The sequence below is a fragment of the Photorhabdus australis DSM 17609 genome, assembly GCF_000711895.1.
Taxonomy (GTDB): Bacteria; Pseudomonadota; Gammaproteobacteria; order Enterobacterales; family Enterobacteriaceae; genus Photorhabdus; species Photorhabdus australis.
The window spans coordinates 1-52,667 of sequence record NZ_JONO01000038.1; the positions used below are offsets into that span (position 1 = coordinate 1).

41 protein-coding genes are annotated in these 52,667 nt (G+C 43.0%); 10 read left to right on the forward strand and 31 right to left on the reverse strand.

What is annotated here, in order from left to right; translation table 11 throughout:
* The first annotated feature begins 735 nt into the window (after positions 1-735).
* Positions 736-1,941, forward strand: coding sequence for a tyrosine transporter TyrP (gene tyrP, locus BO26_RS12090; RefSeq protein ID WP_036771666.1), 1,206 nt, complete (start codon positions 736-738; stop codon positions 1,939-1,941).
* 56 nt (positions 1,942-1,997) lie between these two features.
* On the opposite strand, the gene BO26_RS12095 is transcribed toward tyrP, so the two are convergent.
* Entirely contained in the window at positions 1,998-2,540 is a 543-nt protein-coding gene (locus BO26_RS12095) for a YfaZ family outer membrane protein (protein WP_036771669.1), read from the reverse strand.
* Positions 2,541-2,815: 275 nt separating this feature from the next.
* Here BO26_RS12095 and BO26_RS12100 point away from each other — a divergent pair, with 275 nt between their 5' ends.
* Positions 2,816-4,258 (forward strand): catalase, encoded by a 1,443-nt coding sequence (locus BO26_RS12100; protein WP_036771671.1) that lies wholly within the window; start codon positions 2,816-2,818, stop codon positions 4,256-4,258.
* Positions 4,259-4,477: 219 nt separating this feature from the next.
* Here BO26_RS12100 and menE read toward each other — a convergent pair whose 3' ends face one another.
* Genes menE through menD form a run of 5 tightly spaced genes read right to left on the reverse strand, consistent with a single transcriptional unit; the run spans position 4,478 to position 10,146 of the window.
* On the reverse strand, positions 4,478-5,878 hold the full coding sequence (menE, locus tag BO26_RS12105; protein WP_036771673.1) for an o-succinylbenzoate--CoA ligase: 1,401 nt from the start codon (positions 5,876-5,878) through the stop codon (positions 4,478-4,480).
* A complete protein-coding gene (menC, locus tag BO26_RS12110; RefSeq protein WP_036771675.1) occupies positions 5,866-6,837 on the reverse strand; it encodes an o-succinylbenzoate synthase in 972 nt (323 codons plus the stop codon). The genes menE and menC overlap by 13 nt, the downstream gene beginning before the upstream one ends.
* Positions 6,837-7,694, reverse strand: a complete 858-nt coding sequence (menB, locus tag BO26_RS12115) for a 1,4-dihydroxy-2-naphthoyl-CoA synthase (protein ID WP_036771677.1) — start codon at positions 7,692-7,694, stop codon at positions 6,837-6,839. Before menB ends, menC begins: the two co-directional genes overlap by 1 nt.
* Positions 7,695-7,696: 2 nt before the next feature.
* The gene (gene menH, locus BO26_RS12120; RefSeq protein ID WP_051690962.1) at positions 7,697-8,512 is read right to left on the reverse strand and encodes a 2-succinyl-6-hydroxy-2,4-cyclohexadiene-1-carboxylate synthase; all 816 of its coding nucleotides are present in this window, start codon (positions 8,510-8,512) and stop codon (positions 7,697-7,699) included.
* Positions 8,473-10,146, reverse strand: coding sequence for a 2-succinyl-5-enolpyruvyl-6-hydroxy-3-cyclohexene-1-carboxylic-acid synthase (gene menD / locus BO26_RS12125; RefSeq protein WP_036771679.1), 1,674 nt, complete (start codon positions 10,144-10,146; stop codon positions 8,473-8,475). The genes menH and menD overlap by 40 nt, the downstream gene beginning before the upstream one ends.
* 1,234 nt (positions 10,147-11,380) lie before the next feature.
* On the opposite strand from menD, the gene BO26_RS12130 reads away from it, so the two are divergent.
* The gene (locus BO26_RS12130; protein ID WP_036771682.1) at positions 11,381-12,607 is read left to right on the forward strand and encodes an alpha-xenorhabdolysin family binary toxin subunit A; all 1,227 of its coding nucleotides are present in this window, start codon (positions 11,381-11,383) and stop codon (positions 12,605-12,607) included.
* Positions 12,608-12,649: 42 nt separating this feature from the next.
* On the forward strand, positions 12,650-13,711 hold the full coding sequence (locus tag BO26_RS12135) for an alpha-xenorhabdolysin family binary toxin subunit B (RefSeq protein ID WP_036771684.1): 1,062 nt from the start codon (positions 12,650-12,652) through the stop codon (positions 13,709-13,711).
* Between the two features lie 305 nt (positions 13,712-14,016).
* Here BO26_RS12135 and nuoN read toward each other — a convergent pair whose 3' ends face one another.
* The 14 genes from nuoN to hexA form a co-directional block, all read right to left on the reverse strand.
* On the reverse strand, positions 14,017-15,474 hold the full coding sequence (gene nuoN / locus BO26_RS12140) for an NADH-quinone oxidoreductase subunit NuoN (protein ID WP_036771686.1): 1,458 nt from the start codon (positions 15,472-15,474) through the stop codon (positions 14,017-14,019).
* 6 nt (positions 15,475-15,480) lie between these two features.
* The gene (gene nuoM / locus BO26_RS12145) at positions 15,481-17,001 is read right to left on the reverse strand and encodes an NADH-quinone oxidoreductase subunit M (protein WP_015833673.1); all 1,521 of its coding nucleotides are present in this window, start codon (positions 16,999-17,001) and stop codon (positions 15,481-15,483) included.
* A 20-nt stretch (positions 17,002-17,021) separates the two neighbouring features.
* Entirely contained in the window at positions 17,022-18,869 is a 1,848-nt protein-coding gene (gene nuoL / locus BO26_RS12150) for an NADH-quinone oxidoreductase subunit L (protein ID WP_036771687.1), read from the reverse strand.
* Positions 18,866-19,168: an NADH-quinone oxidoreductase subunit NuoK gene (nuoK, locus tag BO26_RS12155; protein WP_015833671.1), complete on the reverse strand. Its 303-nt coding sequence runs from the start codon at positions 19,166-19,168 to the stop codon at positions 18,866-18,868. The genes nuoL and nuoK overlap by 4 nt, the downstream gene beginning before the upstream one ends.
* Positions 19,165-19,710, reverse strand: coding sequence for an NADH-quinone oxidoreductase subunit J (gene nuoJ / locus BO26_RS12160; RefSeq protein WP_015833670.1), 546 nt, complete (start codon positions 19,708-19,710; stop codon positions 19,165-19,167). Before nuoJ ends, nuoK begins: the two co-directional genes overlap by 4 nt.
* A 12-nt stretch (positions 19,711-19,722) precedes the next feature.
* The gene (gene nuoI, locus BO26_RS12165; protein ID WP_015833669.1) at positions 19,723-20,265 is read right to left on the reverse strand and encodes an NADH-quinone oxidoreductase subunit NuoI; all 543 of its coding nucleotides are present in this window, start codon (positions 20,263-20,265) and stop codon (positions 19,723-19,725) included.
* Between the two features lie 13 nt (positions 20,266-20,278).
* Positions 20,279-21,256 carry an NADH-quinone oxidoreductase subunit NuoH gene (gene nuoH / locus BO26_RS12170; protein WP_036771688.1) on the reverse strand — a complete coding sequence of 326 codons (978 nt, stop codon included), beginning with the start codon at positions 21,254-21,256 and terminating at the stop codon, positions 20,279-20,281.
* A complete protein-coding gene (nuoG, locus tag BO26_RS12175) occupies positions 21,253-23,979 on the reverse strand; it encodes an NADH-quinone oxidoreductase subunit NuoG (protein WP_110882753.1) in 2,727 nt (908 codons plus the stop codon). Before nuoG ends, nuoH begins: the two co-directional genes overlap by 4 nt.
* A gap of 75 nt (positions 23,980-24,054) precedes the next feature.
* Positions 24,055-25,419, reverse strand: coding sequence for an NADH-quinone oxidoreductase subunit NuoF (gene nuoF, locus BO26_RS12180; protein WP_036771690.1), 1,365 nt, complete (start codon positions 25,417-25,419; stop codon positions 24,055-24,057).
* Positions 25,416-25,964: an NADH-quinone oxidoreductase subunit NuoE gene (gene nuoE, locus BO26_RS12185; protein WP_036771692.1), complete on the reverse strand. Its 549-nt coding sequence runs from the start codon at positions 25,962-25,964 to the stop codon at positions 25,416-25,418. Before nuoE ends, nuoF begins: the two co-directional genes overlap by 4 nt.
* A gap of 2 nt (positions 25,965-25,966) precedes the next feature.
* Positions 25,967-27,766: an NADH-quinone oxidoreductase subunit C/D gene (gene nuoC, locus BO26_RS12190; protein ID WP_110882751.1), complete on the reverse strand. Its 1,800-nt coding sequence runs from the start codon at positions 27,764-27,766 to the stop codon at positions 25,967-25,969.
* Positions 27,767-27,886: 120 nt separating this feature from the next.
* Positions 27,887-28,561, reverse strand: coding sequence for a NuoB/complex I 20 kDa subunit family protein (locus BO26_RS12195; protein ID WP_015833663.1), 675 nt, complete (start codon positions 28,559-28,561; stop codon positions 27,887-27,889).
* A 16-nt stretch (positions 28,562-28,577) separates the two neighbouring features.
* Positions 28,578-29,027 carry an NADH-quinone oxidoreductase subunit A gene (locus BO26_RS12200; protein WP_081861899.1) on the reverse strand — a complete coding sequence of 150 codons (450 nt, stop codon included), beginning with the start codon at positions 29,025-29,027 and terminating at the stop codon, positions 28,578-28,580.
* A gap of 705 nt (positions 29,028-29,732) precedes the next feature.
* Positions 29,733-30,662 carry a transcriptional regulator HexA gene (hexA, locus tag BO26_RS12205; RefSeq protein ID WP_015833660.1) on the reverse strand — a complete coding sequence of 310 codons (930 nt, stop codon included), beginning with the start codon at positions 30,660-30,662 and terminating at the stop codon, positions 29,733-29,735.
* 812 nt (positions 30,663-31,474) lie between these two features.
* Here hexA and BO26_RS12210 point away from each other — a divergent pair.
* Together BO26_RS12210 and yfbR are read left to right on the forward strand one after the other, a co-directional pair.
* A complete protein-coding gene (locus tag BO26_RS12210) occupies positions 31,475-32,689 on the forward strand; it encodes a pyridoxal phosphate-dependent aminotransferase (RefSeq protein ID WP_036771699.1) in 1,215 nt (404 codons plus the stop codon).
* Positions 32,690-33,382: 693 nt separating this feature from the next.
* Positions 33,383-33,976 carry a 5'-deoxynucleotidase gene (gene yfbR, locus BO26_RS12215; protein WP_036771701.1) on the forward strand — a complete coding sequence of 198 codons (594 nt, stop codon included), beginning with the start codon at positions 33,383-33,385 and terminating at the stop codon, positions 33,974-33,976.
* Here the strand turns inward: yfbR and BO26_RS12220 are convergent.
* Complete coding sequence (locus BO26_RS12220) at positions 33,973-35,805, reverse strand: SLC13 family permease (RefSeq protein WP_036771702.1); 1,833 nt, start codon at positions 35,803-35,805, stop codon at positions 33,973-33,975. The genes yfbR and BO26_RS12220 overlap by 4 nt on opposite strands.
* A gap of 199 nt (positions 35,806-36,004) precedes the next feature.
* Entirely contained in the window at positions 36,005-36,460 is a 456-nt protein-coding gene (yfbV, locus tag BO26_RS12225) for a terminus macrodomain insulation protein YfbV (RefSeq protein ID WP_036771704.1), read from the reverse strand.
* Positions 36,461-36,852: 392 nt separating this feature from the next.
* Here yfbV and ackA point away from each other — a divergent pair, with 392 nt between their 5' ends.
* From ackA to BO26_RS12240, 4 genes are all read left to right on the forward strand, one after another.
* Positions 36,853-38,055 carry an acetate kinase gene (gene ackA, locus BO26_RS12230; protein ID WP_036771706.1) on the forward strand — a complete coding sequence of 401 codons (1,203 nt, stop codon included), beginning with the start codon at positions 36,853-36,855 and terminating at the stop codon, positions 38,053-38,055.
* Between the two features lie 84 nt (positions 38,056-38,139).
* A complete protein-coding gene (gene pta / locus BO26_RS12235; RefSeq protein ID WP_201771268.1) occupies positions 38,140-40,266 on the forward strand; it encodes a phosphate acetyltransferase in 2,127 nt (708 codons plus the stop codon).
* Positions 40,267-40,480: 214 nt separating this feature from the next.
* Positions 40,481-40,606, forward strand: a complete 126-nt coding sequence (locus BO26_RS22130; protein WP_072023252.1) for a type II toxin-antitoxin system HicA family toxin — start codon at positions 40,481-40,483, stop codon at positions 40,604-40,606.
* 34 nt (positions 40,607-40,640) lie between these two features.
* Entirely contained in the window at positions 40,641-41,054 is a 414-nt protein-coding gene (locus tag BO26_RS12240) for a type II toxin-antitoxin system HicB family antitoxin (protein ID WP_036771710.1), read from the forward strand.
* 73 nt (positions 41,055-41,127) lie between these two features.
* Here the strand turns inward: BO26_RS12240 and BO26_RS12245 are convergent, their stop codons facing one another.
* The 9 genes from BO26_RS12245 to BO26_RS12280 all read right to left on the reverse strand — a co-directional run.
* Complete coding sequence (locus BO26_RS12245; RefSeq protein WP_036771711.1) at positions 41,128-41,778, reverse strand: hypothetical protein; 651 nt, start codon at positions 41,776-41,778, stop codon at positions 41,128-41,130.
* A gap of 465 nt (positions 41,779-42,243) precedes the next feature.
* Entirely contained in the window at positions 42,244-42,477 is a 234-nt protein-coding gene (locus BO26_RS24875; RefSeq protein ID WP_477707027.1) for a hypothetical protein, read from the reverse strand.
* A gap of 653 nt (positions 42,478-43,130) precedes the next feature.
* The gene (locus BO26_RS12250) at positions 43,131-44,594 is read right to left on the reverse strand and encodes an amino acid permease (protein ID WP_036771714.1); all 1,464 of its coding nucleotides are present in this window, start codon (positions 44,592-44,594) and stop codon (positions 43,131-43,133) included.
* Positions 44,595-44,691: 97 nt separating this feature from the next.
* Positions 44,692-45,678: a succinylglutamate desuccinylase gene (gene astE / locus BO26_RS12255; protein ID WP_036771716.1), complete on the reverse strand. Its 987-nt coding sequence runs from the start codon at positions 45,676-45,678 to the stop codon at positions 44,692-44,694.
* A gap of 12 nt (positions 45,679-45,690) precedes the next feature.
* Positions 45,691-47,034, reverse strand: coding sequence for an N-succinylarginine dihydrolase (gene astB / locus BO26_RS12260; protein ID WP_036771718.1), 1,344 nt, complete (start codon positions 47,032-47,034; stop codon positions 45,691-45,693).
* Between the two features lie 27 nt (positions 47,035-47,061).
* Positions 47,062-48,537 (reverse strand): succinylglutamate-semialdehyde dehydrogenase, encoded by a 1,476-nt coding sequence (gene astD, locus BO26_RS12265; RefSeq protein ID WP_036771719.1) that lies wholly within the window; start codon positions 48,535-48,537, stop codon positions 47,062-47,064.
* 3 nt (positions 48,538-48,540) lie between these two features.
* On the reverse strand, positions 48,541-49,572 hold the full coding sequence (gene astA, locus BO26_RS12270; RefSeq protein WP_036771722.1) for an arginine N-succinyltransferase: 1,032 nt from the start codon (positions 49,570-49,572) through the stop codon (positions 48,541-48,543).
* A 21-nt stretch (positions 49,573-49,593) separates the two neighbouring features.
* Positions 49,594-50,802 carry an aspartate aminotransferase family protein gene (locus BO26_RS12275; protein ID WP_036771724.1) on the reverse strand — a complete coding sequence of 403 codons (1,209 nt, stop codon included), beginning with the start codon at positions 50,800-50,802 and terminating at the stop codon, positions 49,594-49,596.
* 965 nt (positions 50,803-51,767) lie between these two features.
* Positions 51,768-52,667 (reverse strand): thioesterase domain-containing protein (locus tag BO26_RS12280; protein WP_036771727.1); only part of this gene is annotated, 900 nt, incomplete at its 5' end.

The following is a 52,667-nucleotide window of genomic DNA, read 5'->3' on the forward strand; positions in this document are numbered from 1 at the left end:
CATCCCCCTGATGTTGTACCTGTGTTTGGTTATTATCCGGTGTTATTCCCGCCGCAATAGCCGGGTGCAGTGGCTGCATGGCCGTCAGGTAAATTAAAAGATAACTCGTGCCTCTCGCTACAGAGCTGCTGAGTTTATTCATCGTACTATCCCTTTTGTTGAACTTAAGTGTGACAAAGTCAGTGAGGCTGACTAATCAGTGGCCCGGTTATCTGCGGTCAGGCTGCGGTGATAAAACAGCCATCTCCCCACAGAGAATATTGATGATTTAATAGTGACATCATTAAACTATTCTAATGTGAAATTAATTGACTGTCAGAATGGGTAGTGCAAAATGTGATCGGCGATCAGTTATTTAATCCTGATAATGGGGAATCTATTACATTAAATACCAGTAAATCACGATAAGGATGGAGATATTGCTTCCTCACGCCCGACCTGACTCTTTCAGTTTTCGTGTGATGGTATTACGCCGATAGCCTGGCAATCGGGCCATGGCAAGCTCCCATTATGAAAATAAATATTATTTAAGTTTTAATAAAATCTGTTTTTTTTAAAATTAATAGAACAAATAACTTTTTATATTTAATGAAATACATAATTCAAATTAATACAAAAACATAGGGTGTAATTATTTATTTACACTTGGTGTAACCGTTATTTGACAGAAATAAACTGATCCTTTAGCCTACCTTTCTATAACTATTTCAATCAGTTCAGAAACTAGGGGAAAGCGTGAAGAATCGCACTCTTGGCAGTATTTTCATCGTAGCGGGAACAACTATTGGAGCTGGAATGCTAGCTATGCCACTGGCGGCAGCTGGTGTTGGCTTTGGTACAACTTTCGTAATGTTAGTCGCTCTTTGGGTTTTAATGAGCTATACCGCTTTATTGCTAGTGGAAGTTTATCAGTACAACCCGGCTGATACGGGCCTGGGAACACTGGCAAAACGCTATCTGGGACGCGGCGGTCAATGGCTCACCGGTTTCAGTATGCTATTCCTGATGTATGCCCTAACAACAGCTTATATCAGTGGTGCAGGTGAATTGCTATCAGGCAGCCTCTCTTCATGGCTGGATAAACCTATTCCCGTATCATTTGGGATACTGATTTTCACTCTTGTGGCTGGCGGTGTTGTCTCTATTGGCACGCAATCTGTTGATATGGTGAACCGCCTACTGTTTACCGCAAAAATCATCTTCCTGATTATTATGTTGACAGTCATGATGCCTCATGTAAAAAGCACTAACTTGCTCTCAATGCCTTTGGAGCAGGGCTTAGTATTATCTGCCATTCCTGTGATATTCACCTCTTTTGGCTTTCACGGCAGTGTGCCAAGTATTGTGAGTTATATGGGGGGCGATACCCGTAAGTTACGCAAGATATTTGTTATCGGTAGCGCTATCCCACTGATGGCCTATATCCTGTGGCAATTAACCACGCTGGGAGCAATTTCTTCCCATACTTTTATCGGGATTCTGGCAGAACAATCAGGACTAAATGGACTATTACAAGCGGTGAGAGAAGTTGTCGCGACTCCGCGAGTAGAGCTTGCTGTCCATCTATTTGCCGACTTAGCACTGGCAACCTCATTTCTTGGTGTCTCTTTAGGTTTGTTCGATTACATAGCAGATCTGTTCAAACGCCGCAAAAATGCAACAGGCCGCCTGCAAACAGGTGTAGTGACTTTTGTTCCACCGTTACTTTGCGCTTTATACTACCCAAACTTTGTCATGGCTCTGACTTTCGCGGCGGTAGCGCTGTCTATTCTCGCTCTGCTTTTGCCGTCAATGCTGGCATGGCGCAGCCGCCAGACCGAGCAAACTGCTTACCGGGTCAAAGGCGGAAAACCCGCTTTGGTTCTGGTGTTTCTTTGCGGGATTGCTGTCATTGCTATCCAGATTGGTATTGTTAGCGGGTTATTGCCAGAAGTGGGATAATCAGGAACTGAAATTGTCCCCATCAAAAATGGTGCGGACAATTTCATAAAAATAAATCAGAAATTCAAGCCAGCACCAACAAAAAATCCGTCAGCCAGTTTGTTATCCCGGTAGCCCTCTTTCCCTCTCATATTCATCATTCGATAACCCGCATCCACGGTCAGCGGTTTAAATACAGTAAAACGCAAACCACCAGTAGCCTCAGTATAAGAATCAATACCGGAAGTTAAACCGGACGGAGCACCGTAAACTTCACCATACAGAGATAAAGACGGTGTAACAGCCCAGCTCAAACCAACACCGCCAGCTAGTGCCCCGCCATCTTTTCCATCTTTAGGTGATAAATAGAGCGCTTTACCGCCAACACTGGCGGTTAACGGACCAACAGGCAGACTAAATGCGGTGCCAAAACTTCCCAGGTGCCCATTATGATCACTGCGTGCCCAGTTACCATTAAAAGATAGCCCAGCGCTATTATCACCAATTGCAGCTGAAGTATTGGTAAAATGACGACCAGCTTGAAGATTAATAGAAATGGCATTTGCTGATCCAGTAATTAATAACAAACTGGTCATTCCCGCAATAAGATAAGCCTTCATGATATTTCCTCTTTATTTACTTAATCTTAAGTATTTTACTTAAACACACTTCAATCTATGGACAACAAAAACAAATGAATCATCTATACTTACTAAATATGTGTGGATTTGTTTATTGAATTTATTTAATGCAATCATTACTCATATAAAATAATTTTTCCACTCAACAATAAAGAAAAAAAATAATATCAGAATAAAATTTTAATATGTTGACCAGAACATTTTTCTTATCAGCGATCCCGCTGTTTTTTTTCATGTAAAACAGGAGAAGTGTGATGAAAAAGAGAGGACTTACAACGGTTGCAGGAGCTCCCGTCGTTGACAACAATAACGTTATTACCGCAGGACAACGCGGCCCTATGATGTTGCAGGATGTTTGGTTTTTAGAAAAACTCGCCCATTTTGACCGTGAAGTTATCCCAGAACGTCGTATGCACGCCAAAGGCTCCGGAGCTTATGGAACCTTTGTCGTCACCAACGATATCACCAAATATACTTGCGCTAAGATTTTCTCTGAAATAGGCAAAAAAACAGAAATGTTTGCCCGTTTTTCAACAGTAGCCGGTGAACGCGGAGCAGCCGACGCTGAACGTGATATTCGTGGTTTTGCACTTAAATTCTATACTGAAGAAGGTAACTGGGATTTAGTTGGTAACAATACGCCGGTATTTTATCTTCGTGATCCCCTGAAATTCCCAGATCTTAACCATGTTGTTAAACGTGATCCACACACTAACTTGCGTAACCCTGCTTATAAATGGGATTTTTTCTCTCACCAGCCCGAATCACTGCACCAACTAACCATTGATTTCAGTGACCGTGGTGTACCTAAGTCTTTCCGCCATATGCACGGTTTTGGTAGCCATGCATTCAGCTTTATCAACTCAGATAATGAACGTTTCTGGGTGAAATTCCATTTCCGTTGCCAGCAAGGCATTAAGAACTTAATGGATGAAGAAGCGGAAGCGCTAGTCGGTAAAGATCGTGAAAGTTCTCAGCGCGACTTGTTTACAGCAATTGAACAATGCGATTATCCCCGCTGGAAACTGAAAGTTCAGATAATGCCAGAAAAAGAGGCGGCTAAAGTACCATACAACCCATTTGATCTGACAAAAGTCTGGCCTCACGGCGACTATCCGATGATCGAAGTCGGTTATTTCGAGCTGAACCGTAACCCTGATAACTATTTTTCAGAAGTTGAACAAGCCGCGTTTAACCCTGCTAATGTCGTACCCGGTATTAGTTTCTCCCCAGATAAGATGTTACAAGGCCGTCTGTTCTCTTATGGTGATGCTCAGCGTTATCGCCTTGGCGTTAACCACCATCAAATTCCGGTCAATACTCCTCGTTGTCCGTTCCATAATTATCACCGTGATGGTGCAATGCGTGTCGACGGTAACAGCGGTAATACAGTGACTTATGAACCAAACAATGCCGGGTTGTTCCAGGAACAACCTGAATTCAAACATCCATCATTAGCTTTAGAAGGAGATGCCGATAACTGGAACCATCGTCAAGATGAAGATTATTTCAGCCAGCCTCGTGCACTGTTTATGTTAATAAACAGTAAAGAACATCAACGTATGTTTGATCGTATCGCCAGTGAGCTATCGCAAGCACATGAAGATACTCAACGTCGTCAGGTTGAGCTATTTAGGAAAGTTCACCCAGAATATGGTGATGGTGTTGAAAAAGCATTGAAAAAAATCAAAGGCTAATTTCTAGCAACACTGTTCTTTAACAATCTCTGCCCATTATTACATAATAAATAATGGGCAGTAGCAGAGTTCAATTCCTATTTACATCATCAGCTTTTGCCACATCATAGATAACTCTGTGACCGGGGTGAGTGAGTGCAGCCAACAAAGAGGCAACTTGAAAGATAACAGGTATAGATGGATATCCATCTCACCACTCAAAATAAAAATCAAAATAGCTCAATATAAACCTGGCAAATCCAACACCCATTTTTTGATTTGCTGACGGGAAATTTTAATGCCGCTATTTTTAAGCTGCTGAGGTAACAGATAATAAGCCACTGGACGCTGAAAAGAAGCCAGTTTATCAATCAGCCATTCTGGCAATGAATCAATGACCTCAGACGAATTACTGTCGATAACTACAACGGGACGATAACCAAATTCAGGATCGGGTACAGGAACAGCAAAACTTTGTTCTACTTGTGGATAGGTGTTAATCACCCGCTCAATTTCTTCCGGTTGAATGCCTTCTCCACCACTGAAAAATTGATTATCCATCCGACCAAGTATGCGTAATTCACCATTTTGCATCACTCCACGATCTCGGGTATGAAACCAACCATCACTATCAATCAAGGGTTGTAATTTACCATCCAGCCAATATCCACTGGCGAGGCTATCAGAACGAATTTGAATTTCCTCATTTATCAGTCGAATTTCTTTGCCCGGTAAGGGATTGCCAACACCGGGAAGATCATTTGCCCGTTTAACGCATACTGTTGAAGCCAGTTCCGTCAAACCATAACCACACCAACAATGAATACCTCTCCGTTCTGCCCTTTGAGTCAATTCAACAGGGATCATCGCACCACCCAGAAGCACTTCTTTCAAATTTGGTAGCTGATTTTGTGACTGTTCTAGTAACCGCCAGAGCTGAGTCGGTACCAATGAAGCATGTGTACAATCTGCTAAAGCATATTCCAGGGGATTAATATCTCTTAGTACCAGAGAAGCCCCTTTCATTAACCAGCGCCAAATAATCCCCTGACCAGATACATGAAACAGCGGCAATGAGAGCAGCCAACTATCTTGTTGCTGAAAATTCATCACAGAAAGTACATCCTGCGCACTAGCAAGATGGGCATAGATTGAGTGAATAGCCGCTTTAGGTAATCCAGAAGAACCGGAAGTCAAAATCATACTGGCTGGGCGCATTGCATCCCATGCCACAACATTATCATTGTAATTTAGTGAGTTACTTTGCCAATTAAGGGAGCTGGCATTTATAACGGGCAAATCATCACCACAGAAATCAGCAACAAAATCAATCTTCAAACGTGGCAGTAATTCAGACAGGAGTATTTTAGGTAATTGAGGATTCAATGGTAATACCCGCGCACCACACTGTAGTGCAGCAAGATAGCAAAACAACATTTCTTCGCTATTCTTTCCCCGCAGCATTACGCCACTTCCTTCAACCACCCCCTGTCGGCGAAAATTAGCCGCTATCGCATCCAAAGAAGCAGCTAATTGATGCCAGTTAAGGGAGCGATCATGCAATCTGATGGCAATATTTTCAGGACTAAGCAATGCCCAGTAGCGCCACGGCCACTGGGTAAATGGATTTAACTGCACCATGCGATTTCTAACTCGTCCAATCCTTTTACTGGAACCGTACTACCCGGCCAACGACGTACTAACTGAAATTGAATCAATTCCAGTGTATCCAATCCAGGAATAGTAGCAGGCGTCAACCAATGAGCAATGCGAGCAAGCTGAGTCAGACCTAAACTGGTTTCAATACTGGAGCTGATCACCGCTTCTAATCCAGCATTGTGCGCGACTGAAATCAACTGACGACAATGGGCAAGACTGCCAACTAAAGTGGGTTTGATAACAATAGCGGCAACGCCCTTCTGAGCCTCTATTTTAAAACCTTCATCGCGGACACTTTCATCCCATGCGATGGCGATCCCTGTATCACAAGCAAAAGCGAGCGATTCTTCCTGGGTTCGGCAAGGTTCTTCCAAAAAGGCAATTCGGTTGCGGTAATCAGGATTCACATATTTAGCGAAACCATCCGCTTTAACACGTCTCCAACTACGGTTAGCATCCAGCCGCAAAACTAAATCCGGTACCGCTTCCAACAAAACATTAACTACCATACCGTCACGTACAGCTTCATACAGCCCAACTTTTACCTTAGCAACTTTTTGTCCTCTCATTTTACTGAGGCGAACAATCAGTTCATCAGGATCACCATTACACAGTGGCACTTTTCGGTAATCGGCTTCTTCCGGCAATTTACCCTGTAATTCAGCCACTGCGCAGCTAATTCCGAATGCCACAGAGGGTAATTCACTGTCGTCAGGTTCAACACCAAGGTGCCACTGTTTAAGCCATGTCATCGCAGCTTCACCCGCCTGCTCAAACGTTTCCTGGCTAAATTCAGGCAGAGGAGCAATTTCACCCCATCCCTGTTGACCATTTTCCTGCAAGTGAACCAGAAAGCCGTCACGGGTTTTAAGCCGCTGATATCGCAGGACAACACCTGTTTCCATCGGCAAACTGAATCGGTATAAAGTTGCGGTACGCATTATGGATTACGTTTAAATTTGCTGAAATCAGGGTTGCGTTTCTCATTGAAGGCATTACGTCCCTCCTGGCTTTCTTCTGTCATGTAGAAAAGCATAGTGGCGTTACCTGCCAGTTCCTGCAATCCAGATTGACCATCACAGTCAGCATTCAGAGCAGATTTCAAACAACGCAGAGCCATTGGGCTATTTTCCAACATTTCACGGCACCAGCGAACAGTCTCTTTTTCCAAATCCGCGTAAGGCACAACCGTGTTAACCAGCCCCATCTCTAAGGCTTGTTTAGCATCATACTGACGACACAAGAACCAAATTTCGCGCGCTTTTTTCTGACCAACAATTCGCGCCATATAAGATGCACCCCAACCGCCGTCAAAAGAGCCTACTTTAGGCCCGGTCTGACCAAAAACAGCGTTATCAGCGGCAATAGTCAGATCACATACCAAATGCAATACATGACCGCCACCAATAGCATAGCCAGCAACCATAGCAACAACGGGTTTTGGACAATTACGGATTTGGCGCTGGAAATCCAGTACATTCAGGTGATGCATACCGTTGGCATCTTTATAACCCCCGTAATCACCCCGGACTTTCTGATCGCCACCAGCACAAAAGGCTTTTTCACCCATACCAGTCAGAATAATCACACCGATAGAACCATCATAACGAGCATCATCTAACGCCTGCATCATCTCTTTAACCGTCAATGGACGAAACGCATTACGTACTTGCGGGCGATTAATGGTAATTTTAGCAATGCCATCAGTAGATTTATGATAAAGAATATCTTCAAATCCTTCAGAAAAGTCCTGCCATTCAATGTGGGCGTAAAGTTCTTCTTCGCTCGGGTAAATCATACTCATAATTCCTTATAATCAAAGAGTGATAAAAAATGGTTTACTGCCGTAGCAAACGCTGTCGCGTTCGCTCTGTGGGCATTATGCCCAACATGCGGAATAGTTTGCAGCGGCAAAGCGCAACGTTTTGCCAATTGTTGGAATTTCTTATCATTTTCGCCGCACAAGTATATGAAAGGTAACGTCAGTTGTTGCAGTTTAGGCACCAACCAGGGTTGATGTCCAAGCGAAGTATTTTCCAGCATATCAGCCACACAATTGCCATTATTCTGGCTACGTACTTTAATCAGTTGCTGGCGCTGTTCAGGCAATAAATCGGAAAAAATTTTCTGCTGATACCAGTCTGACAAAACCCGTTCAATCGGCTGGGAACGAAAACGTCTGGCCCAACCTTTGTCGTGGTTGAGCCGATCATTGCGCTCCCGTTGGGAAAGTAAACCAGGGTTTCCTCCTTCAACCAGCAACCCACATAGCCCCCGTATATCACCATAACAGGCATAATTCATAGCAATACGCCCACCCAGAGAGTAGCCAATCAACCAATATTGTTTAATTTGTTGTTCTCTTAACGTTTCCGACAAAAGACGATTCATATCTGCGAAATCTTCTATCTGCACTTCCTGGGAATCACCGTGACCGGGTAAATCTATGACCAATGAGGGATGCTGAGTACATAGCTTGACTAATGGCAACCATTCATCACCACAGCCCAATAATCCATGCAACCAAACCAGCCACGGGCGATTATTCCGACTGTTGAACTTATGGCAAACCAGATTCACAGCATACCCACCTGTTTTAAAAGCTGTTGCAAGCATTCAGCGCCTTCTCTATCTGGTACTTTCAGCTCAACCAATGTGGTTTCATTTCGTTGCCATGCCCGTTCAGTACACTGTTTCAATTCAAGCCAACTTTGTGGACTAGCATATTGCAGACCAAACATTGCCGCAGCATGATCAAAATTGACATATTGAGGCATACAATAAAAACGCTGTCTTTCCTCTTCCGGCGTCGGCAGTAAAGAGAAAATCTGTCCGCCGTTATTATTGACGACGATTAATACTGTTGAAGAGGAAGGATGGCGCAATAATGCCAAGCTATTCAGATCATAAAGAGCAGACAAATCACCAATAATAGCCAAAGTTGGTTTTATTGTTGCTCGTTGTACTCCCGCCATAGTAGAAATTAACCCATCAATGCCGCTCGCACCTCGGTTACTGTAGATCGGATACCCTGCAGGTAATTGTCCAAGTGCATCTATCAGACGAACAATCAAACTGTTACCCACAAATAATTGCCCGTGGTCAGGTAATAATTCATTCAATCGATAAGCTACAGCGGCTTCGCTGAATTTCCCTGCCAGTTCTGCCCTGACGCAATTAACCGCTTTCTCTGACCAAGTTATAAGCTCTTCTGCCCACGGTGTGCGCAATTGTGCCGGGTGAGCTAGTAACCAGTCGGCAATATTGCAAGTTAATTTTCTGCCACGATGATTAGCCGGATCAAGTCGTCCTGGTATTGCATCAATAATCCAAAACTCCTCCGGCTGACATTTAGCCTGCCACTGCAACAAACGTTTTCCTGTCAGGCTGGAACCAAACTGCACCACCAATTGCGCCTGCGCTAAAATTTCCTTTGCATGAGGATTATTCAACCATAAATCGGCACAAGGCAATGGCTGGCCAGTTTGTGAAAGCACATCGCCAATCAACGGCCAACCCAATGTCTTTGCCCACTTAGCAACCTTAACGCCCTCTTGAGCACTCATTCGACCTGCCAACACAATACCTTGTTTCTGTTGCCAATAATGCCAATCCGGAACTTCTGCTACAACATTAGCAACTGGTTGACTCAACCAAGGTTTGTTGCTTTTCCACCAATCTCCTAACTGCCTCAACCACTCATCATAAGTAGGTTTTTCATTACCATATAATGGTTCGGCGAATGGGCAATTAATATGCAAGGCTCCATGTTGCAAATTCGCCATAGCGTGATCTACAACAGAAACTAACCAGCTCGCCGTGATATCAGCTGTTGGTCTTGGCAAAGAAATTGTTTTGCATGGATGAGAAGCAAAAATACCATTCTGACGGATAGCCTGATTTGCACCACAATCCAACAATTCCGGAGGCCGATCGGCAGTAAGGAACACGATTCGTTCGCCCGTTAAACTGGCTTCAATTAATGCAGGATAGAGGTTTGCCACTGCGGTTCCAGAAGTAACGATAACAGCAACAGGCTCTTGACTTGCTTTGGCCAACCCCAGTGCCAGATGTCCTAATCCTCGCTCGTCAAAATGAGTATGGCAAATCAGTTTGTTACTCGACGCTGCGGCTATTGTTAAAGGCGTGGAACGAGAACCTGGCGCAATGCAAACATGACGTAATCCGTGGCGAGTGAGTGCTTCCAATAAAAGTTCCGCCCAGCGGCGGTTAAATGCGCTGTTTGACATACTTTACTCAGAAAATATTTATAAAAGCTGACTATCAGTATCCTAACGACACGGATAACGATTTCTTTATCCTAGTTCAATGAATTGACAGTTAATCGGAAACCTTTTTTGCTAACTTACTCGCCTTTTCAGTAACGATCCCAAGCATTGAGCCCCCAAATCCGCATCTGTGGAAACCGACACTCACAATTCCTACCCCAAAAGGCATGATAAAAAACAGGATTATATGGGGCATGAGCAATAATTGAAGAACTAATTATTTATACCCGTCATCTTTCAAGTTGCCTCTTTGTTGGCTGCGCTCACTCACCCCGGTCACATAGTTATCTATGCTCCCGGGAATTCGCTCCCTTGCCGTCGCAATGCATCTTGAAATCCATTGGGTATATGTAGTTATTATTGTTTAATTCCGTTAATGTCATGTTATCCCTTAATACTGGAACAGGCTAAATCAGGAGTTTTCTCCTTCAAAGTACGAATATTAAGCTCATTAGTATGATCAACTTTTACTATACAATTTACAAAAAAACAGCTCTTTTATTTACTGCAAAAAATTTACTAAATAAATACCGTTATTATAAACCAAGGAATAAATATTTATATTTTTAAAAAATACTTTCTATAAAAAAACATATTTTATTTTCACAACAACCAAATATAATTATAAGAATACCCATCTTATTTGTTAATTTTAACCATTATGTAAACAATTAAAACTTTAATTAAATACAAATCAAAAAACAATAAAAGACTTTTCTCAATAACATGAGGTAAATAGGATGAAATTCTCTCTATCTTTAAACACATCATAAATAAAAATAAAAACCAACTTATTGTTTTAGTTGTAATTTTTAAGAAAATCATTTAAACGGATTATATTCAAAATCCTAATATCAATAAAAAGAAAAAATATTTAACCTATATAAACAAGAAAACAAAAATAATATTTTCACATTTAATTGACAAAATAATAATAATTAACAACATTTAGTTTCATACATTAGACATATAAAAATCATAAATAATTTTGTTTAAAATCAATAGTAATGTAGAAAAACATTTAATAAAACTCATGAATTAAACTGTTTTTTCAACAATCAATCCCATTAACTTGTGTATTTTTAATTAAGACTATTCAATAAAAAACACAACATAAATTTAACAATATGAGTATTATGGCGTCCGGTTGTGCCTTGATGTATTTAATTATTTTTCAATAAAGCAAGAACCATTAATGGAGAAATATATGTTATTAGCTCAACTTCCAGCGGAAAAAACACTAAACGAAACAGATATTCCCTCGGCTACCTTGCAATTACTGACTGGTAAACAAGACGGTGTTGCACGCCCCGGAGGAATATTTACCAAAGAAGACCTGATTAATATTAAACTGTATGTTAAGAAAGGGCTATCACTACCTTTTAATCTTGAGGAAGTGAAAAGCTATCTTGGCTACCAAAAAGTCAATATCGCTGGACTGGAACCAGAGGATATTCACGCCTTGTTTGAAGAAATCCGTATCCATTCACTTAGCTGGAGTGAAGTAGAAAAAGATGTTCTGCAACAGAGCATAGATCTGGAAGTTGTTGGTAAACAAATCACCGAAACCGGAGATAATATACTCAGCATCATCAATGAAATGCCAATTATTGAACGCATCAAGAGAAAGTTAGGCGATATCTCAAAGAGACAACTTGCCGAGATAACCTATACCCACGAAGACAGAGAAGTATCGTATGCACTGGTAGAAATCCTCGATACCATGAAGAGCGATATTGAAAAACAGCGGCAGAAAACCGAAAAAGTCAAAAACGAAGTATCCGATTTCAAATTAAAACTTATCGGCGGAAGACTGACAAACGGCAGTATTGCTATGGGCTTACAACCACAAGTTGAAAGTAAAAGAAAGCTGATGAAAGAAAATAAAATGTCGGTCAACATTGAAGATCTAGACGAAAAAATCATCGAGAAAAAAGCAGAAATCGACCAACTCAAGCAAGATTACAACAAATTTGTGGGTCTGGCTTTTTCCGGTATCGCCGGAGGACTTATAGGTCTCGCAATTACTGGTGGCATCTTTGGCTCCAAAGCAGAAGAAGTGCGAAAACGGAAAAACATGCTGATCGAAGAAGTACGCAGCCTGGAGGAAAATATTAAAGGTAAACGCTCACTGCAAAAATCTATTACTAATTTATCTCTTGATTTTAGTGATATTGATACCCGTTTGTTGGATGCAGAAGTCGCGCTGAACCACTTGGATTACATGTGGCAATCTATGCTGACCCAGCTCAATGCTTCTAAAGATAAATTCACCCAAATTAACGATGCACTTAACCTGACCTCTTTTATAACTAAATTCCAGCAGGTAATTAGCCCCTGGAAAGAGGTGGAAGGTTCCGCGAAACAATTAGTCAGGGTTTTCGATGAAGCGCTGAAAGAATACAAACATCGCTATAACTAATCGATCCTGTATTACTCAAGATTATAAAAAAGGAGTATTAAAATGACTGAAGTCATCACTTTCCCTCAGAAAACTATTACTTATCCAGAAATTAACGTAAAAACTTTGAGCCAAGCGGTGAAAAACATCTGGCGTTTAGCACACCAGCAAAAATCAGGCATTGAAATCATCCAGGAAAAAATTCTACGGGTGGGCGTATACAGTCGTGATATTGATGAAGCCGCTCGCGATTCAATACCTCAACTACAAACCGTCCTGAGACAGCTTCCTCCTCAAGACTATTTCCAAACCATCATCGAAATTGATACAGCTCTGGAAAACCCTGAACTGGATGATGAGACGCGAAATACCCTGTTGGAAGCCCGCTCAGAGCATATCCGCAGTCTGAACAAAGATGTCAAAAACGTCATTTCCAACTTACACAAAGAAGCTAACATAATAGCTGACAAAATTACCGATGTTCGTAATGTCGTCATTGTAGAGCGTCTGGAGGAGAGTCTGAAAGAAGAGCTGGAAAGAAAAGCGGAACTACAAGCCGATATCGCCCAAAAAGAGCAAAATAAGGCTAAATTACTCCCCGATCGCAACAAAATCATCGAAAGCCAAGACATTATTCGCCAATATAATCTGGCCGATATGTTTAAGGACTATATTCCCAATGTCAGTGAACTGGACAAACTGAACCTGGATAGCCCTAAAAAAGAGCTTATCAAGCAGGCGATCAAACAAGGTATCGAAATCGCTAAAAAAATCCTGGGCAATATTTCCACCGGACTGAAGTATATTGAACTAGCTGATGCCAGAATCAGACTGGACAAACAAATCTCTCAGTTAGACAAAGATTGCGACGATTTAAAAACCCAATTAAAAGATGTAGAACAACGGATTGTCGGTATAGAAAACGCGCATCAAATCGACAAAGAACGTACTACCTTATTACTCCAAGCAACTAAACTGGAACAAATATGGACTATTTTTGCCAACCAATTGCAGGAGACAATCGAGGAACAATCCAATCAGCAAAACCTGACTAAACTCATACATGATCAGCTACACTACCTTGACAATCTGGAGTCGCAGTACAACGAGCTTTTGCTGAAATAAATACTGTTTGCACCCTGACCTTCATCAAACAATACAAGTAGTTAGTACGATAAGTGAATAACACTCGTTATAAAGTACAGTCCAGGAAAAAGCGTTATCAATAGCTGCAAAAACCCGGTAAGAATAAATCTTACCGGGTTTTCATGTTTCGAATAATTAGTAACAATATACCTGTCATCTTTCAAGTTGCTTCTTTGTTGGCTGCACTCACTCACCCCGGTCACATAGTTATCTATACTCCCGGGGATTCGATCCCTTCTTGCCGCCGCGATGCATCTTGAAATCTATTGGGTATAGACTAACGATTAGAGGATAATTTTCGCTTGCTGTATCACATCAATCAGCGGCTGAGGCCAGATACCTAACGCTAATACCAGTAATGCAGAAACCAGAACAACCATCCCACCGGCAGTCAATGCCCAGTTCCTCGGTGTATCTCGGTTAAGGGCTTTCGGTGCAGGCAAGTACAAACTAACCATCACCCGCAGATAGTAATAAAGACCAATAGCACTACCAACCACCACAGCACCAGTCAGCCACCATAGTTCCGCTTTCACACCCAATACAATCACGTAAAACTTACCAATAAAGCCAAACGTCATTGGGATACCTGCCAGTGACAACATCATCACCGTCATGACTGCCGACAGAATAGGTTTATGCCAAAACAGGCCACGGTATGAGTAAAGGGAATCTGCATCAGGCCCTTTATATGGGCTGGACATTAGACTAACGACACCAAATGCACCGATACTGCTAAACAGATAACCTGCCAGATAAATACCTACCGTTTCTTCTGAAAGCTGGTGATTCTGTACTGCTACCATCGCCACCAACAGATAACCTAAATGAGCAATAGAAGAATAACCAAGCAGACGTTTAATATTCGTCTGCGTCAGCGCCATCAAGTTACCGAACAGCATGGAAGCAATCGCAATGATAGCTAATACCGTACGCAATGCTTCACTGTCTGCCATTGGTGCTTCAACAAACAGACGTATCACTACGGCAAAAATCGCTATCTTACTGGCTGTTGCCAGAAAGGTAGAGACTGGTGCAGGCGCACCTTGATAGACGTCTGGTGTCCAGAGATGGAAAGGTACCAAAGACAACTTGAAGCCAAGACCAACAACCAACATACCCAAACCAGCCAGTATTAATGGTTGATAGATATAGCTATCAGACAAGCGATGCCCTAATGCAGCAAAAGAGAGATCTCCTGATTCTGCATACAACAGTGCCATACCAAACAGCATAAAAGAAGAGGCTGCCGCGGACAGTAACATATACTTGATAGCCGCTTCCAGCGGACGTCTCTGACGATATGCATAGCCAATCAAACCAAACAGCGGCAAAGTTAATAACTCAATGCCGATGAACAATGATGCCAGATGGTTTGCACAGGCCAATAGAATACCGCCTACTGTTGCAATCAGCACCAGCAGGTAGAACTCTTCTTTATTATCTGGGTAATTTTCCAACCAGGAATAAGCGAAAGTAGACGTTGCCAGGCTCGCAACCAGCACCATACCGATATAGAGCATCGCATAGCTGTCCACATGAACCAGCGGGGTGACATCCATCGCCTCCTGCTGCCCGACAAAATAGAGGGACAACAGCGCCAGGTTCAAACCTATCACGGTCAGAGTTGTATTAATAAAGTGATCGCGTCGCCACGCAATGGACAGCATCACAACCACTACCGTCAATCCGACGATCAACAGCGGTAACAGCGCGATCAGTTGTTGAGGAGTTATTGTCATGGCGAATTACGGCCTTGTAGTTGAAATTGAAGCTGAATACCAGGTCTGGACGTTATCCATCGCTGCCGCTGAAGTATCAAGGATAGGTTGTGGGTAGAAACCCATAATCACCAGTAATATCAACAGCACCATTACAATGGATATTTCTCGCATATCCATCCGTCTTAGTGGTTCATCTGACTTTGGCGTACCGTAATAAGCTCGCTGCATCATATACAGGGCATAGACAGAAGCGAAAACCAGACCAAACACAGAAATCGTTATAATTAACGGAAATTCACTAAAACTACCAAACAGGATCATAAATTCACCGACGAAATTACCGGTTCCCGGCATCCCCAGTGTTGCAACGGCAAAAGACAGCGATAACGCAGGCAAGAACTGCACACGTTTCCACAAGCCACCCATAAGATTCATATCACGGGTATGTAAGCGCTCATAAAGCTGACCACACAGAATAAACAGACCTGCGGCTGACAAACCATGAGCAATCATCTGAATAATTGCCCCCTGGTAAGCAAGCTGGCTGCCAGAATAGATCGCGATTAACACAAACCCCATATGAGAGATACTGGTATAAGCAATCAGGCGTTTGATATCTGTCTGGCTGAATGCCATCCATGCGCCATAGAAGATCCCAAGCACACCCAACCACATCGCGATGGGAGTGAACTCATGGGAAGCTTCCGGAAATAGCGGCAAACCGAAACGCAATAAGCCATACCCTGCTGTCTTCAGCAAGATACCTGCCAAGTCAACAGAACCCGCTGTTGGTGCCTGACTGTGCGCATCAGGTAACCACCCATGTAAAGGCACAACGGGCATTTTTACAGCAAAAGCAATAAAGAAACCTAGCATCAGCAAATACTGAACGGTATGTGACATTGGGGTATTCAGCAGTTTTTCATAGCTGAATGTCCACTCACCTGTCCCGTTATAGTGAACTAATACCAACGCCATAATCGCAATTAACATCACCAAGCCACTTGCCTGGGTATAAATGAAAAACTTGGTTGCTGCAGTGATACGGGTCTTACCGCCTGAGCCTCTGTGCCCCCACAGTGCAATCAAGAAGTACATCGGCACCAACATCATTTCCCAGAAGAAGAAGAAGAGGAACATGTCGATAGCGAGGAACACCCCCATCACACCACCAAGTATCCACAGCAAGTTCAAGTGGAAAAAGCCCTGATACGGCTGATTTTCCGTCCATGAACAGAGAATAGCCATCAGCCCCAGTAGCGCAGTCAACACGACCATCAGCAGCGATAAGCCATCCAGAGCAAGGTGAATACTGATACCAAAACGTGGGATCCACGGCATAAAAAATTCTGATTGCCATTGAGGAATCCCCTGCGGATTAGCCAAGGTATAGCCCCCCTGCAACCACAGTTGCAAAGAGAGCACCAGAGTCAACCCCATCGAGATTAACGCTATCCAACGCGGTACACGGGTACCAAAGCGTTCAGCCTGCCAACTCAGCAGACCACCGATGAAGGGCATAAGAATTAGCCAAGGTAATAGCATGGCGCAATGTGTCCCTTAAATTAAACCAGTAGCAGCAGAGCTAAAACCAGCACTGCACCCAACCCCATAGAGGCAACGTACCAACGGACCTGTCCGTTTTCACTCAGGCTAAGACCTTTGTTACTCCAACGTGATAACACCGCAGGAATATTCATTAGTGAATTTAGCGGATCGTTTCGCAATAAATGTGTAATGTTCTTGAACGGCTTAACAAATACCCAGTCATACAAAACATCAAAGCCCCAGGCATTAAACCACCATACCGACAGGAAACGGCCCGGAGAACTTTGTGCCACACCATTCACTAATCGACGTTTACCCAGATACAAGGCTACTGCCAGCAAAATACCGGCAACAGCAACCACACCGGAAATCACTTCCAACATCATTTTGCCTGTATCACTCGTTACATGGTCTTCCGGCAACACACCTGCCAATGGTGGTACAATCAGCGCCCCCATAAAAGTGGAGAGCACCAGTAATACCAGTAATGGCAGATGATGGGTAATACCTTTAACAGGGTGAGCTTTTGTTTTCGCTTCACCGTGGAACACAATGAAAATCATTCGGAAGGTATACAGCGACGTCATAAATGCACCAGCCAAACCCGCCAACATCAGGTTGATATGACCATGTGACATTGCCCCCCACAGAATTTCATCTTTACTGTAGAAACCCGCCGTGACAATGGGTAGTGCTGACAACGCCGCGCCACCAACCAAAAAGCAGATATAAACCAGCGGGATAGATTTACGTAACCCACCCATTTTGAAAATATTCTGTTCATGGTGACACGCCAGAATAACGGAACCAGATGCCAGGAACAGCAGAGCTTTAAAGAATGCGTGAGTCATCAGGTGGAAGATTGCGGCATCCCACGCCTGAACCCCCAACGCCAGGAACATGTATCCAATCTGGCTCATCGTTGAATAAGCCAATACACGTTTAATGTCTGTCTGCACCAGCGCCGCAAAACCAGCTAACACCAGAGTGATCGCACCGATAGTACCAACCAGTTGTAGAATCTCCGGTGCCATCAGGAACAGGCCATGACTGCGAGCAATCAGGTAAACCCCTGCGGTTACCATGGTTGCGGCATGAATCAGCGCAGAAACGGGGGTCGGGCCTGCCATTGCATCGGCCAACCAAGTTTGTAATGGTAACTGAGCTGATTTACCTACTGCACCACCCAATAACATCAGCGTTGCCCAGGTAATCACAGAAGAACCCGCTTCCAGATGTTGCGGAGCCAAAACCGCTAACTCCCGGAAGTTCAGTGTTCCCAGATTGTCATACAAAATAAACATGCCGATAGCCAGGAATACGTCACCCACACGTGTAACGACAAAGGCTTTCATTGCTGCGGCACCATTTGCTGGGTTGGTATAGTAGAAGCCAATCAGTAAATAACTGCACAGCCCTACCCCTTCCCAACCGAGATACATCAGCATCAAGTTATCAGCCAGAACCAGTATCACCATGCTGGCGATAAACAGGTTGGTATAAGCAAAGAAACGAGAATACCCCTCTTCACCGCGCATATACCATGAGGCATACATATGGATCAGGAAACCAACGCCTGTTACCACGCTCAACATGGTAAGAGACAAACCATCAAGAACCAATGTGAAAGGAATACTGAAATTCCCAACTTCCATCCAGTTCCACAGGTTTTGGCTGTAAACCAGATCACCCGCCACATTCTGGCTGTTGAAATCAATAGCAACCCACAAAGTCACCAACGCAGCCAAACCAATAGAACTGACCCCGACGGTGGCTGATGTGTTTTCAGACCAGCGGCCACGGGAAAATGCCAACAGCAAAAATCCCAACAGTGGCAGCAGAATTGTTAAATAGAGTAAGTTCATCCGCGCATCTCACTGACTATATCAATATTCAGATTCTGGCGACGACGATAGAGCTGTAATAACAGCGCCAGGCCGATACTCGCCTCTGCTGCCGCCAAACTAATGGCCAGAATAAACATCACCTGACCATCTGGCTGCCCCCAATAGCTGCCTACCACAACAAAAGCCAGCGCCGCAGCATTAATCATCACTTCAAGCCCAATTAACATAAATAACAGATTGCGGCGGATGATGAGTCCAGTCAGGCCCAGAACAAATAAAATTGCCGCCAAAATCAGGCCATGTTGAAGAGGTATCATGGTTGTTCCTCCGAATTCCGGTTGCTGAGCACTTCCCCTTGTTTGTGTTCACGACCAATGTGATACGCCACTACCATACCAGCAAGTAATAACAAAGAAGCCAGTTCAACGGCCAGTACATACGGACCAAACAAACTAATACCCACTTCTTTAGCGCTGATAACTTCACCCGTGATATTGTCAGCAATATTGCCATGAGAGACATTGATAATGGTGTACACAAGTATGACAAGCAGCACAGCTGACAAGATGCCCGGACCAATCCAGGTACGCGGCTTCAGCCAGACACGCTCTTGTTCAACAACGGATTTGCCAAGGTTAAGCATCATCACCACGAAAACGAACAACACCATAATGGCCCCGGCGTAGACGATAATTTCCAGCGCACCAGCAAAGTAAGCACCCAACGAAAAAAATACCGCTGAAAGTGCCAGCAGAGAAACAATCAGATACAAAAGCGCATGTACCGGATTGGTGTGTGTAATTACCCTGATAGTTGCCAATATCGCAACCAGTCCAGCGGTATAAAACGTAAACTCCATGAATATCGCTCCTTACGGCAATAGACTTTTAACGTCGATGGGTTTCGCTTCATTGTCGGCTTCACCTTTTGATTTGCCGTCAATTGCCATACCTGTCTTACGGTAAAAGTTATAATCAGGATATTTACCTGGACCTGAAATTGTCAGGTCATCTTTTTCATACACCAAATCCTGACGCTTAAACTCACCCATTTCGAAATCCGGTGTTAATTGGATCGCTGTAGTCGGGCAAGCCTCTTCACACAGACCGCAAAAAATGCAGCGTGAGAAGTTAATACGGAAAAATTCTGGATACCAGCGGCCATCTTTGTGCTCAGCCTTTTGCAATGAGATACACCCTACCGGGCAAACTGCCGCACAAAGGTTACAAGCAACACAACGCTCTTCACCGTCCGGATCGCGCGTTAACACAATACGGCCACGATAACGGGGTGGCAAATAAACCGGTTCCTCTGGATACATTTGGGTTTCGCGCTTATGAAAGGCATGCAGACCAATCATCCAAATACTGCGTACCTGGGTGGCGAAACCAACCACTAACTCTTTCAATGTCATGGTTCTTCCCCCCTTATTGAGCGTTGTACAAAATCACTGCCGCCGTTGCCAGCAGGTTAAGTAAAGTCAGCGGCAAACAGATCTTCCAGCCAAATGCCATTACCTGGTCATAACGTGGGCGCGGTAGCGATGCACGTATCAAGATGAACATCACCATGAAGAATGCTGTTTTCAGCGCAAACCAGACAAACGGAGGCAGGAATGGACCATGCCAACCACCAAAAAACATTGTCACAATCAAGGCAGAAACCGTAACAATACCGATATATTCACCAACGAAGAACAAACCAAACTTCATACCGGAATATTCAATGTGGTAGCCATCAGCCAACTCCTGCTCTGCTTCTGGCTGGTCAAATGGGTGACGGTGACACACCGCTACGCCAGCGATAGCAAAAGTCAGGAAACCAAAGAATTGAGGAATGATATTCCACATATTTTCCTGTGCATTGACGATATCCACCATATTGAAGGAATCTGCCTGAGCAACAACGCCCATAAAAGAGAGGCCAATAAACACTTCATAACTCAGTGTCTGCGCAGAAGCACGCATCGCCCCCAACAATGAGTATTTGTTATTACTTGACCATCCAGCAAACAGGACCGCATAGACAGCCAGACCTGCCATCATCATGAAGAACAAAATACCGATGTTCAGATCAGCTGCCATCCAGGTCGGAGTGATCGGCACAATGGCAAATGCAAGCAGCAAAGAAACGAAACCAATAACCGGTGCTAAGGTAAAGATCAATCTGTCAGCAAACAGTGGCACCCAATCCTCTTTGAAGAACATTTTGATCATGTCAGCGACGATCTGTAATGATCCCCCCCAACCTACGCGGTTTGGCCCATAACGGTTCTGAAACAACCCCAGCAGGCGACGCTCACCAAAGCTCATTAATGCCCCACAAGCAACCACTACTAACAGGATTACTACCGCCTTTAGAATAGCAATCAGTACATCAATAACTTCAGGGGTTAACCAACTCATTGTGCAACCTCCCGCAGATTATTTACTGAAACACCCGCCATTACCGGAGGAATACCCGGCATTCCCATTGGCAAACCAATCTGCCCCTGAGCAAGATTTTCACTCAAACGGACTGCCAGACGCAGTTGCTGACCAAAACAATCAAACTCCAGAACAGAACCCGTTTTCACACCCAGTTGATCCGCATCTTGACTATTGAGCATCACATAAGGCTCCGGCATACGTTCCTGAATCACATCAGAACGCTGGGTTAATTCCTCACTGCCAAACAAGTGGTGGTAAGGAGCAACTGTCCATTGGTTATCCTGTACAGTAAATTTCGTCGGGATCTGATCAAAGTAGTTCAGCCCTCCGTCAGTCGTTTCAATCAGGCGCACACCAGGATCACCAAAACGCAGATGACCACCCACTTCCGACTGGAATTTATTCCAAGCCTGCGGTGAGTTCCAACCCGGTGCCCAGGCAAACGGAACTTGTTGACGAAATGCATCAGGGCTATTGTTACCTTCCATAGAGAAGGCAAACGGTGAATCAATATCCTGCGGCTGACGTTGTTCATGTACACTGAGGTTTGCCAGCATAGCGGTACGACCACTGTAACGATGCGGTGAACGCGCCAATTTCTGACCACGAATACGGAATGTAGAATCTGGTGCCGCATCAACAATGCCTTTAAGTTGCGGCATCACTGCAACACAGGCATCAATAACATGGTCGAGTTGAGTCCAATCCAAATGACGCTCAGTATAAGTTGCATGCAAAGAGTGCAACCAACGCCAGCTCTCCAGCATCACTACCGATTTGTCATAAAAAGAGGGTTCGAAAACCTGAAAATAACGTTGCGCCCTGCCTTCCTGATTCACCAATGTACCGTCACTTTCTGCAAAACTGGAAGCTGGAAGAATCAAATGGGCTTTATCCATGATAGCCGTGCGCTGATGATCAACCACAACCAGGTTTTTCAAATTACTCAGGGCATTGTCTACCTGATCCGCTGCTGCATGCCGATAGAGATCATTTTCCATCACAATAGCGGTATCAGATTTACCACTGTTTATACGCTGCAAAGCAGCATCCAGTGGCTGAGCTTCCATCATTGCCAATCCAATGCTATTGGCATAAATGGCAACAAATGACAGTCCCACATCTGAGCCTTTGTCTTTCAGTGCCCAGGCAACATTAGCTGCCGCCTGAATGATAGCGTCACTGCCAACGTTACTTCCGCTGATAATCAGTGGTTTCTTCGCACCAATCAATGCCTGCGCCACCATATCTACTTTAGCTTTCAGCTCATCCGACAGATTTTCAACCGCTGGCGCAGTGTTATCTAATGCATGCGCGACTGCAAAACCAAAACGAGCCTGATCATCAACCGGTGCACGATAATTCCACGCTGCGATATCATCCAGACGAGTATCATCTACGTTAGTCACAAACAGGGGATATTTAGCATGCTGACCAATATTCATCACCGCAGCAATCTGCCAGTCAGCAACTTTCTGGGCAGCCGCCATTTCACGGGCTTTGCCTTTCACTGCCTGACGAACAGCCAGTGCCATACGAGCACCAGTCTGCGTTAAGTCTTCACCTAAAATCAGCACCGCATCATAGCTTTCAATTTCACGCAATGACGGAGTATAAACACCGCCCTGCTGAAGAATTTCCAGCATCATATCAAGACGGTGCTGTTCAGCGGCAGAGATTCCGCTATAGAAGTTTTCCGCCCCCACTAACTCACGCAATGCAAAATTACTTTCCAAGCTGGCACGAGGTGAGCCAATACCAATAGCATTTTTGGCCTGACGTAAAATATCTGCTCCACCCTGCATTGCCTGTTCAGAATTAAGTGCTATCCAATGATCACCACGCAATTGCTGTGGCTGGCGAGGACGATCTTTACGATTCACATAGCCATAACCGAAACGACCGCGGTCACACATAAAATAGTGGTTTACCGTACCGTTATAGCGGTTCTCAATACGGCGTAATTCACCATAACGCTCCCCAGGGCTGGTGTTACAGCCGATGCTGCACTGCTGGCAGATGCTTGGCGCAAACTGCATATCCCATTTACGGTTATAACGTTCAGAATGGGTTTTATCAGTGAATACCCCAGTTGGGCAAATTTCTACCAAGTTGCCGGAGAACTCACTTTCCAGGGTACCGCTTTCAGGGCGGCCAAAATAGACGTTATCGTGAGCACCATAGACACCAAAATCAGTGCCATCAGCATAGTCTTTGTAATAGCGCACACAACGGTAACAGGCAATACAACGGTTCATTTCATGAGAAATAAACGGTCCTAACTCCTGATTGTTATGAGTACGCTTAGTGAAGCGGTATTTACGGAATGTATGACCAGTCATCACGGTCATATCCTGCAAATGGCAATTGCCCCCTTCTTCACACACAGGGCAATCATGCGGGTGGTTAGTCATTAACCACTCAACCACACTCTCACGGAACTGTTTAGCCTCTTCATCATCAATAGAGATAAAGGTGCCATCCATTGCCGGAGTCATACAGGACATAATCAGACGACCGCGCGTATCATTCTCATTTTGATATTGCTTTACCGCACACTGGCGGCAAGCGCCAACGCTTCCCAGCGCTGGATGCCAGCAAAAATAAGGAATATCTAGCCCTAAAGAGAGGCAAGCTTGTAACAGGTTATCAGCCCCGTCTACATCATATTTTTTGCCGTCTACATGTATAGTAGCCATAGTCAGCATGCTTCCAAGTGACCTGCTTTTCAGCAAGTGTTAATCAAAAATTCTGCTTATTTCGTGAAAAATCCATTACCAACGCTGCTTTAGCAGGTTTGACTGGATACCCGCAATCAGATGGGTGTTTCCATAGTCTTTGGTTACAATTCCAGCTTCGAATTCATCACGGAAGTATTTGATGGCGCTCTGTAATGGTTCTACCGCTCCCGGTGCGTGGGCACAAAATGTATTACCCGGCCCAAGGAAACGACAAAGCTGTTCCAGCGTTTCGATATCCCCAGGTTGCCCTTCCCCACGCTCTATTGCGCGCAGAATTTTCACACTCCATGGCAATCCATCACGGCACGGTGTACACCAACCACAGGATTCACGGGAAAAGAATTCCTCAAGGTTACGCGTCAGAGAAACCATGTTAATTTCATGATCAACTGCCATTGCCAGTGCAGTTCCAAGACGACTGCCCGCTTTAGCGATATTTTCGAAATCCATTGGCAGATCCAAATGATCAGCAGTCAGGAAATCTGTTCCTGCACCACCGGGTTGCCATGCTTTAAATTTCAGGCCGTCACGCATACCACCAGCATAATCTTCAAGAATTTCACGAGCGGTAATACCGAATGGCAGTTCCCACAACCCCGGATTTTTCACCCGACCAGAGAAACCCATCAGTTTAGTGCCGGCATCCTTACTTTTGTCGGCACTCAAGCCGATATACCACTCTTTACCGTGTTCAAGAATTGAGGGAACATTACACAAGGTTTCAACATTGTTAACGCAAGTCGGCTTACCCCATACGCCGGAAGTGGCTGGAAATGGCGGTTTTGAACGTGGATTAGCTCGACGGCCTTCCAATGAATTAATCAGCGCTGTTTCCTCACCACAGATATAGCGCCCTGCACCGGTATGCACAAACAGCTCAAAATCAAAGCCGCTGCCCATAATGTTTTTGCCCAGTAAACCTGCTGCTTTGGCTTCTTCAATGGCTTTACGCAGATGCACAGCCGCTTCCACATATTCACCACGCAGGAAGATATAACCACGATAAGCTTTCAGAGCAAATGCACTAATCAGCATTCCTTCCACCAGCAGGTGAGGAAGTTGCTCCATTAGCAAGCGGTCTTTATAGGTACCTGGTTCCATTTCATCTGCATTACATAGCAGATAACGGATATCCATGCTTTCATCTTTTGGCATCAGGCTCCATTTCAAACCAGTGGAGAAACCTGCTCCACCGCGGCCTTTCAACCCGGCATCTTTTACCAGAGAAACGACTTCATTCGGAGTCATACTTTTCAGTGCTTTTTCAGCACCGCGATAACCGTTTTTACTACGGTATTCATCCAACCATACCGGCTGTTTATCATCACGCAAGCGCCAGGTAAGAGGGTGGTTTTCCGCAGTACGGACAATTTCTTTTATTCCTGAATATGTTGTCATGGATACTGCTCCAATAACTTCTCGATCTCTTCAGGTTTTACAGAACTGTGAGTATCGTCATCGATCATCATGGTCGGACCTTTATCACAGTTACCCAGACAACACGTTGGCAGCAGCGTAAAACGCCCGTCTTGTGTAGTCTGCCCTGGGCAGATATTCAGGTGTTTTTCAATCGCAGCCTGAACACCCTGATAACCGGTAATATGGCAAACCACACTGTCACAATAACGGATAATGTGACGGCCCACTGGCTGGCGATAAATCTGGCTGTAGAACGTTGCCACACCTTCAACATCACTGGCTGGAATACCAAGAACATCAGCAATCGCATAAATGGCGCCATCCGGCACCCAACCACGATGTTTCTGCACAATTTTCAATGCTTCAATAGAAGCCGCGCGCGGATCTTCGTAGTGGTGTTTTTCCTGCTCAATAGCATCGTGCTCTTCAACACTCAGTACAAAATTTGCTTTTGCCTGAGACTCTGTCACGTTAACCACATCAAGGCGCGCCTGTTGATCATTTGCGTTAATTTCACGTTGCATAGTTAGCGATCCACATCAGACATAACAAAATCGATACTGCCCAGATATACGATCAGGTCAGAAACCAAACTACCGCGGATTACCGAAGGAATCTGCTGCAAATGCGGATAACTTGGTGTACGGATACGAGTACGATAACTCATGGTACTGCCGTCACTGGTCAGATAGTAACTATTGATACCCTTGGTTGCTTCAATCATCTGGAAAGACTCATTGGCTGGCATTACCGGCCCCCATGACACTTGCAGGAAGTGGTTAATCATAGTTTCAATATGCTGCAAAGTGCGTTCTTTCGGTGGTGGAGTTGTGAGTGGATGATCTGCTTTGAATGGACCTTCAGGCATATTGTCCAGACACTGTCTCAGAATACGCAGGCTTTGACGTACTTCTTCTACTTTCAACATCACACGATCATAGCAGTCGCCGTTATTACCAATTGGCACTTCGAAATCAAAGTTTTCATAACCCGAGTATGGACGCCATTTCCGCACATCAAATGCAATACCCGTTGCGCGTAAGCCAGCCCCTGTCGTACCCCAGTCAAGAGCTTGCTTGGAATTATAGGCCGCAACACCTATAGAACGACCTTTCAGGATGCTATTCTTCAGCGCTGCTTTCACGTAGGAATCAAGACGTTTAGGCAACCAATCCAGCAAATCGCGCAACAATCTATCCCAGCCACGTGGCAAGTCATGAGCAACACCGCCAATGCGGAACCATGCCGGATGCATACGGAAACCCGTAATAGCCTCCACCAAATCATAAATCTTCTGGCGATCAGTAAAGGCGAAGAATACGGGGGTCATCCCACCAACGTCTTGGATAAAAGTCGAGATGTACAACAGATGGCTGTTAATACGGAACAATTCCGATAACATGACACGAATAGTTTTCACCCGGTCCGGCACTTCAATACCAGCTAGTTTCTCCACTGCCAGTACATAAGGCATTTCATTGACACAACCACCCAGGTATTCAATGCGGTCTGTATAGGGGATATAGCTGTGCCAAGATTGGCGTTCACCCATTTTTTCCGCACCGCGGTGATGATAACCGACATCAGGTACGCAATCGACAATCTCTTCGCCATCTAACTGAAGAATAATACGGAATGCGCCATGAGAAGAGGGATGGTTAGGACCAAGGTTAAGGAACATGAAGTCCTCATTCTCAGTACCGCGTTTCATTCCCCACTCTTCTGGCTTGAAAGTCAGTGCTTCCATTTCCAGATCTTCTTTCTGTCTAGTCAGCTCGAAGGGATTGAACTCTGTCGCACGAGCCGGATAATCCTTACGCAACGGATGCCCTTCCCAAGTCGGTGGCATCATAATGCGGCGTAGATTCGGATGACCATTAAAAACAATCCCAAACATTTCCCATGTTTCGCGCTCATACCAGTTGGCATTTGAGAACAAAGGAGTAGCCGTCGGGAGGTTCAGGTCTTTCTCATTAAGCGCAACCTTCAGCATGATGTCTCGATTACGCTCAATAGAAAGCAGGTGATAAAACACAGAAAAGTCTGCATCTGGCAGACCCTGGCGGTGAGTACGCTGACGTTCATCCATTCCATGCAAATCAAAGAGCATGACATAAGGTTTAGGCAGCTTCTTCAGGAAAGTCATTACTTCCAGTAATTGTTCACGCTTCACCCAGACAACCGGTATACCGGTACGAGTTGGCTGAACAGTAAAGGCATCCGGGCCAAAATGGTTACGCAGTTCGCCCACAACCGGATCATCAAGATGGTCATGAGTTTGCCACGCAGGCCGGGCGCTTTCTTGCGCTATCTGATCTATCATCATTTTTCACCACAACGCTTTGATCAGTGTTTGTTTTGATCAGGATTAGTATCGCAACACATTGCTCTGGTTACATTCATTAGGCTATTTTTAATAAACGCCTACTGCCTAAAAGACAGATTCTTAAACTTCATCTGGCGTACGCAGATTTTTCACCGCAATACGTTCCCCGTGCTTACGTTCTCTTTCTGACTGCATATTGGCACGATAAACCCCTTGATCTCCCACTACCCAAGATAATGGGCGGCGCTCTTTGCCGATAGACTCCTGTAGCAACAATAGAGCTTGCATATAAGCTTCAGGACGAGGAGGACAACCAGGAATATAAACATCAACGGGAATGAACTTATCGACTCCTTGAACCACAGAGTAGATATCGTACATACCACCAGAGTTGGCACAAGCTCCCATAGAGATAACCCACTTCGGTTCAAGCATCTGGTCATAAAGGCGCTGAATAACCGGAGCCATTTTGGTAAAGCAGGTTCCAGCAACCACCATAAAATCAGCCTGACGGGGCGATGCACGTAAAACTTCAGCACCAAAACGGGCGACGTCATGAACGGCAGTGAATGAGGTCGCCATTTCCACATAACAACAGGAAAGACCGAAGTTATAGGGCCACAGGGAGTTTTTACGCCCCCAGTTCACCAAATCATGCAGAGCATGCTCCAGTTTGCCCATGTAAACACTACGGTGGACATGTTGCTCTAGTGGGTCAGCGACAATTTCCTGTTTTTGCAGGGGATAACGGTCATTCTCACCGTTCGGATCTATGCGGGTGAGCGTATAATCCATCTTTAATGCCTCGCTATTACTGCGGATGACTGTTATTAGTGTTAATCACAACGCTTGGTTTATTTACCTGGCGACTTGATCGGGATGGCGTCCAATTCAGCGCACCGATACGTACCAGATAGAGTAAGCCTGCTAATAACACTAAAATGAAAATACTTGCTTCAATAAAGCCTAACCAACCACTCTCTTTAATAGAGACTGACCATGCATATAGGAACAAAGCTTCAACATCGAAGATGACGAAGAACATGGCGACCAGATAGAACTTTGCCGACATGCGGAGACGAGCACTGCCGACAGAGTCGATACCTGATTCATAGGGGATGTGTTTTGCTCGGGCTTTAGCTCTCCCGCCTAAGAAAAACGCTCCTAACAGCATCAAAGCACACAGACCGAAAGCACCTAAAAGAAATACCGCGAATGCCCAGTGATGGGCAAAGAGTTCAGTGGATGTTGACATACTCATTGCTTACTCATCAAAAGTGGTGTCAAAAGTGTCTGCTCTTCTGTCTGGCAGTGTTGCACCACATCGATTCAAGGGAAGGGGTAACAACCAAATCTGAAACACTGCTAATCAATGATTGATGGAGTGAATCTTCTTGGCTTTTACTCCTCTCAACAATATTTTGTCTGTTATGACAAAATTAATCTAACATTTATTTACAAATCGCGAACTTGATCTTAACGCATTATGTTACCGCGCTGCTAAAACGTGTCAGTCAGCCAACACATGAACAGCCACGTAGGCTAGTTTAACCGATAACTCGCTTTTACTACATCATTATCTCAGGAAAAACCTGCCTTTCCACTGTCTTATAGGGAATATTTCTTTGATCAAGTACACAATTTGGCAGAAAAAAATTTGAATGCTGACGATAATTCATTCAAATCTGAAGAAATTATATTTTCTTACACATCGATAAGAGAAAATATCCAATTAACTATAGAAACTCTTATTTTATCAATTCAGCAAATTATTACCTTGTTAACAAAGTAACATTTTTTTAACCAAATCAAAGGGGCATTAAGAAAAAAGCTACCGTATATTCAACAGTCGGTATAACGGTAAAAAAGGTGTGTTTAGTTGATAATTACTTATAAATATATTTGGAATGCTAATACCTCCTTATCATCCATAATGGAGGCATTAGCAAAGATACGGTTTCAGATATTACTCTTCAATAATATCTTCATCATCAGAAGGTTCATCAGAAACACTAGATATCGTGTACGGTGTTTTCTTATTCTCTATTGCACTAAAGACAGTTAAAACCGATTCATTCTGTTCATTACTGTGTCTATATAGAGAGAACTGAGTTTCAGGCAAACGCGGAAGCCCTTCACTCTCACCTAAAATACGCAGATCAGCATTTTGCATTTCCAAAGGACGAGCGGTAATCCCCACTTCCGCATTGACTGCTGTGCGAACCGCAGATAGAGAAGCCGCTTCATAAGCAATACGCCATGATACTCCCACCTCATCCAGTGTATCCAATGCTAACTGGCGAAATGGGTTAGTTTCATCCATCACAACCAGCGGAACAGGCTCGTTTGGTTGTAGCTGGAAATCTGGAGCACAATGCCATAATACAGGGGTTGAGCGCAAAACAGTCCTTGGGTGGTGACTGATCTTTGCGGTGGTCAATGCCAAATCGATCTCATGGTTATCCAGCATACTTTCAATAAATTGAGTTCGTTTTATACGAACATCTATTGCCATACGCGGATAAACGGAAGCGATACGATTTAACAAAAAAGGGAGCAGTGTATCCACAGTGTCATCGGATGCACCAATTCTCAACTCACCTTCTGCATCGCTATAGGTTAATGATGCGCTGGCATCATCATTAGCGCGCAGAATTTGTCTTGCATAACCAAGAAGTTGAAGACCATGCTCTGTAAGAAGCTTATTACGGCCATGGCGGGCAAATAGCTCTCTGCCTACCAACTGCTCCAAACGTTGCATTTGCTGACTTACAGCCGATTGCGTTCTGCATACTGCTGCTGCTGCTGCTGCGAAAGTATTTAAATCAGCAACAGCAACAAAAGTTCTTAGCAGATCGAGATCGAGATTCATTATCGGACGATTTGCATTTATCATTGTTTATTCATCACTTTTTTTTGATTTTAATTACTAACTAACCTGGTGTTTTTACGTAAGCACTATCAAATTAAATAACATCACTTAGACAGTACTCTACTCTATTAAATAGGGCAAAGACTTACTGCTGTTTTTTTACCTATTGAACCCATTGTGGGGTTTTATTTTCTCCTCTTCTTCGTAAAAGTTACTCGGATTCCTAAATAAATTGAGGACAATCCCTATTTACAACACCCTATATGTGATTTCTAGTTTGGTTATTTTGTTTTCTGACTCACTTCAAAGAATAACATAAGTTATATCAGAAAAACTAAATATAAAGTAAAAATCTTCAATATTGTTAATGTTTAATAATCCTATTCAGATAAATTTACAATTAGTTTCCAGAAATGCTCAAAAATATTGTTAGATCTTTCTAAAATATATAGTCCCGAATTGCCAATTCAAGTTAAATCTTATACATAAGAATAAATTATACAAATACAATGATTTTTATTGGCAAATTGAGCTATGCGCATTTTCTCTCCATAATCACCTATACATACGGCTTTAACGTTAAAAACACGTCAGATCCACACTAAAAAATGACGACATAAAAGAATATAAATCCAATTTTATAAATTAATTAAGAATTTAACGCTAACATAATCAACATAAAAAGACACTAAAACAACAACATCCTTGCTAAAACAATCATTTTAACCGAATATATCAACACATCTTCAAAATATCAGGAGGGAAGAGTACATTAAATGTTACACGCTATATGTTAAATGAACCCATTTTTTACCAAGATTAAGGCAAGACTCTCTATGCTAGCAGTTAAGAAATCCAGCAAACTGGATAATGTTTGTTATGACATCCGCGGGCCAGTGCTCAAGGAAGCTAAACGCCTTGAAGAAGAAGGTAATAAAGTCCTTAAATTAAATATTGGTAATCCAGCGCCTTTTGGTTTTGAAGCACCAGATGAAATCTTGGTAGATGTTATCCGTAACTTACCAACAGCACAGGGTTATTCAGATTCAAAAGGTTTGTATTCTGCGCGCAAAGCTATCATGCAACATTATCAAGCCCGCAATATGCTGGATGTGAGTGTTGAAGATATTTATATCGGAAATGGTGTTTCTGAATTAATTGTCCAGGCAATGCAAGCATTACTGAATACCGGCGATGAAATGCTTGTTCCTGCTCCTGATTATCCTCTTTGGACTGCTGCTGTTTCACTTTCTAGTGGTAAAGCCGTACATTATATGTGCGATGAAGGTTCAGATTGGTTTCCTGACTTAGATGATATTCGTAACAAAATTACTCCTCGTACACGTGGAATCGTGATTATTAACCCTAATAATCCAACGGGTGCTGTATATAGTAAAGAGCTGTTGTTAGAAGTTGTTGAAATAGCGCGTCAACATAATTTAATCATTTTTGCCGATGAGATTTACGACAAAATCTTATATGACGATGCAGAGCATCATTCAATTGCCGCACTCGCTCCTGATTTATTAACGGTAACGTTTAACGGATTATCTAAAACATATCGCGTAGCCGGTTTTCGTCAGGGCTGGATGGTATTAAACGGTCCAAAGAAACACGCTAAAAGTTATATTGAAGGCTTAGAAATGTTGGCATCTATGCGCTTGTGTGCAAATGTGCCAATGCAGCACGCAATTCAAACCGCTTTAGGTGGTTACCAGAGTATCAGTGAGTTCATTTTACCTGGCGGTCGTTTATACGAACAGCGTAACCGTGCATGGGAATTAATTAATCAAATCCCTGGCGTTTCCTGTGTGAAACCCAAGGGTGCTTTATATATGTTCCCGAAAATTGATGTGAAACGTTTTAACGTCCACGATGATCAGAAAATGGTGCTCGACCTCTTATTACAGGAAAAGGTTTTATTAGTGCAGGGAACCGCATTTAACTGGCCTAAACCGGATCATTTCCGCATAGTAACATTGCCAAGGCTTGATGAATTGGAAGTGGCGATTCAGAAATTCGCTCGATTTATTGGCAATTATCATCAATAAAAAAACCAGAGTCGTTTGCTAAAACGTGAATTCTCACTGATAACGGACATTATTCATACCAGAGTCTTATCAGCTGTATTAAGAAATACCCATTTCTTCTACTACAGCTGATAAATTCATTCACTTGATTCTTCTCCACTGACGAAAATATCACCTACCAGATTGGAATCCTTGATCGCCATTTCTAAGACTTTCTTTACTGACACAAGATGATAGTTCTTTACAGAATAAAACCAATAAACTTTCATTTTTTACCGGTAACAAAGATTAATTTTTTTTATTTTTATCGAGGAATTATAGTGATTATATAAGGATTTGTCAGAACAAAAAAGAATTAAACATTGCATTTGTTAAATTTGATAAAAGAGAATACTTGAAGTAATAGTGAACTATTGTAAATTATATGAAATTTTTGTATACAATTTGTATGCAAAATGGAATAGAAGAATAAATTTCTTTAAAAAAATATTTCCATTACGATTATAACATTCCCAGTAATAGTAAATGCAAATTAGCCAGCCATTCTACAGATGTTATACTGTCTAAGAGCCAGTTGACTGATATTATTAACGTATTAGATAACAGAATATTTCCTTATTAAAGTCAGGGATAAAAATAAGGCACGACTTTAACGTTTACTTCCCTCTGCCAACCACTCACAATAAAAGTTATGTTCCATTGTAAGAGATGATTATGAGCCACTTTTTTGCCCATCTTTCCCGTTTAAAACTAATTAATCGTTGGCCCCTCATGCGCAATGTGCGTACAGAAAACGTTTCTGAGCACAGTCTACAGGTTGCTTTCGTCGCACACGCTTTAGCTATTATCAAAAACCGCAAATTTAATGGCCATGTGAATGCTGAACGCATTGCACTGCTGGCTATGTACCACGACGCTAGCGAAGTTATCACCGGAGATTTACCGACCCCGGTCAAATATCACAATCCACATATTGCCCGGGAATATAAAAAGATAGAAAAAATCGCCCAAAAGAGATTACTGGAAATGCTACCAACAGAGTTGCAAGAAGATTTCCGTTCAATACTGGATGACAGTCTGCATACAGAAGAAGAAGCTTTTATTGTTAAACAGGCCGATTCTCTATGTGCTTATCTCAAATGCCTGGAAGAACTATCAGCAGGTAACAGTGAATTCAATCTGGCAAAAACCCGGCTTGAAAAAACCTTAGCTGATCGCCACAGCCAAGAGATGGATTATTTTATGCAAGTTTTTGTACCGGGGTTCAGCCTGTCACTCGACGAAATTAGCCTCGATATCCCCCATTAAAATGGGAACAACCAGGGAATAACCAGCACACTAATCACCATCACTAGCAAGGTAAATGGCACTCCCAGACGGACAAAATCGGAGAATTTGTAACCACCCGGGCCAAGGACCAAAGTATTAACGGGTGATGAAACGGGAGTCATAAATGCGGCTGAAGCTGCCACACCAATAATCATGGCAAATGGCATGGGTGATACCGCCATTTCGCGCGCAGCCGCAATAGCTATCGGCGCCATCAATACCGCCGTTGCCGTATTAGAAATAAACAAACCAATCACGGCACAAAGCACGAACAGACATAACAACATCACTCTTGGCCCCATATCACCGGCAATATCCATCAGACCACGGACAATAAGATCAATCCCGCCCGTTTTCTGTAACGCCAATGCAAACGGCATCATGCCGACAATCAGAATTATGCTGGGCCAGTGAATGGATCGATAAGCGCTTTCCATATCAATACAACGGAATTTTCCCATCAACAGACAAGCTATCAGTGCGGCAATCACATTAGGCACTTCATCAGTCAGCATCATGGCAACCATCAAGGCCAAACTAAAAAGTGCATGTGGGGCCTGCGACATTGCCGGCGCTACCTCTTCAACCTCAACAGGCAGATTAAGCACGATAAAATCGCGCATTTTGGTTTTCAGGATGCGGATCAATTTCCAGTCACCAATAACCAGTAAAATATCCCCAAGTTGTAGCGGCTCATCCACCAGTTTACCCGACAACGGCTTACCATCACGCCGAATACCAACAACATTCAAACCATAACAGGTACGAAAACTCATCTCTCGTAGAGATTTACCCAGTAAATCTGATTCCGGGATCAACGATACTTCAGCCATACCCACATTACGGGATTGTGCAGAAAAATACTCTCCACGTAGTACCATCGGCTCCAGCCATTGCTCACTGCAAAACTCCCGTAGATCCACTTCACTGTCTGACATATCAATCAGCAATACATCCCGTTCTCTCAGCACGGTATTGCCAGTCACGCTAACCATAACACGCCGGAAACGCCGCCAACGTTCAATACCAACGACATTAGCCCCATAACGGGCGCGCAGGTTTAATTCATCAAGAGAGAGGCCAATCAATGGCGAGCCTTGCCGGATTGCCAGACGACGGGCGCGACCTGACAATTTATAGTCGCGGATAAGATCACGGAAAGTACGGCGGTTCCATTTGTCGTGACCATTATCCGGCTGATTACTTCCCAGCCAATGGCGAGCAATCAACATATAGCTAATGCCCGCAAACAAAATCAGAAAACCAATAGGGGTAATCGAGAAAAACTTGAAACCTGGCAACCCCTCACGAATCAACTCACTATTAACTACCATATTCGGCGGCGTAGCGACCAACGTCATCATGCCACTGATAAGCCCGGCAAAACTCAGAGGCATCATCAACCGCCCCGGAGAAATTTTCATTCTTGCCGCGACGCTGAGCACAACCGGAATGAAAATCGCAACTACACCCGTGGAGCTCATAAAAGCACCAAGCCCTGCAACAGTCATCATTAGCAAAGCCAACATTTTGGTTTCGCTGTTTCCGGCAACTCTTACCAGCCAATCCCCCATTTGATAAGCAACACCTGTTCTCACTAATCCCTCACCAATAACAAACAAGGCAGCTATCAGTAAAACGTTGGGATCACTGAAACCACTGGTTGCTTCACCCAGTGTCAACGTTCCACTCATGACAAACGCAATAATCACCAATAACGCAACAATATCCATACGAAATTTATTGGTGGTAAAAAGAACGATAGCTATCAATAACAGGGTCAATACCCACAAGAGTTCACTATTCAATTCAAAATGGCCTCTATCAACGAAAAAGAAGATATGGTGTCGAAAACTTGATTAGTAGACTATTTTATTGAGGGAAAATCTCCGGTTACGATCAACAACACACCTGTTTTTTGCCATGAACCACTATTTTATCTGCTGATTTCTCGATCACAAAGTTCAAACACCGATCTACCCGATCCAATTTCGTCATATTTTCCAGCTAAATATCATCAAGAAACGAACGATCAAGTTGTTTAAATGCCCGCCTCAAAATTTCAGCAAGCGATTGATAAGTAGGGGTTTGCTGCACTGGTGCCATAGCAATCCCTGCTTTGGCAAATTTATCACGGATTTCATGAAACCATTTCAGTAACGCCACAGGCAATGGTGTTGATGCCCGTTTCCCCAACCACCATAGCCCATGCAATGGCAAACTACAGGCAAATAGTGCGGTTGCAATAGCGGGACCAAGCTGCCCCCCCAAAGCAATTTGCCACGTCAGGGTAAAAATAGCCAATGGTGGCATAAACTGGATACCAAAACGGGTTGCCTTAATAACCCGGTTTTCAGGAAACACTGGTGCCAATTGCTTTTCAAGCGGCCAGGTCTTCATATATTTCTGCCCCAGTTGCATCTTCTTCATCCATCCGTTACTGGCAGGAGGCATTGTGCTCATCATGACCTCAATCAATTAAAAACATAGTTTTTAAAAAAACATTGTAAATGATAAAACATTTTTTGTAGGATTAGGTATATTTTGTCTTTACTGCTGTCTGTCGGTATCCTACACCCACTTTTATGCTTCACACAGCGGTAAAGCAGCATATTGTACCTTTTTCACTGCATTTAGGCTCATTTTGTTAACAAATCACCCTATGTCTTAACATTAGAGCCAGCAAAAAAAGGGGTTTGAAAATTTAAGCCTTATCATCATGCCTTTTACACTTTGCATGATGTTAATCATTTAATGTCATCACTATTATGCGCTACGCTGATGAGTAATTGACGTTTTATTAATCACATGTCTTATCTGTAAGACTCATTGACAAACACGATATAGGTATTTCCATGTCAAGTAAGCTGGTACTGGTCCTCAATTGCGGTAGCTCTTCTCTGAAATTTGCTATCATCGATCCTGCTAACGGTGAAGAATATCTTTCTGGTCTAGCTGAATGTTTTAACCTGCCTGAAGCCCGTATTAAGTGGAAAATGGATGGCGCAAAACATGAAGCCGCTTTAGGTGCTGGTGCAGCCCACAGTGAAGCATTAAACTTTATTGTTAATACTATTCTGGCCGAAAAACCAGAACTTTCTGCCCAAATCGCCGCAATTGGTCACCGTATTGTTCATGGCGGTGAAAAATTCACCTCTTCTGTCACCATTAATGATGAAGTTATTCAGGGTATTAAAGATGCGGTTCCATTCGCGCCATTGCACAACCCGGCTCACCTGATTGGCATTGAAGAAGCGAAAAAAGGATTTCCACACCTGGCTGACAAAAACGTTGCCGTTTTTGATACCGCCTTCCATCAAACAATGCCAGAAGAAGCTTACCTGTATGCACTGCCATACAATCTGTATAAAGAGCACGGCATTCGTCGCTATGGCGCCCACGGAACCAGCCACTTCTTCGTTTCCCGTGAAGCGGCAAAAACGCTGGGCAAACCAGTTGAAGAATTGAACGTTATCGTTTGTCACTTGGGCAACGGCGGTTCCATATCTGCTATCGTTAATGGTCAGTGTGTCGATACTTCTATGGGGCTGACGCCACTGGAAGGTCTGGTCATGGGTACTCGCAGCGGTGATATTGACCCAGCTATCATTTTCCACCTGCATGATTCACTGGGCATGAGCGTTGAACAAATCAACAAACTGTTGACCAAAGAATCTGGCCTGCTGGGTTTGACCGAAGTTACCAGCGATTGCCGTTACATAGAAGATAACTATGAAACCAAAGCCGATGCCAAACGTGCTATGGATGTCTATTGCCACCGTCTGGCCAAATATGTCGGTGCGTATTCCGCACTGATGGAAGGTCATCTGGACGCTATTATCTTTACCGGTGGTATCGGTGAAAACTCAGCGCTGGTCCGTGAATTGACACTGAAAAAGCTGGCTCTGTTAGGTTTTGAATATGATCACGAACGTAACCTGGCAGCCCGTTTCGGTAAATCCGGTTCTATCACCACCGACAACAGTCGTCCTGCTTTAGTGATCCCAACCAATGAAGAATTAGTGATTGCCCAAGATGCAGCACGCTTAACTGCGTAATACTTTGCCAACCGCCAGCACTGCTGGCGGTACTATTTTTGACCAACGAGCAACCGTAAAGAGGTTTCCGTGTCCCGTACAATTATGTTGATCCCTACCAGCACCAGCGTCGGCCTGACCAGTGTTAGTTTGGGTGTAATCCGCTCAATGGAGCAAAAAGGCGTTAGCCTGAGTGTTTTCAAACCTATCGCCCAGCCTCGTTGTTGCGGCTCCCAAGATCAAACCACTACAATCATCCGTTCTCATTCCAGTATTAAAACTGCTGAACCATTGAACATGACCTATGTGGAATCTTTACTGACGACGAATCAGAAAGATGTACTGATGGAAAAGATCGTGGCCCTTTACCACGAAAACACCAAAGACGCAGAAGTTATTCTGATTGAAGGTCTAGTTCCAACCCGTAAACATCCGTTTGCCCAATCTCTAAACTATGAAATCGCCAAGACATTGAACGCAGAAATCGTGTTCGTACTGGCGCTAGGTAACGATACTCAAGAGCAATTGAAAGAGCGCGTTGAACTGGCTCGTGCTGAATTTGGTGGTAGTAAAAACCAAAACATCACCGGTGTTATTATCAATAAATTGAATGCACCGGTTGATGATCAGGGTCGTACCCGTCCTGATCTGTCAGAGATCTTTGACGAATCTTCGAAAGCCATCGTAGCCAACATCGATCCAAACAATCTATCTAAACATAGCCCATTGCCGATCCTTGGCTGCATTCCATGGAGTTTTGATCTGATTGCGACACGTGCAATCGATATGGCCAAGCACCTGAATGCCCGCATTATTAATGAAGGCGCGATCAAAACTCGTCGTGTGAAATCCGTGACTTTCTGTGCACGTAGCATTCCACATATGCTGGAACATTTCCGTCCCGGCTCTCTATTAGTCACTTCTGCTGATCGCCCTGATGTTCTGGTTTCAGCCTGTCTGGCTGCCATGAATGGGGTTGAAATCGGTGCAATCCTGTTGACCGGCGGCTATTCCATCGACGAACCGATCAAGCAATTGTGTGAACGTGCTTTTGGAACAGGTCTGCCAGTCTTTATGGTTGATACCAACACCTGGCAAACTTCCCTGAGCCTGCAAAGTTTCAGCCTGGAAGTGCCAGCTGATGACCATGAACGTATCGAAAAGCTGCAAAACTATGTTGCCCACCATATCAGCAAAGAGTGGATCGACTCTCTGACAGCGAATTCTGAACGACCACACCGCTTGTCTCCACCTGCATTCCGTTATCAATTAACAGAACTGGCACGTAAAGCAGGCAAACGCATTGTTCTGCCTGAAGGTGACGAACCTCGTACCGTAAAAGCGGCTTCTATCTGTGCTGACCGTGGTATCGCGCGATGTGTTCTGCTGGGCGATCCAGAAGAGATCCGCCGTGTTGCCGCTGCTCAGGGAGTAGAACTGGGTACCGGTATCGAAATTGTTGATCCGGTTGCAGTACGTGAGCGTTATGTTGCACGTCTGGTCGAACTACGCAAAAACAAAGGCATGACCGAAGTTGTTGCGCGTGAACAACTGGAAGACAACGTTGTTCTGGGTACATTGATGCTAGAACAAGGAGAAGTTGACGGTTTAGTTTCCGGTGCAGTACACACCACAGCAAACACGATCCGTCCACCATTACAGTTAATCAAGACAGCACCGAGTAGCTCATTGGTATCATCCGTATTCTTTATGCTGCTACCAGAGCAAGTTCTGGTTTACGGTGACTGTGCGATCAACCCAGATCCGACGGCTGAACAACTGTCTGAAATCGCCATTCAATCGGCAGATTCAGCTAAAGCATTTGGTATCGAACCGCGTGTTGCTATGATCTCCTACTCTACCGGTAACTCCGGTGCAGGTAGTGACGTTGAAAAAGTTCGTGAAGCAACCCGTTTGGCCCAGGAAAAACGTCCAGACCTGATCATTGATGGTCCATTGCAGTATGACGCCGCCATCATGGCAGATGTGGCTAAATCCAAAGCACCAAACTCACCGGTTGCCGGTCAAGCTACCGTTTTCATCTTCCCTGATCTGAACACCGGTAACACCACTTATAAAGCCGTACAACGTTCCGCGGATCTGGTTTCTATCGGGCCAATGCTGCAAGGTATGCGCAAACCAGTGAACGATTTGTCCCGCGGCGCTTTAGTAGACGATATTGTGTACACCGTTGCACTGACGGCTATTCAATCAGCACAGGGAGAAGCGTAACCGTTTCTTATCCATAGCCGATTAACGACTGATAAAGGCTGAATCCCGTGTTTCACTGGGTTCAGCCTTTTTATTTTCCTTTTCATTCCCATTTTAACATTGCGATAGTGTGTATGATGTGTAATATATACAGCTATCAATAACGCACGGAGGCAAGGTGAAAAGTTCAGAATTAATAAAGCTGCTAGAAAAAAATGGCTAGACTTTAGAACGGATAAAAGGCAGTCATTATCAATTCAGACACCCTGATTTTTCGATAGTGATAACTGTTCCTCATCCTCGAAAAGATATAAAAATCGGAACATTACACCAGATCATGAAAGATGCGGGTCTTAAATAAAGTAACCAAAAACACTCAAATCAGGAGAAATAATATGTTATATCCCGCTTTTATTGAAGTTGACACAGATGGCAGCGCAAGCGGCTGGTTTCCTGATGTACCCGGCTGTTATTTTGCTGGCGATACACTTGAAGAAACCTGGCAAGATGCTAAAAGTGCTATTGAAGTACATTTTGAATTATTAACGCAAAATGAATCAGAGCTGCCGAAAGCCAGAACAATGCAAGAACATCTCGCTGAAAACATGGGTAAATATATTAATGGTCAATGGATCTTGGTTGATGTCAATATGGATAAATTCGATGGCAGAGCAGAACGGATCAATATTACCTTGCCACATCGTTTATTACATCGTATTGATACGATTGTTCATGATCATCCTGAATATGGCAGCAGAAGTGGTTTTCTGGCTCAGGCCGCACGTAATGAACTACAAAAAACAACTTAATTGTGCCGCATATATGCGGCACTTTATATTTATTTACGCAAATTTAAGATTGATGATTACAGCACAGGGAAACCTATTTTTTCTGTTTCTGTAATAATACATACGCTACTTGGGCTTGTATTTTATTACTTGATAACCATCCATTAAATATATTTCCTATTCCGCGTTGCTTATATTCAGAATCACAACTTGCTGATGTTCCTGTTACACCAAGCCCGTATGTTCCTCCACCTTCAGCTTTAGTCTTACACTTATGTTTAGTTGTAAAGTCACCATATAACCAACCTGCCTTTTCCGTCTTAAATTCAATAACAACACCTGGTTTTTTATTGGTTAGATAACCTTGTGAGTAAGTGAATTGAGGCGCAATTCCACAGAAACTGTTTTCTTGAACACAAGAAATTTTCTCGTTCCTATTCTTATCAAATGTTTGATATTCCTTTGTCTCCATTCCCCGATACCAGTACATCGATTTTTCTTCTACATTATCACTATTTGCAGTTTTACCACTCTTTAGCGTCAATTTATTCGGTGTGTTGTCTTTAACTCTAAGAACACAATTTGTATATAAAGACATTACTTTAGTTTTTGCCATTCCGTTTGCCGTTATTGCATCTTTTACCTGATTTCTAAGATTCTCCGGATCTTTCATACATGCCATACTGACACTACTAATAGCTAATAAAAGCGGGGAAATAAGAAAAACTTTTTTATTTAAATTCATATCTATCTCCTTGGTCTATTTATGTTTGTGGTACCTAATTAAATTGATTTCATTATTATATCCGTTATCTTTCAAGTTGCTTCTTTGTTGGCTGCACTCACTCACCCCGGTCACATAGTTATCTATGCTCCCGGGGATTCTCTCCCTTGCCGTCGCGATCCATCTTGAAATCTATTGGGTATATATATATTTATAAAAACACTTATTGCAGACAATATAAAATTAATTAACCTACTGTATTAATCCACACTGTTATATTATCTGACCTAAATAAGGTAGATTATTTAATTAGAAAAAACAAAAACAAATTCCAGTATGATTAAATTAAAAAATATTTTATTAGAATATATATAAAACAATATAATAATGGTATAAAACAAAAAAACCAATAATTATATAATAACAGAACAGATTAAGGATCATTTCGGTATTGGTAATTGTACATAAGCAATTATTGTCTCTATTTTAACTGGTTATTTCTAATAACCATTTATTAAATTCATCCCCTACCCTATAACCTTTAGGCTCACAACTTGATTCATCTTTTATCAATGTACTTATTTCACCAATTCCATATGATTCCCCTCTTGATTCAACGTTAATTTCGCAGTTATGTTTAATTGTAAATTCATGATACAACCAGCCAGGTTCTGTTGTCCTAAATTCTATAACAAATTTTCTATCCTCTCTATCATCCAATTGAAATTATGACTATCTATATGATTCAAATAAATATTATCATGAATATTTATCTCCCAGTAATATTAGTAAGTTAACTGAAAATTTATTATCAATAAAAAGCACCGAAGTTATAAACACTCGGCGCTATTATTTCAACAAATCTCATTTAGAACTACATAATTACAGAACAGATATTAAAACTATTTTGGTAACAGTACATACGAAATTACAGCGTCTATTTTGGCTGATTTTTCTGATAACCACCGATTAAAGACATTTCCTATTCATAGTATAAACCATTTAATTAAATTATTTTGTTATTTACCAATTCAAATAAATGTAGATTATTAAATCAAAATAAGATAGTAAAGATATAAAAACCAAATAATTTCAATCATCTATATAATTAATAACCTGAGAATTTTTACAATATTATATATATAATTAAACAATCACTCTCTTTTTATTCCATAATAATCTAAAAACCATTCATTCATTATTGCAATAACATCTCAAAAATGCGTAATAACCTATTAATAATATACTTTCATGGAAACTAAAAAAACACCGAAGTTATGAATATTCGGTGCTGAATTAAGCTAATGATTTACTTAGCATGGAAAATCTGTTTGAGTGCCAGAGCAGCTAAATATATTGAAGATGTAAACCTCTCACTTGACTATTGGACGAAAACCGTCTTTAGCTATCTGATAACCCTGTTCCTCCTGTGCTTCATTTTTCTTTTTCACGCGCCATAGAATACTTAACGCGATAAACCACAAAGGTGTACCACAGAGAGCTACCAACGTATCGGGATCAAAAACCATTATCACTACTGTGAGGATGAAAAAAATCAGCGTGATCCACGTCATCGGCACTCCCAAAGGCATCTTAAATATTGATCGTTTATGCAATTCAGGATGGTGTTTACGATAGGCTAAATAGGCCACCAATATCATACACCAGCTATAAATCACCATAATAGAGGCAACCGTTGACACAATAGTAAATAATCGCATGACATCCGGTACGATAAATAAAAGGGATGTGCCAACTATCATACAGAAACAGGAGAATATCAGACTATGTACCGGAATCGCGGTATTACGGGAAAGAATTTTAAATTTCCAATGGGCATTTCTTTCCGTTGATAACCCATAAAGCATACGTGTACAAGCATATAATCCACTATTAGCAGAAGACATTGCCGACGTTAATGCAACAAAGTTAACAATTGCGGCAGCCGCTGGCAGACCAGCCAAGGCAAATAATGTCACAAAAGGGCTGGTTTCAGATGAAATACGTCCCCAGGAAGTCACAGCAATAATGCTTAGCATTGAGAAAATATAGAAGATAAAAATTCTCATCGGAATCTTATTAATGGCTTTTGGCAATATCTTTTCTGGATCTTTTGTTTCTGCTGTCATAGTGCCAACAAGTTCAACCCCGGTAAAAGAAAAAATCGCAATCTGAAAACCGGCAAAAAAACCAAAAATACCATTCGGCAAGAATACTGATGGATCAGTCAGATTATTAATAGATGCCGTCATACCATCTGGTGATTTCCAACCTATCATCACCATACCGATACCCACAATAATTAACGCTAAAATCGCAATGACTTTAATAATCGCAAACCAAAATTCAGCCTCACCGAATAACCGAACAGAAAGAAGATTACACGTACAAAGTAAACCCAAGGTTAGAAATGCAGGCACCCAAAGAGAAACGCCGGGAAACCAATATTGAATGTATCCGCCACAAACTACCACATCAGCAATACAGGATACAATCCAACTCATCCAGTAAGTCCAGCCGAGAAAAAAACTCGCTTTCGTCCCTAAATAATCAGACACGAAATCAGCAAAAGAGCGATAATTCAATTTAGTGAGAAGTAATTCTCCCATAGCTCGCATCACCATATACACAAAAAAACCGACAACAGCATAGGTAATAACGATTGATGTTCCTGATACGGCAATAGTTTTGCCCGATCCCATAAATAGTCCAGTACCAATAGCACCGCCAATAGAAATCATTTGAATATGACGTGCACTCAGACCTCTATGAAGCTTTTGCGAATCAGTAAACTTTTCTGCCGAAAGGTTTTGTTGAATTTTATTATTTTTTATCATGATAATACCCGTCCGTCATTAAAGCGAAGAAGCACACTGCTAAATTCTTTCTGAAGAAGAAAATGCCACTGCTTCAGAAAGAAAATGTCGTAATATTTTATTTAGTTATTTTTTTATTTAGAGCAAGTAACAATCCCGCCCGTAATCCATTAGCAACCTCAGCATTAGGAAATAATATAAAGTTTACTGAGGATGTTATTTTCCAATGGCAGTCCCGTTGGCTGGCAATTTCAAACCCTTCAGGTAATTCAGTGAAATTCATGGTATCAACCGGTATATGGAGTTGAAAACTGTCATCACTCTTAATAATCGAATCAACCACCCGGTAATGTTTCAGCTCAGGTTTAGTGCGTGCAGTTATTTGCGAAGAAACAATTAAGCCACGAAGAGCCTCAATGATTTTCTGAAATCTTTTTAAATCATTTTTACCAAAAGGCATTACTTTGCCAATTTCCATCGTGCAACTGTCTGCACCAAAATTCTCCCCAAGGAAGTGACTGAAAGTCCCGCCTTTTTCTTTGTGATAGACCAGTGCCTCAATATCGCTGTCACTCAACCATTGCATAAACTCAGCAGAAAAGGGACGGCCCTGAGCAGGTAATAACGCAAATTGCTCATGATGAGAAGCCCGTATCGCTGTATGTAAATCAATATGCCAGCGAATATTTGTCGAAGACACCGAAGGTTCAGCAAAAAAACGCCTCACAACATTTTCCAATTCAGCCGCTCGTGACCGCTCATTTCCCTGCGGGAAATCCAGATAACGACCACCAAACATTCGGTTTAAATCATTATGTAAATAACGCCGATTCGCACGCATAGCGGGCAAGTTACCGAAGATGATTAACAAATTATTTTCTAGTGTTAACGTACCATCAGCCAACTGTGATAATAACTGAATCAATATTTCAATAGGTGCCGTTTCATTACCATGAATACCCACAGAAATAACCAGAGATCGACTTTTCCTTTCATAAGGAATAAGTTGCAATACACCTTCTGCCAACCAACTCGCACTTATTGTTTCCGGAAATGTCAAACTATCGGCAAGTTTCTTTTCAAACAATAACGTTAACAGATCCATATCCACTCCAATTTAGCGTTGAAATTCATAGATCGATCCTAAATCTAGAATCTGCGTCAGCTCATCCAGAGCGGTATAAACTTCACGAAGTAATTGGGGATCGACCAGATCGCTGGAACATAATTCATCACGATAATGCTGTTCTATCCATTTGGTCAGACGATCATAAAGCTGGGTATTCATCAATGTTGCAGAATTGACCGCACGGAATTCAGCATCATTTAACACAACCCTCAGACGTAAACATGCCGGTCCGCCGCCATTACGCATACTTTCCCGAAGATCAAAAACACAGACGTCATTAATAGGTGAAGAGGCTTGCGCAATCAGTGACTGCAAATAGGTCCAAACGGCGACATTTTGGCGGCACTCTTCAGGAACAACGATCATCATTTTTCCATCAGTTTTACTCAGTAACTGACTATTAAAGAGATAAGAATCAACCGCATCTTTAATACTTACCCGCTCTGAAGGTACTTCAATCGCGACAAAATCATGTCCCAATCGCGCCATCTTCTGCTCAATTTCTGTCAGAATTTGATCCTGATTAAGGTAAGCATGCTGATGATGAAAGAGGACATTTCGATTGCTAACCGCGATCACATCATTGTGAAAAACACCGCTATCAATAGCGACTGGCTTTTGTTGCACGAAGACGGTTTGTGCCGGATTAAGTTGATGCAGCCGTGCAACCGCTTCACTGGCTTCCCGTGTTTGCCGCGCGGGATAAAGCTGAGGCACTGGACCACCACGCAGCACGCTACGCCCATAAACAAATACCTGCACACCGGGCGTATGATAGTCACCACAGAGACGATTATGGTTTGCCGCCCCTTCATCACCAAAGTCTTCATGTTGTGGAAGGGCACGATGATGCACAAAGTAGTTTTTATCAGCAAAAGTGGCTTTTAGTGCAGCTGATGTTGTTTCTGTCTCCAGCGAACGATGCAGTTTATTATTTAAATTTGCTACCGTGAAATGCACTCGCTGGTCGGCACTATCCGCCGAAGGTGATACGGTTGCTGCATTTGCTGTCCACATTGATGACGCAGAACTCAGCTTTGATAACAATACGGGAGAATATTGAGCCGCTTTCTGGAGTACTTGCTCATCACTGCCTGCAAAACCTAAATGACGCAAAGCCGGGATATTAGGGCGTTGTTGCGGCGGAAGCACCCCCTGAATAAACCCTGCATCAGCCAGCGACTTCATTTTCATCAACCCTTGAAGCGCCGCTTTACGTGGGTTAGATACGCTATCTCTATTATAGACAGAAGCCTTGTTGCCCACTGAAAGCCCCGCGTAATGATGGGTCAGACCGACCAACCCATCAAAATTTGCTTCAAAACCAGACATAGATACCTCTGGAAAAATGGTATTAAATTAATCAGGGAAATGAATTCCCGGCGAAAGCGTTTCAGGTAAAAAAAGTTCATCGGAAACAAGGGATGCCATCGGCCAGGCACAGTAATCAGCAGCATAATAAGCGCTGGGTCGGAAGTTCCCTGATGCACCAATACCACCGAAAGGTGCTTTACTCGACGCCCCTGTCAATGGTTTATTCCAGTTCACAATTCCAGCTCGCGCATCTTCTGATAAGCGCTGGAACAGTGCAGCATCCGGCGAAATTAAACCGATAGCCAATCCGAATCGGGTGTTATTGGCGATAGCCAATGCTTCATCAAATGTGTCATAACGCATCAGCGTAAGCAGTGGCCCGAAATACTCTTCATCAGGGACATCAGCTATTTGGCTAACATCAATGATTCCTGGGGTCAGCAGTGTTGATTGTGGATTGCATTGCTCCAGCGCAACTAGAGAGATACCACCGAGTTTTTGTAGCCGATCTTGCGCTTCCAATAGATTTTGCACAGCCTGTAGAGAAATGACTCCGCCGATAAAGGGTTGAGGTTGAGCATCCCAGTGGGATGGCACGATCCGCTTTGTCACCTCCACCAAACGCTTAATCACCGTATCTCCATGTGCGCCATTTTTCACCAACAATCTGCGAGCACAGGTACAGCGTTGACCGGCAGAGATAAATGCTGATTGCACAATGGTGTAAACAGCGGCATCAATATCGTCGCAAGCATCGACAATCAGTGCGTTATTTCCCCCCATTTCAAGCGCCAATATCTTCTCTGGCTGACCGCCAAGCACTCGGTGAAAATGAAAGCCAGTATTGGCACTCCCGGTAAACAGCACGCCATCAATCTGTTTATCCTCCAGCAATGCGGTACCTGTATTGCGCGCTCCCTGAACCAGATTGAGCACCCCCGCGGGTAAACCAGCTTTTTCCCACAGTTTCACGGTTTCTTCAGCAGTCATCGGAGTCAATTCACTCGGTTTAAACACCAACGTATTACCCGCAATCAATGCCGGAATAATATGACCATTAGGTAAGTGCCCAGGAAAGTTATACGGACCAAAAACCGCCATGACACCATGAGGTCGATGACGCAATAACGCCCGACCATCTGGCATAATGGTTTCCGATTCTCCCGTGCGCTGTTCCCATGCTTCGATGGAAATAGCCACTTTACCTATCATGGATTGTATTTCGGTACGAGTTTCCCATAAGGGTTTACTGGTTTCTTGACTGATAACACGGGCAAGGGCTTCTTTCTGTTCATTCAGCAAGGCTGCAAACGCCTGGACGACGTTAATTCGTTCACTGGCCGGCAAATGTGACCAGGCATAAAACGCCTCGCGGGCAGACTGACAAGCGGCTCTGACTTGAGCAGCATCAGCGCTGTTAGCTTGCCACAGAATTTGTTGATCTACTGGTGAGAATTTGGTCATTGACTCACCCAGCCCTTCGATCCACCTTCCCCCAATGTAATGTGCTTTATAATTCATATATTAGTTTTCCTTTGGAAAGAGACTGACGAGTCGCACCTGCTCCCCATCACTGACCTGCAATGCATCCATTTCAACGGAGGTTAAAAGAAGTTCATTGCTATCATCGGCAACATTCAATAAGAGCGATCGAAATTCATGAAAGTGCTGATTGGCAACGATGCAAGGAACGCCGTTGCTTCGGATCACTGACTTAACTTTACTGACAGAAACAAGCCGACTCTCTTTTACTGCGCGTATCCGGTCTATCTCAGCCTGTAGTAAAGCGCCTGCATCAAAAATATCTATATGGCCTTGATAGGAAAAACCTTCTTTCTCAAGAATCGCTCGGGCCGGAACCGTTTTCTCATGAACTTGCCCGATCACCTTCTGCGCCTCAGCAGGCAATAGGGATATATAAACAGGATGAAGGGGCATCAGTTCTGCAATAAAGGTCTTCGAGCCAATACCAGTTAAGTAATCTGCCTGAGAAAAAGGAATGCCAAAAAAATGTTGGCCCAGCGAGTTCCAGAAAGGTGAATTTCCTTGTTCATCGGCAACGCCACGCATTTCAGCGAATATGATTTTAGAAAAAAGATCCCTAAATGCGGCGATAAAAAGGAAACGCGCTTTAGAGAGAAATGTCCCATTTTTTTCTTTTTGATATTCCGGGTCCAGGAACAAGGTACATAATTCGCTGTTACCCGTCTGATCCTGTTCCAACGTTAACGCTTCAATAGCCTTATAAACGCCCAGCTCACGTGATGAGCGAATTGTTCTTTGTACCCGAAAGTTATAAAACGGCTCTTCCAGCCCTACCGCAGCTTCTATGGCACTGACGCCCACTACGCGATTCTCACGGGTATCTTCCAATACAAAAAGGAATCCCTGCTGAGCTCTGGTCAGTTTTCCGTCAAAAGTATCGACGCTACGTGTAACACGTGAACGTAATTGATCCAAGTTATTTGGCAAAGATGTCAGACCTATACCCGCACGCTCAGATAGAGCCTGAATGCCCTTTAAGTCACTATGCCGGACAGTTCGGAAAAGCATCATAACGTCACCTTCAATTTACTATTAACCGACAAACCGCATGATGGCACTTTCAAGACGAATCAGACCTTCATCAATATCAGCAAATTCAATGTTTAATGCAGGAGCAAAGCGCAATACATCTGGGCCGGCAATCAACGCAATCAACCCCTCTTCTGCTGCAATATTGGTCAACTGTTTCGCTTTACCCTGCCAACTCTTATTCAATTCAGCCCCTAAAAGTAGCCCTTTGCCCCGCAGGCAATGGAATATTTGATAACGCTGGTTGAGTTTAGATAATCTATCCATAAAATAATCATGACGCTGTTGAACTCCGGCAAGAAGCTCTGGTTGATTAACAATGGAAAGCACTTTATTAGCGACTGCCGCTGCCAGAGGATTACCACCAAAAGTCGTCCCATGCGTGCCGGGCTGAAAAGCTTCTGCAATATGTTGTTTCGTTAACATAGCACCAATAGGAAAACCACCACCAAGACCTTTCGCACTGGTCAGAATATCAGGCTCCACGCCACACTCCTGATAAGCATACAGGTACCCGGTACGACCTACTCCCGTTTGGATTTCATCGAAAATAAGTAATGCTTGAAAGCGATCACATAAGGTACGTAATTCCTGCAAAAATTCAGGATCAGCTGGAATAACCCCACCTTCACCAATAATAGGTTCAACAATAATCGCACAAGTATTTTCGGAAATATGTTCTCTGATTGCAGATAAATCGTTATAAGGCAGATGAGTAATTTCTTGCGGAAGAGGTGCATAATCTTGTGAATATTTTGGTTGTCCTCCTACTGTTACGGTAAATAATGTCCTGCCATGAAAAGAGTCTTTAAATGAGATAATCTCGTTTTTATTTTTTCCATATTTATCAGCAGAATATTTCCTGGCGAGTTTTAATGCTGCCTCATTAGCTTCTGCGCCTGAATTACAGAAAAATACCTTATCAGCAAAAGTATTTTCCACAAGTCTTTTTGCTAATTTAAGAACTGGCTCATTCGTGTAACCATTTCCTATATGCCATATTTTTTCGACCTGAGAAATTAGCTCATCCTTTAATTCAGGATAGGCATGTCCTAATGAGTTAACCGCAATTCCACCAGCAAAATCAATATATTCCTTTCCATCCTGATCCCATACTTTCGAGCCTTTAGCTTGAACAGGTATGAACTTAGCCGGAGAGAAACAAGGTACCATATAGTGATCAAACCAACTTCTCTGAATATTTTCTAACATAGATCATTTCCCCTTAAAATAGAGAGCGTCTGAACGAAACAAAGTAATATACCCGTCATCTTTCAAGTTGCTTCTTTGTTGGCTGCACTCACTCACCCCGGTCACATAGTTATCTATGCTCCCGGGGATTCGCTCCCTTGCCGCCGCGATGCATCTTGAAATCTATTGGGTATATAACCCTCATTACTTTTCAGCCCGTATTGATATAACCAATTAATGAATACTGAGGAAAAGGTTTACTAAGTTGAATGCTAAAAAGCATTGAAGATAAATAAAATTACATGATTTAGTTAATATTATTAATTCTTATCACTTATCAGTATTTTCGAAAAACAATCCCTCAGCCATTGGACAGATACTGTTGCCCACGCTTAACAAAGTCAACACAAGTTATAAACAAAAAAAATACTTTTTGATCTCGTTCAAAGTTCCAAAAAGTATTTTTATGCACAATTTATGCGAAAATACTGAATAATCAATGAATAAAAAGTGAATAATTTAAATCTACTGTATATAGATGAAAAGAATAAATAAATAATTATTCATTAATAACGTCTGAAATTTACCAACTCGTGTATAAAATAAAATTTGACTGGATCTAATTTTGTAATAACCAGGCTGGTTCTATCATTAAAATAACAAAATAAATGAACAATCTGACTGTTAATTAATAAAAAACTAACTGCTAACTCAGAAAATTAGAGATATCTAAACTCTCTTATATTTCAGATGATAACAGCACTATCGCTTGGTTAAGTTATTATAATAATTTGTTCGTATCATAGCTTATCTCAATGATTTATCTGGATTAGATAAACGGTTCAGATCCTACATGAAGAAAATTATTCTATCGCAATTATCACTTTCCTTATCCTGTTTTAATACAGAAAAAATCCGGTATAAACAATATATACCGGATTATCACACCAACCCTAAATTATTTAATATTCCTTAATATATTAGTGTCACTGCCCATCCCCATCACAATTGCTTGCTAACGCCATATTCAGCGCCTGGGCTAAAACAACTCGATTCTCATTATCCTCCAATAAACTAAAATGGTTACCCGGCATAGCAATCAACCGCAGTAAAGTATCAGGCATTACCTGTTCCCAGCCCAGCGACGGCTCTATATTGGCAGCTTCTGGCTTTTCATCCGTCACAAAAGAAATCTCAGAGGAAGGCTCCATCGCATAAAACTGATGCAACGTTATCGCTAATGCTTGCGGCTGATAATCTCTGACTATTTGCGTATAGTTCTCTATCTGCTCCCAACGCTTCGCAATAACATCCGCTCTCAAATTCGCCGGATATAACGCCAATTGTTGTGCCTCCTCAATAAACTGCACCAAATTCAGCTCATCCATTCGCTGATACAGCGCCGCGACCTCTTCTGTCTGCTGCTCCCCTGCCTGCCGGGCCAACTCACTAAAGAAATGATGCTGAGGTTGCATCGGCTGTTCCCCTAAATCATGAGGCGCTGGCGTATCAATCAAGCCCAAGAAATTCACCCCCTCTCCGGCATTCAAAAGTCGCTCAACAATCGCATAAGCCAATATGCCGCCTGAGGAGTAACCGCCTATCCGATACGGACCCTCCGGCTGAACCGCTTGCATTAAAGTGATCATTCTGACCGCCTGCGCTTCCATCGTTGCCATTGGCTCCTCATCGACTGACTGCCAGGGCAAGGCATAAATCGGGTAGCCTGATGGCAGATGGTTAGCCAGTCCGAAGACATAGGAATAGTCACCCATCCCACTGGGAACAAAGAACAATGGCGGTTCTGTTCCATCCTGTCGCACCGATATGGCACTGGTTTGCGGCTCAGACAACGAATCTGATGTGATTTTTGCGGCCAGTTCTGC

What these genes read in the sequence shown, in the direction of transcription:
- BO26_RS12095 (WP_036771669.1), bottom strand. Translation starts at nt 2,540, where the DNA reads ATGAAGGCTTATCTTATTGCGGGAATGACCAGTTTGTTATTAATTACT.
- BO26_RS12100 (WP_036771671.1), top strand. Translation starts at nt 2,816, where the DNA reads ATGAAAAAGAGAGGACTTACAACGGTTGCAGGAGCTCCCGTCGTTGAC.
- menE (WP_036771673.1), bottom strand. Translation starts at nt 5,878, where the DNA reads ATGGTGCAGTTAAATCCATTTACCCAGTGGCCGTGGCGCTACTGGGCA.
- menC (WP_036771675.1), bottom strand. Translation starts at nt 6,837, where the DNA reads ATGCGTACCGCAACTTTATACCGATTCAGTTTGCCGATGGAAACAGGT.
- menB (WP_036771677.1), bottom strand. Translation starts at nt 7,694, where the DNA reads ATGATTTACCCGAGCGAAGAAGAACTTTACGCCCACATTGAATGGCAG.
- menH (WP_051690962.1), bottom strand. Translation starts at nt 8,512, where the DNA reads ATGCTTGCAACAGCTTTTAAAACAGGTGGGTATGCTGTGAATCTGGTT.
- menD (WP_036771679.1), bottom strand. Translation starts at nt 10,146, where the DNA reads ATGTCAAACAGCGCATTTAACCGCCGCTGGGCGGAACTTTTATTGGAA.
- BO26_RS12130 (WP_036771682.1), top strand. Translation starts at nt 11,381, where the DNA reads ATGGAGAAATATATGTTATTAGCTCAACTTCCAGCGGAAAAAACACTA.
- BO26_RS12135 (WP_036771684.1), top strand. Translation starts at nt 12,650, where the DNA reads ATGACTGAAGTCATCACTTTCCCTCAGAAAACTATTACTTATCCAGAA.
- nuoN (WP_036771686.1), bottom strand. Translation starts at nt 15,474, where the DNA reads ATGACAATAACTCCTCAACAACTGATCGCGCTGTTACCGCTGTTGATC.
- nuoM (WP_015833673.1), bottom strand. Translation starts at nt 17,001, where the DNA reads ATGCTATTACCTTGGCTAATTCTTATGCCCTTCATCGGTGGTCTGCTG.
- nuoL (WP_036771687.1), bottom strand. Translation starts at nt 18,869, where the DNA reads ATGAACTTACTCTATTTAACAATTCTGCTGCCACTGTTGGGATTTTTG.
- nuoK (WP_015833671.1), bottom strand. Translation starts at nt 19,168, where the DNA reads ATGATACCTCTTCAACATGGCCTGATTTTGGCGGCAATTTTATTTGTT.
- nuoJ (WP_015833670.1), bottom strand. Translation starts at nt 19,710, where the DNA reads ATGGAGTTTACGTTTTATACCGCTGGACTGGTTGCGATATTGGCAACT.
- nuoI (WP_015833669.1), bottom strand. Translation starts at nt 20,265, where the DNA reads ATGACATTGAAAGAGTTAGTGGTTGGTTTCGCCACCCAGGTACGCAGT.
- nuoH (WP_036771688.1), bottom strand. Translation starts at nt 21,256, where the DNA reads ATGAGTTGGTTAACCCCTGAAGTTATTGATGTACTGATTGCTATTCTA.
- nuoG (WP_110882753.1), bottom strand. Translation starts at nt 23,979, where the DNA reads ATGGCTACTATACATGTAGACGGCAAAAAATATGATGTAGACGGGGCT.
- nuoF (WP_036771690.1), bottom strand. Translation starts at nt 25,419, where the DNA reads ATGACAACATATTCAGGAATAAAAGAAATTGTCCGTACTGCGGAAAAC.
- nuoE (WP_036771692.1), bottom strand. Translation starts at nt 25,964, where the DNA reads ATGCAACGTGAAATTAACGCAAATGATCAACAGGCGCGCCTTGATGTG.
- nuoC (WP_110882751.1), bottom strand. Translation starts at nt 27,766, where the DNA reads ATGATGATAGATCAGATAGCGCAAGAAAGCGCCCGGCCTGCGTGGCAA.
- BO26_RS12195 (WP_015833663.1), bottom strand. Translation starts at nt 28,561, where the DNA reads ATGGATTATACGCTCACCCGCATAGATCCGAACGGTGAGAATGACCGT.
- BO26_RS12200 (WP_081861899.1), bottom strand. Translation starts at nt 29,027, where the DNA reads ATGAGTATGTCAACATCCACTGAACTCTTTGCCCATCACTGGGCATTC.
- hexA (WP_015833660.1), bottom strand. Translation starts at nt 30,662, where the DNA reads ATGATAAATGCAAATCGTCCGATAATGAATCTCGATCTCGATCTGCTA.
- BO26_RS12210 (WP_036771699.1), top strand. Translation starts at nt 31,475, where the DNA reads ATGCTAGCAGTTAAGAAATCCAGCAAACTGGATAATGTTTGTTATGAC.
- yfbR (WP_036771701.1), top strand. Translation starts at nt 33,383, where the DNA reads ATGAGCCACTTTTTTGCCCATCTTTCCCGTTTAAAACTAATTAATCGT.
- yfbV (WP_036771704.1), bottom strand. Translation starts at nt 36,460, where the DNA reads ATGAGCACAATGCCTCCTGCCAGTAACGGATGGATGAAGAAGATGCAA.
- ackA (WP_036771706.1), top strand. Translation starts at nt 36,853, where the DNA reads ATGTCAAGTAAGCTGGTACTGGTCCTCAATTGCGGTAGCTCTTCTCTG.
- pta (WP_201771268.1), top strand. Translation starts at nt 38,140, where the DNA reads ATGTTGATCCCTACCAGCACCAGCGTCGGCCTGACCAGTGTTAGTTTG.
- BO26_RS12240 (WP_036771710.1), top strand. Translation starts at nt 40,641, where the DNA reads ATGTTATATCCCGCTTTTATTGAAGTTGACACAGATGGCAGCGCAAGC.
- BO26_RS12245 (WP_036771711.1), bottom strand. Translation starts at nt 41,778, where the DNA reads ATGAATTTAAATAAAAAAGTTTTTCTTATTTCCCCGCTTTTATTAGCT.
- BO26_RS12250 (WP_036771714.1), bottom strand. Translation starts at nt 44,594, where the DNA reads ATGATAAAAAATAATAAAATTCAACAAAACCTTTCGGCAGAAAAGTTT.
- astE (WP_036771716.1), bottom strand. Translation starts at nt 45,678, where the DNA reads ATGGATCTGTTAACGTTATTGTTTGAAAAGAAACTTGCCGATAGTTTG.
- astB (WP_036771718.1), bottom strand. Translation starts at nt 47,034, where the DNA reads ATGTCTGGTTTTGAAGCAAATTTTGATGGGTTGGTCGGTCTGACCCAT.
- astD (WP_036771719.1), bottom strand. Translation starts at nt 48,537, where the DNA reads ATGAATTATAAAGCACATTACATTGGGGGAAGGTGGATCGAAGGGCTG.
- astA (WP_036771722.1), bottom strand. Translation starts at nt 49,572, where the DNA reads ATGATGCTTTTCCGAACTGTCCGGCATAGTGACTTAAAGGGCATTCAG.
- BO26_RS12275 (WP_036771724.1), bottom strand. Translation starts at nt 50,802, where the DNA reads ATGTTAGAAAATATTCAGAGAAGTTGGTTTGATCACTATATGGTACCT.